This window comes from Rhizobium sp. P2_G2 (genome assembly GCF_056403555.1).
Map to the genome: position 1 here is coordinate 1 of NZ_JBFUFF010000061.1, position 42,731 is coordinate 42,731.

Genomic DNA, 42,731 nt, shown 5'->3' on the forward strand with positions numbered 1-42,731 from the left:
GCCTTAGGGAGCCTTAGGGACGCTCTCCAGCCGGACAAGCTCGTCGTCTGGCAATGGTCTCTGAAGGTGCTTCACGTCACTCCAGGGTTTCGTCAGCCATAGGTCGATTTCCAGGTCATTTCTGAGAATGACGGGCATGGCTTTCTCATGAACCTCGCCAACGACGCGATTGGGATTGGTAGTCAGGAATCCGAACAGGTCGATGGTCTCGACGCCGGTCTTGATCTTCCGCACGGACGTCCACTGCGGCACCCATATTCCGGCAAACCAGAACAGCGGCTTGTCTTCGTTTAATGCAAACCAGGCGTTCGGCGTTCGGCCGCCCTCAACTTTGCTTGCAGGATCAGGCTCGGCAAACTCAGTCACCGGCACGATGCAGCGATTTTCAACGCCAAGCCACGGCTTCCAATGCCGGCTGTCAGTGTTGCGAACGTTTGTGGTGCCGCCGTCCGGCTCCATCTTCAGCAACTGATCGAAGTCGACGTCTTTGCCCTTTGCCCGCAGCTTATCCGCGCGTGTCGCTGCAGCTTTGAACAGCGCCTGTTTCGAACTCGGCAGGCCCCAGCGCACGTTCACCAGTTCCAAGCTGCCGCCATTGTTGCGGATGATGGGTGCTTCCTGGTCTGGATAAATCTCGTAGGCGTCTCGCAGATTGATCCGGCTATGCGCTTCTCGCGCCCACTTGTTCTGCCAGTCCTTTGGCTCCATGCGAAAAAAATTGCACATTACAAAGGTCCATCCTTCCAAACCGGCACGCGCTTATAGGTCACCTTGACCAGCCGCCGAACCCGCAACCATGTCCCGCTTCTCGCCGCATTCGTCGCAGCGGAACCAGTTCGGAATTTCATGAATGCCGATCGAGCCGCAGAGCGTCAATAAGTCTTTTGGCAGATACCGGCGCATGACGCGGCAGCGCTGGCAGGTGACCTTGACCAACATGCCGTCGATATCAGCCTGAGCCAAGGTGTAGGCCATCTGCCTGCGGGTATAACCGTTTCTCTCAGGCAAGGGGTACTCCGTGCTTATCTCGGCACCCTTTGGAAATGGATGACGCTCGCGCCACGAACATTGCATCTCGTGCAACGAAGCCGACGCGCCAGCTTCATCACGGGCACCGTTGAGCCGCGCTCAGCTTCCAGGCGCCAGCGGTCTATGACGGTATCCCGACCACAGGATTGGCATTGAGCTGTAAGAAACCATGCGGCGGGGAGATCACCCAGCGTCAGCTTCTTTGCTGCCTCCGAGGCCGCAAACAGTTCGTTGAGCGTGAAGCCATTGAATGGGCCGTCGCGGTACAAGAGGGCGCCACGATCACGCTACTTAACAAGCCTCAACTCGGCAGGCGGCTTTCCGTGCCGTTCGTGCAGCCCCGCTAGATACCACTCGGTCAAATCCTCACCGCGCTCATAGTCTCGTTCGAACATCGCCCGCTGATGGGGATTGGCACGGCTTCGCTCGTAGGCCTTCTGGACCTCGTCCGGGTAATCAATCAGGTTCATGTTGTCCAGGTCTTCAATGTCCATTTCCATCCAGTCATAGGGTAGTTTCTGCCAGAGGATGACACGGGAGCCCAAGTAGGCGCGGACAATCTCTTCGTCGCTGGCGGTAGCAACGAATGCGTTCCATTCCTCTTCAGCTTTGTCGAGCATTGCAGCTACCGCAGGGCCGCGCGCCTTCATCCTGTCGTACTCTTCCTGGGTCATATGGTCACTATATTGGGAATAGGGGCCGATTGGCTCGTATTTGTCAGACATCGTTCAACTCCTTCCCTTCCGAGACATGTTCTTATTTTGTTCACGTATCTTCGAGTGAGTCAAGCGCCTTGGAGTTGAGCTTATGCTGCGGCCAAGAACGCGTTTGAAATCTCCGGCTGGTCCAGCTCTCAGCCCACATTTTGGCCGGCGGCTGGCGGCCGGTTCCATGTTCGCCAGTTCTTACCCTTGCCGCGGTCCTTCGGGTTGAAGTCGAGGCCTCCGAAGTGCTCCTTGAACAGCCTGGCGTGCTCGGGGTCAGCAAAGCACCAGATGTTATAGTCGATGCCATCGTGCCGGACCGACTGGCTTCGAGGCGACATCGAGAAGCCAGCGCAAAAGGGCATCACTTCGTCGAAAATGCGTTGGCGGGTTCGCTCGGCTGGCACTGCGACTTGATGAGGCCATTCTCGATCGACGGTCCTATAGGACATCTCGTTCTTGCGTCTCATGGCCGGCTCCACATGAGTTTCGGCCGCCTGGCGGTCGCCACCTCCCCGGGGCTTAGAGCTGCTTCTTGCCGCGCGAAGTCGCATTCTCGACACGGACACAGGTAGATCTTTGGCGTTTGAGGCGGCGCCGACCGCTCCGTAAAATCAAGACGCAACTGTCCTTCCGCCGCTGTCGCCATGGCAGTGCTCCATCATGATCATAGGATTTCAATCCGCCGCTCGGCGGAATTTGTTCCTATAATGTTCATGGTGCAGCAGAGAGTCAAGCAGGCGGGAGTTGCGACGCGGCCATGCCGTTTCAGGCCTGTTGGACTCCGCGCCGCCAGCGGCGATATTGTCGGGCAAAATCAATATGACGGAAGCCACGATGAGTGACGATGAGAAAATTGCCTATGCTGTCCGAATGCCACGGAGCATGCTCGAACGCATCAGGCAGTCGGCGCGGCAAAGCGGGATCCCAGTCAACCGCGAAATGATCAGACGGTTGAGCCACGAACTGCCGCCGCTTTCCGGCGCCGAAGGCGGTCGCACATCGAATGACGAAAGAACTGGCAGCAGAACGTTGATTGTCGAGGAAGAGGCGCGCCGCATTTTGCTCGAGCAGCCGGCGCTCGCGGACGCAATCGCGCAATTGATGGGCTCAGCGCCTGCTAAGACAGGCGGCCTCACGATCAAACAATCGGAACTGCTGGATTTCATGAGGAGTTACGCCGCGCAACACAATGGCATCGCGCCGACCTACGACGAGATAATGATCGGGATGGGGATCGGCTCGAAATCCACGATAAACAGGCTGATGGTCGGCTTGGAGGAGCGAGGTTACATCACCAGGATGCCGGGACAGGCGCGGTCGATCAAAGTAATTTAATCGAAAGAGAAAGCCGTTCCTTGTGGGCGAACGCTGAAGGCGGACTTGGCTGGGCTAGACTCCCGGTTGAGGCTATGGTGTGGTGCCCTCAAGCCTAGGGAGAACTTTTACATGGCAAATATCGAAGTTAACGGCCGCTATCCGATCAATCTCCAGCACTCGGACTTCACGCTGTTAATGCATGGGACGATGGTCGTTCACACCGGCTCGAAGATTGTGCTTAACTACGGGAACCACCAATACATTGAGCTGGACGGCTCTAACATCGAATACGACAGCCAGGGCGACCTGAAGAGCGGGACATTCACCGGATACGCAAATTTCGACCACGACTTCAAGTACTACAGCATCTCTGGGGTTCACATCACCGCCGAAAAGCTCTTGTCAGTAGCCGCGACCCACGACAAATGGGATGATTTCAAACTTATCGCGAGCACTCTATCTGGGAAAGACACTTTCTCAGGCGGAACAGCTGATGACAGCTACGGCACCTACGCTGGCGACGATATTCTCGCAGGGAACGAAGGTAGTGACCATCTTGACGCCGGCAAAGGCAATGATCGGCTCGTCGGCGGCTATGGCAACGACACGCTGACGGGTGGGCCTGGCAGCGACATTTTCATTTACAAGCTTGAGACGGATTCAAAGCTTGATGCTGGCGTCGACACCATCACTGATTTTGGCCGCGGCGATAAAATCGATCTCCACGCCATCGACGCGAATTTGACCACCTCGAAGAACGATGCCTTTAAATGGATCGGGCAAAACGAATTCTCCGACAAAGGCACAGTTGGCGGCGAACTTCGGTACGAATACCACGACAGCCAGACGTGGATTTTAGGCGAGATCAACGGGTCCAAGGGAGTCGATTTCATGATCAAGCTCGATCACAACATCGCTCTGAACGCCCACGATTTCATCCTTTAGAGCCTCGTTGCCAGCAGCGGACGTACTCCGGAAACACCTGCTCGGTATTCCATTGCTTCAGCCTGCAGCTATTGCCGCGGTGTAGGCGTGACGCCGATGAGCCGGATGATCAGAATGTCGTTGCTCTCCAGGCCAGCTTCCCTGGCAAGGCGCTCGACGCTGGCTTCCTCCTCATCGGTGGTCACGATCCGAACCACTTTCGGACTGGTCTTCGTGTTTGTGCCTGCCATCGTTTCCAGCTTCTCGACTCGATTGGTCAGGTTGCCAAGCATGAGCGCGCTCCGTCTTTCACAAACTTTGAAATCGACGAGACGAATGCTCGAGCCTCAAGCCGCGACCAGCCGCCCGGAATAGGTTCATTGGCTTCAAGAGCCGCGGAACCGAGAGAATGGACCGGGCCGACCAATGTCATTGTTGGCCTAAAGGCCTACATAGACCAGTCCGGAAATGCCGACCTTAAAGTGGTTCAACAACAATGCGGCTCGATCAGTATCTTCGACGATACCAAGGAACAAAGTCTTGGATGGTGCCGGTTGGTCCGGCGGCTTTCGAGACAAATATCGATGATTTGCTAAAAAGAAAAACCGGCAAGATCGATATACGATTGCCGGTTAAAACGCCTTGGTTCAAATTTATTTTAAGGTGTTATCCAAGTCCGCCGCGTTGCATGACAACCAATCTGATTTGCTCTGTCTTAGCAAGCTTCAATTCTTCAGTCTTCAACTTTGCAGGACTAGTGGTCTTCCTATGCGAATAGGTTGGTGGTGAATGAATCTTCTTTAATCTTTTGATTGAAATCGACTGCACTCAAACTCAAAGTTCTTGTATCGCAATGCCATCATGTCAAAGCGATCGTCCAAACCGCCAAAGGCAATTCACTTAACCACACGCTAGTGGTAATCACTCTCGCTTTCGGGCGGTTTTTTCTTGGCGGCTGGTTGCTATCGTATATTCTTTGAGCAACCCACGTTTAGTTTGATTCAGCCACGTCGCCGCGATCAGCAGTGTTCGCGGAAAACCGTCCTTCGGCAATTGCCTTGCAGCATTTTGTCAAAGCACTTTCATCGGTCGTGCCGCGTTCGGATTCGCGCACGATCATCGATGCAAAAGCAGATTCATTTTCTCGGCTCCGATCGAACCACGGTTCGCCAACGATCTTCTCAAACACTCGCCGAACCAAGGCGAATTGATCTGGCTGAAGGTCAACATTCGAGAATGGCATTGCGTGCCTCCTGACTGGAAGGCGCGAATGAATAACAAATTGACCGTGACCGCCACATGAACACCCTGTTCATAGTGAAATTCAGCACGCCATCAAAATGTCTGGCTCGACTGCCGAATACGAGTCTCCAGTTTCCGCAAAATTGACCTTCGCCGCCGCCAAACAGATAAGACGAAATTCTTCAAACGAGCGGGTTCCTGCTCTAAATTCGATCAAAATGTGCCGGGCAAAGGCTTGTTGTCTTTCCGGCGAACGCGTGAACCAAGGTTCGGCGGCAATCTCCTTGTACACGGCGAGGATGGTTGCGAATTCGACCGGCTCAAATATGCCAGACGACGACTTCATCGAAAGCATGTTGTCCATATCTTCCCCTTGTCGCAATGCGATCACGCCCGGTCGCATATGACAATATTAGTAAAGCATTAACTATTGCGATTCGGCTATCAAAAATCGTGGTAGGGTTTGATTTGTGCGGTTTCGTACCGGATTTCCCGCTAGCCATCTTTGCGTGGATAGACGAAAAAGCTGGTTCCGTTTTGCAAATTTCCTAGCTAGCTAATGAGTGCCTTGTCGCCGCGGGAGGAACCAGATGCCGAAGTCACCGGATTCTGCAGACGTTTATGCAGGGTCGAAACTTCGCCTGCAAAGGCAGCTTCGTCATATGAGCCAGACAGAGCTTGCGAACGCACTTGGCGTTACGTTTCAACAGGTTCAGAAATATGAAAAAGGCGCAAACCGGATAAGCGCCGGCCGCCTTCAGACGATCTGCAAAATCTTAGGCGTCCAAATCAGCTTCTTTTTCGAGGGTGGCGACATTCTGCCGAGCGATACGACGAATGACGAACCAGAGCGTGGCGGCATTGCACCGTATCTGAAGTCGAGAGAAGCTGTCGCATTGAACACAAACTTCCTTACGATCAAGGATGCGGGCAAACGTCGTGCTTTCGTGAACTTGGTAGAAGCTTTGGCTGAAATGTATGGGAATGACAGGACCGATGACTTGGTCAACACCGATTAAGTGACACTTCACCGCCGCCCTAACCTCAAAACAGTAAGCCGGAACTATCGCATTCACTTTGCGTTGCCCTTCCATCGAGCAGTTCAGGAAGGAATGCACCATGAAAACCTCAATTTTCGTAGCCGCTCTGATTGCGGCTTCTGCCGTGGCACCACATGCATTTGCCGCGGATGCCAAAGTGACCGGCATGGCAGGGGGTGCGGCAACCGGCGCTCTCCTTGGTGGGCCTGTTGGTGCTGTTGTCGGCGGTGCGGTTGGGTTGACAACCGGTGCGGCCATTGACGACAGCAACAAAAAGACCGTCATCATTAAGAAACAGCAGCCGGATGTAATCGTGCACGAGAACGACAACCCGGATGTGGAAATTCAGCAATAACGCGAATGGCGGGTTTCGGCCCGCCACACCCTATTGAAAGACGGTGCCTCGTAAGGCTCGCTTCTGGACGCGCACTTCACAATCACGATTGGTCGCCTGTCAATTCTATAGAAAATTGCTCTTTGGCAATAGCCTCACCCGCCAGTTTGAGCATATCGTGGGAAAGCTGATCACGCCGGTACATTTCGATCAATGTTTTTGCAAGTCGCCTTGGATTATCCCCTGACCTATCAAACCACGGTTCGGCAATCACTTCCTTGAAGACAGCCTGCACAAGAGCGATTTGATCGGGACGAAAAACACCGGCACCAGCCATATCAAACTCCAACAACATTGGCTTCTCCTTGGAGTGCCTTTTATTAGAATTACCTTATCCAAAAAAGGAAAGGTCGCTATCGAAATGTCGCAATAAATGGCGATTTGTACGGTATCGCACCGGAACATGTTCGCGAAATTGCAATCTAGTCGGCAATCTTTTCAACTTTTCGTTTTTTAGGAACAATGCATATGAAAGAGCATTCCGGCTGAAAGGAGCCGACAATGCAAATCGACAGCAAACATTATCAGGTAATTTTCGATCCAGTCAGCAAAGGTGCGGTCATCGTTCGCAAGGACAAAACCCTGTATCTGGAAGGACCGTTTTCGACATTCGCCGAAGCTGAAACGGCGTCATTCGCCTATTTGGAAGAAAACGAAGGAATCCCAAACGACACTGATCAATCAAAACAAAAATCCCGGCCAAAATGAACCGGGATTGAAGTTGGGAGGGATGCTTATCAATCGACGCAATGCGAAAAAGTTCCCATTTGCACCTTCTCGACTGATATCAACCTCACCGCAAGAAATCAGAATCCTGCAAATGAATACCGCCATCCAAATGGATGGCCATGTCGGCTTTTCCATTGCCGTCGCTGTCAACGAAAACTGTCGTGTTGCCGCCCGAAAGGGCGTGTTGCAAACTTTTAACGAGGCCGGAATGACCCTATTGCGGGGCTGTTTTTCATGCTTTGTTAACCTTTTGCAGTCCGAAGAGGCGCGCAAGCAGATCGTTCTGGTCGTTGACGGTCCAGCCGCCGGAAAAGCCAAAGCCTTTCCTCAGCCACAGCATCGCTTCGAAACCCGCGATCGTTCGACGCGCAGTGTTGAATGACTGGAAGCCACCGACCTTCGGCATGTTTTTCTTCACCCGGAAGTGGTCGCTCTCGATGCCTTGCTGCAGATGCTTAGTAACATAATGGACCGGCTTCGGGTGCAGATGTCCATCATCGACGGCCGCCTTGATCGTCGAGGGAAAGGTGTTGGCGCCATCGGTACCGATCTTTCCCGGCGAGAGGAGCGGCTCGTCCTTGAGCACGTTTCGGAAGAAACGCTTCGCGGCATGAAGGTCGCGCTTTGCGGTGAGCAAGAAGTCGATCGGGTTTCCATGCTTGTCGATGGCGCGGTACAGGTAACGCCATTTGCCCCGGATCTTGACGTAGGTCTCGTCAACTCGGACGGAACCACAATGCGGTGGGCGGAACTGGCGCAGCCGCTTCTCGATGACAGGTGCATAGGCGGAGGCCAGCGATTGATGGTGCTGTGGTCGACCTCGAAGCCGCGCTCCCGGAACATTTCTTCCAAATCGCGGTAGCTCAACGGATAGCGCAGATACCAGGTCACCGCCTGCACAATCAGCCAGGCTTCGAAATGACGCCCTTTGAAATCATCCTTCGACTGGCGCTTCAGCTTCTGGGCAATGGCATTCAGAATCATGGCTACGCTCCACTATATCGGGAGCGGAATTTCTATAGGGTTGGTCAACATGCGGTTAACCAAGAAAATTTGCGACACGCCCAGTGGTTATCTTTGGGTGATATTGCGGGGAAGACGAGCCATGCGATCACAAATGGTCGCGTTACATCGGCTCAAAATAGTCGGACAGATCTCGCTTCGTGCGGTATCGTACAGTGCAATCCTTCTGCGAGACGAAAAGGTGCCAAGACCTTAATATCGATTTGCAGCGCACATTTTGCTTGCGTGTCGATTTTCATGCAAAGCCGGCTATTCCACAAAAGCCGGGTGAATTAGTCGCGCCAAACTGCTACGACTTTACATTCATTCCTCTCTTTCGGGCGTACCGACAAATGGATTTCCGATGGCACTTGTGAAAACCTCGCAACTGGGAGCAAAAGGGACCGCAAGTAAAACTGCCACAGTAGGTCCAACAGCAAGCTCCGGAGACAAGCCAGCCGCCTCACGCCGTCTTCAGGACCGGACCCGTGTCCGCCAGCAGAAAGCTGCGGAACGCATCGGGGCGGCCACCGAACAACTGGCGACGGGCGTAGCGGAGGCGGCGTCTGCCGCAGAGGAACTTCGCCGCGCACTCGAACAGATTGCGAGCGGGGCGGAAGAGGCGGCCGGTGCAGCGCACGAGTCGCTGTCAGGGACAGCTCACCTCGGTTCGAGATTTTCCGAGGCACGTTCGGAGGCCGAGGCCGGCCGCAAGCGTACCGAGGATCTCCAGAGTTCGGTTTTGGAATCTGCTGCGCAAATTGATGCCTCGATCGCTGCCGTCGACGCCAATGCCTCCCAGCAGATCGCCTCTGTCGCGGTGATCGACCGCCTGCAGGCGCAGGCGGAAAGCATAGGCGCGACGACTGTCGCGGTCGCCGATATTTCCGATCGGACCAATCTGCTGGCACTGAACGCCGCCATCGAGGCCGCGCGTGCGGGCGACGAGGGCCGAGGATTTGCGGTCGTGGCCGACGAAGTCCGCGCCTTGGCGGAAATCGCCGAGAGAAGCTCCCGTGACGTCAGCCAGAACGCCGAGACGATCGTCGCCGGTGTCACCCGGATTGCCGACCGCGTCAGGGCTGCTGCCTCCAGGGCGCAGGAACAGACGGTCGCGGGTCGGGCAATCTCCGAGGAATTGCATGCGATCCGGTCCGGCCTGACCGCCTTGTCGCAAAACAGCCAGGTGATCCTGATTGCGGCTGTCGAAGCCGAATTGGCAACGCGCGAAGCACAGAAAGGGTCTGAAACCGTTGCTGCCGCGGCCGAAGAGCAATCCGCAGCGGCGGCCGAGGCGCAGCGGGCGGTGCAGCACCAGAGTGCGGCGCTCGAGGAGAGCCAGCAGACTGCCCAGGCGCTCGCCGCGCTCGCCGATGACCTGATGAATGAAGCCGGTCGCGCGTCGCGATCAGAAGAACTGAGTTCTGCGGCGGAGCAATTATCGACGACCGTTCAGGAGCTTTCCGGTGCGGCGGCAGAAATTCTAAGCGCCGTCGAGCAGATAAGCCGCGGCGCGGAGGCTCAGGCTGCCGCCACGCAGCAATCCAATGCGGCGATGACGCAGATCGAAAAGAGCGCCGCCCAGGCTCAGGAAAATGCCGACCAAGCCCGCCAGCGTGCCGCGGAAGTGAAGTCGCTGCTCGCAAGGAACAAAAACGGGCTGGAGGATATCGCACGCGGAATTTCTGCAGCCCTTGGCGAAACGCGAGCCGCGCTGGCGGATTTGAACTCGCTCGGCGAGATCGGCTTTCAGATCGAGCGGACGGTCGATCGTATCGTGCTTGTCGCGGTCCAGACGAGCATGCTGGCGGTGAGCGGCTCGGTCGAGGCCGCCAGGGCGGGTGATGCCGGCCGCGGGTTTGCGGTCGTCTCGACCGATATCCGCAAGCTCGCACAGGACGCGTCTGAAAGCATTGATGGCGTCAAGAGCAGCATCCGCTTAATCCAGATTCAGATCGCGGCGGTCCAGCGGGAACTGGAAATGATCGTGGCGACTTCGGAGGCCGAGATCGCCAAGAACAAGCGCGTCGTCGATCGCCTAGAGGCGGCCGAGGCCGATGCTGAAACGATGATGCGCGGCAATGCATCGATCCTGGACGCAGCGCAGGCAATCCTCGTTGCGGCGAAGCAGGTTCAGGCCGGAACGCAGCAGATTGCATCTGTCGCCCAGGAGGCGAGCGCGGCCTCGGAACAGGCTGCCACCGCAGCAAGGGAGCAGTCGCGCGGCGCCGAGGACCTCGCCGCAGCGGTGGAGGAAATCGCTTCGCTGGCCGATGAACTCCAATTGTCCGGAAGCTGAGGCGATGGCGGACCCCTCTCAGAGCGCAGAGGCCGATCAGCGGCGTTTGGTGTTTCAGGTCGGAGAACAACGCCACGAGATCGATGCCAGCCTGGTCATGGAGGTCATCAGGTCTCCGCACATCACGCGGGTGCCGAATGGTCCGCAATCGCTGCAGGGCATCGCCAATCTCCGCGGCCGGCCCCTGCCGGTTCTGTCGATGGGCAGCATCCTCAATGGGAGTGACACGTCGTCCCGGCACGGCGGAAAGATCATCGTCTACGAACATGGGGGCGCTGTCGGCCTTCTGGTCGATGACGTGCTCAGGCTCTCGGTCAGCGCCTCGGCGTCCCCCATCCAGGGTTTTGGAAATCTTCTCGATGCTGCGTTCAATGTTTCCAAGCGCAAGCCTGTAGAGCGAACCTCCCATGTCGACAGAGACACGGGGGTTGAAGCCGCCGGCAAACTCACTGCGCTCCTGTCCTTTCGGGTTACCGGTCAACTCTACGGCCTGCCGCTCGCCAGCATTCGCGAGGTTGGCGCCCTTGGAGGGGAAATTTCCCGCGTTGCAAACTCTGAGGAAGCAATCGTCGGGCTGGTGCAGATGCGCGATGCCCTTTTCCCTGTGGTATCGCTGGCGTCGCTTCTGGGCCTGGACGCGAAAGCTCCAGTGAACGCAGGATCACGCATCGTCGTCGTCGAATTCGATGGCCAACTTGTGGGTCTCGTCGTGGACGAATTGGATGCCATCCAGCGGCTGCCGGACCATGCCATGGACGCGGTCCCCGATATTCTCCAAAAAGGGCGCGGAAGCGCGGAGATCGAGGCGATCGGCCGGATTGCGGATGGGCGTTTGCTGATTTCCATTCTGTCACCGGAAAGGCTCTTCGGTCATCGGGCGGTCAGCATTGCGATCGAACAGAACATGGGGGTGCAAGCGGTGGAGACGACGTCGAAGCAGGCTGCCATGTTTGAGCAATTCCTGATCTTCCAGCTTGGAGACGAAAGCTATGGCATGCCGATTGCAGCCGTCGACGAGGTGATCCGGGTTCCCGGAGAAGTGACACGCATGCCCGGCGCGCCATCCTTCGTGATGGGCGTTGTCAATCTTCGCGGCAAGGCGGTTCCCTTGATCGACCAGCGTGCCCGCTTCGCTGCGGCGCTCTCGACACAGACGGCCAAAGCGAGGGCTATCATCGTGACCATCGGAGGTCTTCAGGCCGGCGTCGTTGTGGACAGCGTCTCGGAGGTAAAGGCAGTCCCGGTGGACGCCCTGTCTGCCGCGCCTGAATTCTCCACTGATCGCACGGACGTCTTCGACCGTATTGCCCCGATTGACTCCGATGGCCGGATGATCCTGCTGATCGACCCGAAGGAGCTGCTGACGCGGGCGGAGCGGGATCTGATGACCACGATCGCCGAAAACAACATGGTGGCTGACAAATCGTGATCTGCCTCCTCATCGTCGAAGATTCCGCCCTGATGCGGAAATTGCTCGGCCAGATTTTCAGCAGCGAAGGAGATTTCGACATCCACTTCGCCCGTGACGGAGCCGAGGCGCTGAAGATCATTCCAGGCATTCGGCCCGATGTTGTTACGCTCGATATTCATATGCCGTTGATGGATGGACTGGCCTGCCTCGATCGCATCATGCTGGAGCATCCCTGTCCAGTGGTCATGGTCTCTTCGCTTACGGAGGAAGGGGCGGAGGAGACATTGACGGCGCTCGAAATCGGTGCCGTCGATTTTATTGCCAAACCGAGCGGCGCGATTTCACTGGGGATCGACGAACTCAGTCCTCGGCTGGTCGAGAAAGTCCGCACGGCCGCGTCGGTGCGTATTCGACGAAGCCGTCGGCTTGCCGAGCGCTTGCGTCTTGCACAGCCGCTTTCACCTGAAAAGAGGCCCTTGTCTCGCAGTCGACAAAGTACTCCGCCGGCGGCGCGAAGGGACATGAGCAAACCCGGTCTCGTGCTGATCGGGACGTCGACGGGCGGTCCGCCCGCGCTCGACACGGTGCTGACCAACTTGCCGGCGAACTTTGCCTGGCCGGTTGTCGTTGCCCAGCATATGCCGGTCTCCTTTACAGGCCCTCTCGCACGGAGGCTGGACAAGATATGCGACATGAAGGTCAGCGAAGTGACGCAACAGACGAAGCTTGAACCAGGCAATGTCTACATCGCAAAGGGAGATACCGATATCGTCATCTCCACTCGCGCCGGGTCGCTGGTGGCGATGGCCGCTCCGCGGGATCAGGCCTATCCGTGGCATCCCAGCGTCGACCGGATGGTGCGGTCGGCCATGCAGCATGTCCCGGCGACTGACCTCATAGGTATTTTGATGACCGGCATGGGCAATGACGGTGCAGCCGCGATGGCCGACCTTCAGGCAGCCGGAGGATATACAATTGCCGAGGCCGAAGAGACGGCCGTCGTGTGGGGCATGCCCGGCGAACTCGTGCGCCTCAACGGCGCGACATTGATAAAACGCGTCGACGAGATCGGCCCGAGCCTCATGGATTGGGTCGGATGATGGCAACGCCTCCGTTGAAACCGGCAGATGATGCCCCCTCCCCGCTAGCAGCAAGCGACCTGGAGGAAATCTGTGCGATTATCTACAAACGCAGCGGCATGGTCTTCAGCGAAGCCAAGCGCTACTATATCGAACGTCGTATTACCGATCTGATCCATCGGCGGCAGGCGCAATCGGTGAGAAACTATATCTCGATCCTGCGCGGCGACCCACGCGAGTCCGAACTGCTGATCAACAGCTTCACTGTCAATGAAACCTATTTTTACCGCGAGCAGCATCAGCTTGCCTGTCTGAGCAATTCGATTCTGCCGGATGTCATTGGCTCAAAAAAACCAGGCGACCGTATCCGCATCTGGTCGATGCCTTGCTCGAGCGGCGAAGAACCCTATTCGATCGCGATATGGCTGTTGGAAAATTGGCGCCTAGTCGATGCTTATAACATCGAGATCGTCGGCTCCGACATCGACACCGCTATCCTGCGGCAGGCAGTCGACGGCTACTTTGGCCAACGTTCGCTTTCAAAACTGCCGGCAAATGTCCTTGATGTTTATTTCGAGCCGCAGAAGGATGATCAGCGCCGGCTGATCGGCGATCTCAGGGAGTCCGTCACGTTCATCAAAGGCAATATCGTCGACCGGCAGAGTCTTGGCGCGCTCGGACGTTTCGACGTGATATTCTGTCGCAACCTTTTGATATATTTCGATGACGCAGCACGCGAAACCGCCGTCGGCAATATTCATTCGATGCTCTATCCAGGAGGATATATCTGCCTTGGACACACGGAATCGATGTCGCGTATCTCGGAGTCTTTCGAACCMGTGCGCTTCCCGGACGCGATCGTCTACCGCGAGGCTGGGGGCAGCTGAATGGATGAACTGCTCGCACAATTTGCTATCGAGGCACGAGAACTGGTCCAACAGGCTTCGGAAGACCTGCTTGCGCTGGAGACAAATCCGCAGAGCCGTCAAAAGCTCGAAAGCGCTTTTCGAGCAATCCATACGCTCAAGGGTTCGGTGGGCTTGTTCGATTTTGGTCCGATGCATAACGTACTGCACCTCGCGGAAGACCTTCTCTCCCACGCGAGAAATGCGACCATCGTCGTCGACGCCGCCCTGATCGATCCGATCCTGTCTGTGATAGAATGGGTCGACGACAGCATCGACGGCATCTCCCAAAACGGACAATTGTCGGAGGCACAAGACAAGCAAGCCGCTCGGCTTCTCGGTTTGCTGACCGGCGAAATGACCGGGGGTGAAACCGATGAAACAAACGTGGCCCAGACTGACATTCCGGATTGGGCGCTCTCTCTGCATCAACGCTTCGCACCGTCGGGCGCCGAAGAAGCCGTGGTTGCCATACGCTACGAGCCGCATCCCGAATGCTTCTTCAACGGCGACGACCCTTTGGCAACGGTGTTGCGATTACCCGAGGTTCGCCATCTTTCCTTAGCCCTCAAGCAGCCCGTGTCACGCCAGGACTACGACCCGTTTCGCTGCGGGCTTTTGATCGAGGTGCTTTCGGCAGGTCCGCTTTCCGAGGCAGAAGCTGTTTTCAGGCTCATCCCGGATCAAGTGACGCTGGTTTATTTTCAAGCAACCGACGAAAAACAAACCCCTGTCGTCGTCGAGACCCCAGGAGAGCGAACAGCCGACCGGCAAACCAGTACGATGCGGGTCGATTCTGCCCGTATCGATAAACTAATCGAAATCGCCGGCGAGTTGGTGACGGCAAAAAACGCCCTCATGCCGTTGGCCAACGAGGCGCGCGCACTCGGCGATGGCACGCTCGCACGACGTATCCTATCGAGCCATCACGACATCGAGCGTCTGGTTGCCTCGCTTTACAGCGCCGTCACACAAGCGCGGATGATTCCGCTTGAACAGACGTTCCGCCGGTTTCCGCGGTTGGTCCGAGAAACATCGGCTCGGCTCGGCAAGACGATCGATCTGGTCATCGAGGGAGAAACGGTCGAAGCCGACCGGGAAATCGTCGAGAACCTTTTCGAGCCACTGCTGCATCTCATTCGCAATGGCCTTGACCATGGTATCGAGCCTGAGGCCGATCGGTTGTCGAAGGCCAAGACGGCCAGGGGCCAAATTCGTCTGCGCGCGCGCCAGCGTGGCGACCAGATCGAAATCGACGTCGCCGACGATGGTCGCGGCATCGATCCCGAGCAAATCACAACGACTGCCGTCTCGCGCGGCATCGTAACGACAGACCAGGCGTCTTCTCTCTCCGAAAGAGAAATCCTGCAACTGGTGTTCGCGCCCGGCTTTTCGACCGCCTCATCGGTCTCCGACCTGTCAGGTCGAGGCGTTGGCCTCGATGTCGTCAGGAGCTCCATTCAAAGGCTTGGCGGGACGCTCGACATGCAGAGCATCGTTGGATCGGGCACGTCTTTTACCCTGAAGCTGCCGATCACTTTCTCGATGGCGCAGCTCATGGTCGTTGAGGTCGGCGGCGAGCGTTATGGCATACCGATCTCGGACGTATTGGAAACGCAGAAATTGCCGGTCGCTGCCATTCAGGCTGTACGAGCCGGTAGGGCATTCATTCTGCGCGACCGCACCGTTCCCCTTCTCTATCTGGCCAAGCTGCTGCAAATCCCATGGACGCCTCCACATGATGGCGACCTCAAAGTTTTGATCGTCAAGGCCGGCGAACAGCAGATCGGGGTGGCGGTCGACACTATCGCCGAGCGGGCCGAGACATTGACGCGGCCCCTTACAGGGCTGTTGCAAGGCGTCGGCGGAATAGCCGGAACAACGTTGCTGGGCGACGGCAGAGTTCTGCTGGTCTTGAACATCGAGGACTTGGTGCGATGACGGTCAGCTTGAACGACGACATGATCGTCTTGGCAGGAGAATGCGGCATTGAAGAGGTGGAGACGCTGGTCGTCCATCTCGAAAGCCATCCTGAATTTCGGCTTGATGTCAGCGAGGCAACATCGATCCACACTGCACTATGGCAGGCGCTGATGGTCTTCAAACCGAAGATCATCGCGGCAACAACGACATCCCCGGCGGTAAACGGMCTGCTTCAGGATCTCCGCATCTATCTCGATGAAACCCGGCAAGCAGAGGACTGAAACTTGCAAACCCATCCCCATCTCAATAAAGATATTCGGCTCGCGACAGGCGGAATCGTGATGACTAATCGGAGTATGAAATGAACGTCACAGTCCTGGTTGTGGACGACAGCAAACTGGCTCGCATCGTGGCCGGCAAAGCGATATCCGCGCTTCAGCCTGAATGGCAGCGCATAGAGGCCGGCACTGCCGCCGATGCCTTGGATATCGTCAATAGCCAGCAGGTCGATATCGCAGTCCTCGATTTCAACATGCCGGACAAGGATGGCCTTGAACTGGCATCGGAGCTGCGGGCTTCGCATCCCAACATGCCGATCGCATTGATCACCGCAAACGTGCAGGACGAAATCATTGCCCGCGCCCGTGCGCTCAATGCCACATTCGTTGCCAAGCCTGTCACGCAGGATGCCTTGAGCGCCTTTATTGCCGGAGCTGCTCTCCGGCTCAAGAAGGCGGGAGCATGAGCGAGACCGACCTGACGTTGGACGAGCTTGAGCGCGACGCGCTGACCGAACTGGTGAACATCGGCGTCAGCCGCGCTGCCGCGAGCCTGCGGAAGATGGTCAACAAGCAGGTGATCCTGTCGGTGCCGTCTGTTGAAGTGATCACGAGAAAATCGGCCGCTTCGCTGATCGGACAGCGCGAGAGCGAGACGCTGATCGCGGTTCAGCAACAATTCGAAGGACCGTTCTCGGGCAGGGCTTTGTTGATTTTTCCAGAAAGCAACGGTCTGTCTCTGGTGCGGGCCATCGTCGGCGACGAAATGAGCGAAGCCGATCTTCTGGAAATGGAAAACGAGGCGCTTGCGGAAACAGGCAACGTTATTTTGAACGGTTGCCTCGGTTCCATGGCCAACATGCTGCAGCATACATTGAAAATGTCGCTTCCAGATGTGCGAAGGGGCGACAGCAACATGCTTTTCGAAGTGTTGGGCAGGCACGGCGACGAGGGCTTCGTACTTTTTCTCTACATCAATTTCTCTGTTCGCGAGCGCGATATCCGCGGCTACATCGCGATGATCATGGACCTGCCGTCGCTGGAAAAGCTCAAGCAGCTCATTGTCGCTTTTATCAATCGCGTAATGACAGACATTGAATAGCGTGTGGCAAATGAATCTTGAGGCCAATCATGGTTGAGGATGCCGGTGCCCGGGCGGAGGAGCTGGCACGGCTGCGCTCGGAGCTCGAATTGGCGCAGCGTCGGCTGCAACTGACACTGGACGCCGCCGGCGCGCCGTGTGGCTGGGAATGGCACATCACGCAAAAGCGGCTTGTTGCCGACGCCCGGTTTGCAGCGATCACCAACCAGGACCCTGTGGCACTTGCGGATGGCGTGCCCACAGACCGCTTTTTTGCCTCCATTCATCCAGATGATCTCAAGCGCGTGAAACTCGCTGTCGCGGGGATTTTGGCCGGCTCCGAAGTGTTCTCCAAAGAGTACAGAGTGCTGCGCAACGACGGCGGCTATCGTTGGGTCCACGCCAGCGGTCGCGCCGTCCTTGATGAAGACGACCGGCCGGTCAGATTTACCGGGATGCTCGTCGACATCACCGAACAGAAGCGAGCCAATGAACAGCTTCGCATCGCACAGCTTGCAGGTGGGATCGGCACGTTCGAGCACATCGTCGGCTACGGAACACTCAATGTCTCTGAGCAATTCTGTCGGCTGTTCGGTCTGCATCCGACGAAGATCCTGCAGATTCGGACCCTCAACGGTTTGATACATCCTGATGACGATCCAATCATCGACCTCAGCGACCCCAACGGTGTTCAAAGCGAGACGAGTATCGAGTTTCGTGTTCGGCGTGCCGACGATGGTCAGGAACGCTGGCTCGCCCGCCGCGGTGAGTATGTCGACGACATCGAATCGAGCGGTCGTCGCTATATGGGCGTGATCTTCGATATCACGCACGCCAAGCAAACCCAGGAAAGCCTGCGGCGAGCCAACCTGGCTCTGGCCGAAATCGCGCGAGAAAGCCTGCGTGAGCGCGATCGCGTATGGAAGAACTCGCGCGACCTGATTGTCGTGATTGGCACAGATGGTGTGTTCCGCGATGTCAGCCCGGCCTGGTCCGAAATCCTTGGTCACCCCATCGACGAGGTTGTTGGCAGCCGCATGATCGACTTCGTCTGGGCTAACGATCGCGACCTGGTCCGGGGGAATTTGCGGGAGGCAATCGAGCAAACGCACTCCGAACTCGAAATACGCCTCACCCACAAAGATGGATCGCAACGGATCATTTCCTGGATGACCTCGCGGGAAGAGGACCGCGTCTATGCCTACGGGCGCAACGTGACCGTCGAGAAAGAACAGCAGGCGGTGCTTGAAGATACCGAAGCCCAGTTGCGTCAGGCGCAGAAGATGGAAGCTGTGGGTCAGTTGACCGGCGGCATTGCCCATGACTTCAATAATATGCTCACCGGCGTGATCGGCGCACTGTCGATGATCAAGAGGAGGATCGCTGCCGGGCGCCTGGATGAACTCGATAAGTTTATCGATGCGGCCACCACCTCGGCGCAGCGTGCAGCCTCGCTAACGCACCGGTTGCTGGCATTTTCGCGGCGCCAGTCGCTCGACCGCCAAGCGGTGGATGTCACCGAGCTGATCGGCTCGATGGAAGATCTGTTCCGGCGCACGCTCGGCGAACAGGTGGAACTGTTGATCAGTGCACCACCTGATACCTGGAAGGCGGTCACCGACGCCAATCAGCTGGAAAGCGCAATTCTCAACCTCGTCATCAATGCGCGTGATGCGATGCCGGACGGAGGCAAGCTAACCATCGAAACCGCCAATGTCGTTCTGTCGGAGGGCGATCTGGCCAGGGGCGAAACCCTCAAACCCGGCAGCTACGTAACATTGGCAGTCAGCGACACCGGCATCGGCATGTCGCGAGAGACAATTGAAAAGGCCTTTGATCCGTTTTTCACCACCAAGCCAATCGGTCAGGGAACCGGCCTCGGCCTGTCGATGATATATGGCTTTGCGCAGCAGTCGGGGGGCCATGTTCGCATCTATAGCCAGCTCGGCCTCGGAACCACGATAAAACTCTACTTGCCGGGCAGTCTCGATGAAGCGGCCTTCCAGGATGCCACGGCCAATGTGGATGTCAGTCCACCGCGCGGCGAAGGCGAGACGGTGCTGGTCGTCGAAGATGACAGTTCTGTTCGCATGCTCGTCGCGGACGTGCTCAAGGAACTTGGATATCGGGTCATCGAAGCGACGGATGGCAGCCAAGCGCTGCCCATCATCGAAGGCCGGGCACGCATCGACCTGTTGATTTCCGATGTGGGATTGCCGGGTCTTAACGGCAGGCAGCTTGCAGAGATGGCCATTGCCGCGCGCCCGTCGCTGAAAGTATTGTTCATCACCGGATATGCTGCGATGGCGGCCTCACGCGCCGATTTTCTGGCGCCTGGGATGGAGATGATCACCAAGCCCTTCGCCATCGATGATCTCGCTCAAAAGGTCCGGGAAATATTGACTGCCGCGTGACGGCGTTTCGGCGTCGAGCCGGCGGGGCAACGCTGCAAAAGCTTGGGAGCTTCAGCGCGGCCGGGCCTCTGGGCCGCCCGGGAAGCGGACCACGGCACTCCCCTTGGAGCAATCACGATGACAAGCCCAACGCCTCAGGTGTCCTGTCGCGGGCTTTCAGATATCTGAGATATCTGCGGCAAGATCACTCCGTTTTGGCCAGCGATAAGCAAGGCAATCTTCAATCGCGAGGAGCACTTCCTCCCGCCCCCAATCGCCATGCTTTGCGCCTTTGATGATTTCCATCACCTTCACGTCGATGAGATCGCGAAGTTCCGGTATGTTGACAGGGCCGTCATCACGCTTTCCCACAGGCTCAACCGTCGGTCTTCGGTCCGGCAGGTCCTCTGCCCGGGATCGTGCTGGAAGCGGCGGAAACGGGATCGCTCGCCGGGAAGGACGATTCCAGGCCTTCGTCGAGCTGCTCCTCCAGTGTTCCCGTATCCTTTGCCGCGCGGGCACTGCGCCATACTGCAGCACTCCAACAAATCGCAGCGTCTTTTCATCGCCAAATCACCAAAGTGGCGTTAACAGGAAAACTTTGCGACAGGGCCCAATAACCACCAACGCCACCAGAAACACAGCGCAAGAAAGCCAATGGCGAACCACGGCAAGCTGAATGCTGCGAAGGAGGAACGCATTCGAGATCGATATCCCTGTTTGAGTGGCGCGATTTATCGCATCAACTTGAAAGCGAAATGTGAATCGGATCGCTCGAATTGGCGGCGCAAGTTAGAAAAGAATCACTGAAAATTGCGGCTTTTGATGCGCAGGGAGTCGATGTGCAAATCCGGCACCAATATGTCCCGCGCCTGCATCGTCGGTTTCGGTTTATCGCGAGGGTCGAGCGCCGGACTGCCGTTGTGGAACTCGTCGCCCCTGCCGTGCGGCAACCTGAATTCGGCGTCGCGTCCGGAGAGACTGCTCAAATCCGAAGACAGGTCGAAAATCTGTTGCGCAACCAGATGGACCACCTGACCCTCACGCTGAATTCTGCCATTGATCGCAAGCAAGGGCGCGGAGAGAACGATGCTCCGGCGTCGCTCGAATACCTTCGGCCAAACGACGATGTTGGCCACTCCGGTTTCATCCTCGATCGTGATGAACAGGACGCCCTTCGCGGAGCCGGGCCGCTGCCGGACCAACACGAGTCCTGCGGCCATCAACCACCGTCCGTCGCGCGACGACATGGCCTCCCGGCATGTCACTATGTTTCGTGCCGAAAGGTCTCGGCGAAGGAAGGAAATCGGGTGGTCGCGCAGCGTGAGACCAGTGTGGCTATAGTCTTGTACGACCTCGCTGCCGGCTGTCATCGCTTTCAAGGTTACGTCCGGCTCGTCGAGTTCCTGAACTGTTTTGCGCTCGCGTTCGGCGGCGGCCGTCCAGAGTTCGAGCGGTTCGTCGCGCAAAGCTTTGATCGCCCAGAGCGCTTCGCGGCGCTGTAGCCCGAGCGACGGCCGGAACGCGTCCGCTTCCGCGAGCCTGACCAAACTCGCCGCGGGCACACCCGAACGTCGCCAGACGTCATCGACGGACGCAAACGGCTCCTCCCCGCGAGCGACCGCGATCCTCGCGGCGTCCATTTCTGCCAGTCCGGCGACGCGTGAGAATCCGAGGCGGACCGCGTGCCGCGTGGAGTTCGCGATTGGCTCAAGCGTGCAGTCCCATCGCGAGCGGTTGACGCAGACCGGACGCACTTCGACACCGTGCTCGCGGGCGTCGCGAACGATCTGCGCCGGAGCGTAAAAACCCATGGGTTGAGAATTGAGCAAGGCGGCGCAAAAGACATCCGGGAAATGGCATTTGATGTAGGCCGAGGCATAGGCGATGAGCGCGAATGACGCAGCGTGGCTCTCGGGGAAACCATACGACCCAAATCCTTCCAACTGCGAAAACGTCTTCTCGGCGAATTCGCGGCTGTAGCCCTTGTTGACCATCCCTTCGATGAGCGGAGTCTTGAATTTGCTGACGCCGCCGGTGAACTTGAAAGTCGCCATGCTCCGCCGCAGTTGATCCGCCTGGCCTGCCGTGAAGCCGGCGCAGACCATGGCAACCTTCATCGCCGACTCCTGAAACAGCGGCACCCCCAAGGTCTTGCCAAGTACCGCCTTGAGTTCCGGCGTCGGGTAGTCGACCGCCTCGAGGCCCTGCCGCCGGCGTAAATAGGGATGGACCATGTCACCCTGGATCGGACCGGGACGTACGATCGCTACTTGAATGACGAGGTCGTAGAACGTCCTCGGGGCCAGCCGCGGCAACATCGACATCTGCGCCCGGCTCTCGATCTGAAAGGTGCCCAAGGTGTCAGCCCGTCTGATCATTTGGTAGGTCGGCGGGTCTTCCTGCTCGATTTTGGCCAGGTCGAGATCGACGTCCTTGTGCTGCCGGAGCAGGTCGAAAGACTTCGCCATGCATGTCAGCATTCCCAAGGCGAGCACGTCCATCTTCATGAATTTCAGGGCGTCGACGTCATCCTTGTCCCATTCGACGACCTGGCGGTCCCTCATCGCGGCCGGTTCGATCGGGACCAGGTCATCTAACCGGTCCTGGGTCAGGACGAATCCACCGGGATGCTGGCTCAAATGCCGCGGCGCACCGAGCAACTGCTGGGCGAGTTCCAGGGTCAATCGAAGACGTCGATCGGCCAGCGTCAGGTTCGCTTCCTTGACCTGAGCCTCTGTGATGCCCTCCTTGCTCCAACCCCAGACACCAGCCGATAGCTGGCGGATCATGTCCTCGGGCAGGCCCAGAGCTTTGCCGACGTCACGCAGCGCGCCCTTGGCTCGGTACCTTGCGACTGCCGAGCAAAGCGCTGCCCTGTGGCGGCCATAGGTGTCATAAATCCATTGGATGACCTCCTCGCGCCGCTCATGCTCGAAGTCCACGTCTATGTCAGGCGGCTCATTCCGCTCCTGGCTGACGAAACGCTCGAAAAGGAGATCATTGGTCTCGGGGTCAATCGAGGTGATGCCGAGCACATAGCAAACGGCGGAGTTTGCCGCCGATCCCCGGCCTTGGCACAGGATGCCCCGCGAGCGGGCGAACCTGACGATCGAAAACACCGTCAGGAAGTACGGGGCGTATTTCATTGTCTCGATCAACGACAACTCGTGGCGGATCGTCTTTTCGACATGGGCGGGCAGCCCTTCCGGATATCTCGTGGCAACGCCCTGCCAGGTGAACCGCTCCAGCGACTGCTGCGCAGTCAGGCCCGGTACGATGGCTTCTTCGGGGTATTGGTATTCCAGTTCGCCCATGTCGAAGCGGCACCGATCAACGACCTCGCGCGTCCGCTCAAGGGCCTCTGGATAAGCGTTGAACAGACGCCACATCTCTTCCGGGGTCTTCAAATATCGGTCGGCATGGCGTTCGCGCCTGAAACCCAGGTTGTCGATCGTGCATCCGTTGCGGATGCAGGTCACAACATCCTGAAGCTGGCGACGCCCTGGATCATGGAAAAGGACATCGTTTGTCACGACGGTCTTCACGGCCAGGCTGTTTGCCATTTTCGAAAGATGATGAAGGCGGACCCGGTCGTTTGGGCGACGTCGCAATGTGAGCGCAAGATAGCACCTGTTTCCGAACAGCCGGGCGACCTTCCGAAGCCTTACGACGCATTCCTCATCCGCCTCCTCCGGGACGAAGACTCCGATCAGGCCCTCCTGATAGAGTGCGACGTCGTCCAGTCCCAGAATGCAGTTCCCCTTGCCGCCGCGTCCCTTCCCAAGCGAAAGAAGTCGGCAGAGCCGTGAATAGGCTGGCCGATCAGTCGGGTAGACAAGAAGTGAGAAGCCGTCCGCCAGGTCCAGCCTGCAGCCGACGACCAGCCGCACGCCCGTCGTCTTCGCCGCCTCCCATGCGCGGACGATGCCAGCAAGGCTGTTGCGATCGACTACGCCGAGGGCATCGATGCGGAGGGCTTCCGCCGTCGCGAACAGTTCCTCGGCGGAGCTGGCACCCCTCAGGAACGAGAAGTGCGTCGTGACCTGGAGTTCGGCGTATCTCATCCGAATATCCCGTGTACGAACCATTTACGGGACCCGGTCGCGCCGTCGACGCCGTCGCCGGAGCGGAAAATCCAGAGCCGCTCGCCTCTGTCGTCTTCAACGATGTAGTAGTCGCGGACAGCGTCGTATTCGCGGTCGCGTCGCCACCACTCTCCGAAGATGCGCTCCGGGCCGTCAGCGACGCGAACGTGCCTGCGCTTTCCGCGCCAGGTTATCGCGACCGGCGGATGGTCCGGAAGCAACGCCAAGACCTCGATCTCTTCCGGCTTCGCCAGCAATCGCGCGGGTCTCGGCCATCCGATTGGCCAGTCTGCTCCCGTTTCCTCGGCGAGCGGCGGCAGGACCTGAACCGACCGCTCGGGAACATCGCTTGGAAATGGAGCGAGGCGGTAGAGGCGCTGGCCGCGGTTGCCCAGGACGTCAACCAGGGGACCGATTTCCGGCTGCGACTCATCGATGAGATCGGTGGCTTCTTGTGTCTCCCATAGTGGCTCCGCAACGATAGCAGCAAGGCTCAATCGTTCGATCCCAAACCCTGGATCGATGCGTTCTATGCGGTCGCACAGCAGTTTAATGAGCCACGGCTGGTCACGGACTGGCCTGGCCGTGCCGATCCTGAGCGATTGCACGCTGTTGTCGACACGCGTCGCAAGCAGATCGGCGCGTTTGACGCCGAGGGCCTTCGTCTCGAGGACAAGGCATAGCTGCCGAACGAGGCGACGGACATACTTGGCGATCGTCTCTGCCGCTCCGATCGGTTCCGCGAATGAATGGTGCACTTCCACGATCTCAGGCGGCCGAATGGGCTCGATCGGCTCCGCCGTTCGGCCGAACATCTGGTCCAATCGCCTGCCGGGTTCCGGACCGAAGCGCAGAGCCAAATTTGCCCGCGGCAGCGCCGCCAGTTCCGCGACTGTGTCTATTCCAAGAACGCGCAGCGTGTTGACCGTCTGCTGATCGAGCCGAAGGGAGGCGACTGACAGGCGAACCACGGCGTCTTTTACACACCCCGAGGGCACTACCGTCGTCTCTTCCGACGATGCGCGAGCGATCGCGTGGGAAGCGCCCCAGGTGTCCGAGACGGCGGCCCTTGCCGACAATCCTCGGCCACGCAGGCGATTGACGATCTCCGACAGCATGAGGTGTTCACCGCCGCGGAGATGATCGGCACCCTCGGTGTCCATCACCAAACCGTCGATCCCGTCGGTCGTGACGATCGGAGTGTAATTCCTGAGCAGCCAAAGCGCCAGGCGATCGAGGCTAAGTCTGTCTTCCTCCGGGTCGTCGTCTATCATCACGACATTCGCCGCCAATGCTTGCGCCTTGCTCGCCGCCATTCCCGGCCTCACGCCCAAAGCACGCGCGATGCCGTCTGCGGCGCGGACGAGGCGTCGTGACCCTATTCTCTCGATCACCACGACGGGGCGGTCAGCGGGAAGCACGTCCGGTGACATGACGCGCCTGATCCTGTCGATCGAGAGATTCGGAAAATAGATCGAGACGACCCTTGCCATCGCATGCTCCGACGCGGAATTCGCAACTTTCGCCCGCGCGCACTCTCAACAATTCGACTAACCAGCGCGGTCGCCCCACACCCGGCGCTGGCAATGGCTCGGAGGGCAGGACGCTGACGCGCCACCGTGTCGTTGACGCCGTCGGTTGCCCGTAATCGGAAGCTTCGTTCTGCCGACGCCAGCGTCGCAAAGCGATGCCCATTGAGCCAGCCTTTTCCGCGGCAAGGTGCAGACGCCGCGACACGGGCATCGGCAACCGGACAATTTCGGCGACGACCACGCCGAGGCCTCCGTGCCGAAGGCCCTCTTCGAAGGACGCGAGCACGTCCTCTTCGCGGCCTGCCTCGCAATAGATCACCCTCTCCGGGTGCAGTCCCGCCTGCGCTACGGCCGGGGCGAAGAGGTCCGGCCTTGAAAGACACCACAACACCTTGCCTTTCGTCCGCGCAGCGATCCCGGCGGCGAAGAGCGCCGCGGCCGCGCCATCGACGGTCCCCGCACCTCCGCCGGCGACTTCATGGATCGCCCCGTATGCAAGTCCACCGCCGGGCAACCTGTCGTCAATCCCGCTCACACCGAATGGCAACGCCGCCGCCGGCCGTGCTCCTGCGCCCTCGAGCCGAGCGATCTGCTCGCGGAGGCTCTCCACGATGCGGGATGTACGGGCGTGCACCATCGTTCACGGGACCTCCTGGGTTCGTGTGGGGGTCGACGTCATGTCGGCGTAGGAGTGTCTTTGTTCGTGTTCTGTTCCCTAAACATTAGAGAGTCAAGAGCGATAAGCAGGAATAAAATCCCACGTCGTCTGAGCGCGCTCCAATCGTAATGGCTTTCGTGCCATGGATTCGAAGCCGAATCAAAAACTTGTGGGGAATCGCGATGGTAGTGCTAACGCGCTGGCTAAGGCACTGAAAAAGATTCGTTTTTCGAATCGGAACGATTCGCGAAGTGATTCGCTTGACTCGGATGAGTTGAGAGTCGGCAGCGACGGAGTTGGCAAAATGCGGGCACAATGGAAGGGCTTCCTCAGTTTCGGCGGCGTCGCATGCCCGGTCGCCCTCTACACCGCCGTCTCGACGTCCGAGCGCATCGCGTTTTCGACGATCAACCGGTCCACGGGAAACCGCGTCAAGCGCGAATATGTAGACCTCGAAACCGGAAGGCCGGTTCCGAAGGAAGATCAGATCAAGGGTTACGAGATCGACGATGGGCGGTTCATCACGCTGACGCCGGAAGAGGTCGCCTCGGCAGTGCCGGCGGGGGAAAAGACGCTGAAAGTCGAGGCATTCATCGACTGTACGAGCATTGACGACGTTTATTTCGACAAGCCTTACTTCCTGGCTCCTTCCGACCGTACGGCACTCGACGCCTATATGGCGATCCGTGACGGATTGAAGGCGGCGAAAGCGGCAGCGATCGCCAAGGCGGTGCTGTTCCGAAGGGCGAGGACATTGCTCATCAGGGCACATGACCGAGGTCTTATCGCGACGACGCTCAACTATGACTACGAGGTCAGATCGGCGAAGGCCGCTTTTGCGGCCGTGCCCGATCTGACGATCCAGGGCGAGATGCTCGACTTGGCGCAACACATCATAACGACGAAATCGGGTACGTTCGATCCGCGTGAGTTCCACGATCGCTATGAATCGGCCTTAGCCGAACTCGTCAGGGCGAAAATCGAGGGTAAGAGCGTGCCGAAGCGCAAGGCTCCGGTCGCCTCCCGGCCCAGCGATCTACTCGAAGCGCTTCGCCAGAGCGCGGGCGTCGCCGCTCCATCGAAGAGGTCAAGGACGGCAGCCAACGCAAACGCGGGACCTCGGCGTACCAAGCCAGCTGGAAAGGCGACGTCCTCCACCGAGACCACCCGTCGCAAGGCGAGCTAAGGAGGCCCGACAATGCGACCCTATTGGCGAGGATATCTCAAACTGTCGTTGGTTACTTGTCCGATAGAATTGTCCCCCGCGACGTCGGAAAGCGAGAAGGTACGCTTTCATACTGTCAACAAGGTGACTGGAAACCGCATTGCCAGCCGCTATGTCGATGCGGTGACCGAGCAACCAGTCGACGAAGACGACGAGGTCAAGGGCTACGAGCGCGGCGAAAACGAATACGTTCTCCTGGAGGACGACGAGCTTGACAACATTGCGCTGGAGAGCGCGCGCACCGTCGATATCGATAAGTTCGTGCCCGCAGACTCAATCGGCTGGATATGGATGGATACCCCCTACTATGTCACGCCCTCCGACCCGGTGGGCGAAGAGGCGTTCGCGGTCATTCGTGATGCGATGCGCCGAAGCGGTATGGTCGGGGTGTCACGCCTGGTCATTGGCCGCCGCGAACGTGCCTGCATCATCGAACCAAGAGACAAGGGACTGGTGCTGTGGACCCTGCGCTTCGGGGACGAGGTCCGCGACGACAAGGAGTATTACGCTGCGGTTCCCGAAGGAGACGCCGACCCTGCCCTCGCCCCGTTGGTGGCGCAGCTGATCAAGGCGCAGAAGAACACGTGGACCCCGGACATGGTCACAGACCCCGTTCAGGAGCGGCTTCTGCAATTGATCTCCGAGAAAAAGAAAGCTTTGCAGCCCAAACGGAGCGCCAAGAAGAAGGAGGCGGAGCCACCGCCTCCGAACAAGGTCGTCAATATCATGGATGCGCTGCGGAAGAGCATCGAGAGGGAACGGAAGGCGGGGTAGCGGACGTGGGCCACTCGCCATCCACCAACTTGCAACTTGAAGGTATTCGATCGCATCCCCCTCTACCCGCTTGACGAACATGGCTCGATCCTATGCCATGCTAAATCGTCCAACAATCTTGCATATACTGGAATTGCTGTTGCCAAGCTCGGGCAAATCAGATTCATGTCTGCATAACGCGGCGGACTCGAAGTAGAACATCGGCAGTTTACGATCATCGAGGCGTTTACCCGGCAAGCCACGGCACGTGGCAAGCCGGATTTTCTTTGCTATATTACGATATATTTTGGAGTCGGAAGGCGACTGCCGGACGGATTCTAATCGCGTTCAGCCGCGCTTGTTTTTCAAGGCCRCGTCAATTCCCACCGATGCCGAACACTACATCCGCTGAAGCCGTCGAACTTCTATCGACAGCTACCCTGAGCCTCGACGTTGTTAGCCATTTCAGCCCCGCACCGAAAAGTTTATGCCGCAGTGCGGCAAGCAGCGGGAACGTCCCCACTTTGGAACCGTTCCTTTCAGCCATGAACAAAGGAGTCGACATGGAAAACGAACCAACCATCGGACAGCCCATACCGACCGCCGTCCTGACGCCGACAGAAATCATCACCCCGCCCGAGCCCATGCGTGACACCCCGCCTATGGATGCACGGGCGCAGCCGGTATCTAATGCCTCAATGCCGCCTTTAGACATATTTACAGAGCTGATGTTCGCTCCAGTCGCCTTTTGGGCGTCGCTTGCTGTATCGTACTTCGAGCTTTTCGGCGCGACCGCGTCGGCGCGGGAGGTTTCTCAGCCGAGCTTGTGATCCCATCATCAGAGAAGGGCGTCGGCGCGTCGATAGCGACTTCGTGGCGGCGCTCACCGTGGTTGAGACGTACCGGCTTGCTCTCGCGAGGCTGGTTCACTTTACCGCCGTGGCCCGCTTCATGCCTCCTCACTTCGGGGATCATCTGCAGGATCAGGGTCTTCTTCATATGCCTGGCGCTGGCGGCTGCAAACGCATTCGAGTGCGTCAAGGATTTCCGCGGTGCCCCACCCGCGTTCCTGCAGATGCATCATCACCTTCAAGATATGCTCGTCCAGCGCCTGCACAAGTACGGCGGCGGGTTCTACAGCGCTTATGGCCATGGTGTCACTTCCTTCGAGGAAACTGCAACGCCTAAAGTATAGCCGCCTTGCCTATTCTTACTGTAAAGTGGACAAATCATCCAGTTTAGCAAGAAGCCGGACAGCTTCAGGACGATCGGGCTCCCAGAACTTGACGAGTATGCTCCCGCCGGGAGACGTCGAAATGCTGAAAGCTTCTCTATGTAAACCTATCTCCAGCAGCTTAGCTTCCAGCGAGGCGATATCAGGAATTCCAGGAGTCAAGCTGGCGACGCAAATATACTCGGTTCCAAACATTAGCTTCTCCATAAGCAACTGCATATATAATGCAGCTTACTCACAGAGGTTCAATTAGGCTTAAAGTAGACCGTATCCACTATGTGTTGAGAACGCGGCTGAGAATAAACCGAGGACTGAATTTGGCTTTTCAGAGATTGGAAATAAGCGTGACGCAACGAGATCTTTTGGCACGCGAGCTAATCTTGAGACATGACCGCGCCGCGGTCATCAAGGCAAAGCGCAGGCCGGAGCGGTCCCCAGCCATCTATTCAACACCGCCGCTAACCGCAATCCCGCCCTCCCTAACTGCTCGTCGACCACCGGGAGTGCCTTGTTGTAATAGGCGTCGTCCAGCGTAGCGCCGTTCGAAATCCCGGCGGCCATGTCCCAGAGCTGCCATCAGTTCAACCATGGCCCGCGCCTTGGCACGTTTCGAAGACTCCGCATGGTCCGCGGTGTCGGCCGGGAGGATTTTCCGAATCCGGGAAGGTCGGGGCAGATCACCTGATAGGACGGCGCGAGCCGTTCGGCGACTTGCCGAAGGTTCCGAAAATCGTGATGCCGAGAACGGTCGAATTTTTGCACACCTTGAGGGTTCCGATGCGCCCCCCAGCGTGGCCTGCCGGGAACAAGGGGCGCGATCGGCGGTTTCCCTGGAACAGACGAAGGAAGGAGATCATTATGGCTCTAAACACTCCAAAGGACGGCGCACCAGGTACCACGGAGCAGTCGCCCCGGTGGGAAGGACCCCAGGCAAACACCCCGCGTGGTTACATGCCCGCCGAGGACGATCCGAATGTCGACCGGGATGCCGCTGGCGAAAACTTGCAGGACCCGCGTAAACGCAACGTCTCCGACGCGATGAAGACGCGCGGCGACAAATGAACCTTACGGGCCACACGGCCCGCTTTCACAGTTCGAATCGTGGAAAATTGCATTAGGAGAAATCCCATGCCCCGCGGTGACAAATCATCCTATACCGACAAGCAGAAGCGCCAGGCCGAACGTATCGAGGAGGGCTACGAGGATCGTGGCGTGTCCGAGAAGGAAGCCGAGCGCCGCGCCTGGGCGACCGTCAACGCCGAGACGCATGGCGGCAAGAAATCCGGCTCCGGCCGCGGCAAGTCAGAAAATCATGCACCCTCACGGAAGGGCGGTCATCTCGGCGGGGAAGCTTCGGCCAACCGGCCCAAGCCCGAACGTTCGGCTTCGGCGAAGAAGGCTGCCGAACCCCGCAAACGCAACGAACACCACGCGTCTCACTGATCAGACCAACGGCTCCAAGCTCCCTCGGTGTCCCTCATAGCAAGACAGGTGCCGGTGACAGCCGTTCGATGGAAGATGCAGCGCGATGGGGCGTCGCGGGATCGTGTTTCTCAGTGATGAGCTGCGCATGGGTCCGATCCACCGCGCCGAGTTCTTCCAATTCCTCGGACAGCGCTGAACCTCAGAGGATCGGCTTGCCGCCCGTGACTGCGATGACAGCGCCCGATACGTAACTGGACAATGGGTCCGCAAGCATCACGTAGGCCGTGGCCAGCTCGGCGGGTTGGCCGGGGCGCTTCATCGGGTAGTTGCTGCCGAATTTGCTGACCGTGTCAGCAGGCATGGTCGCGGGAATGAGCGGCGTCCAGATCGGTCCGGGGGCAACCGAGTTCACGCGAATTTCCTTTTTCGCAAGCATTTGCGCCAACCCCGCCGTAAAGTTTGCAATCGCCCCCTTGGTCGTGGCATAGGCGAGCAGCGTCGGATTGGGGGCATCGGAATTGATCGACGCGGTGTTGATGATCGAAGCCCCCGCCTTCATGTGCGGCACGGCGGCCTTCACCAGGAAGAACATCGCGTGGATGTTGACCTTGAAGGTCAGCTCCCACTCGTCGTCGTCGATGTCTTCGAGTTCTTGAAAAGTCGCCTGATGGGCGGCGTTGTTGACGAGGATGTCGATCCGGCCGAACTCGGCGACCGCCTTGGCGACGACGTCGCGGCAATGGGCAGCCTCCTTGAGATCGCCCGGTACGAGTACGGCTTTGCGACCTGCTTCTTCGACGAGACGCTTGGTCTCGTTGGCATCCTCATGCTCGTCGAGATAGGAAATCAGGACATCCGCGCTCTCGCGGGCGTAGGCGAGTGCGACCGCCCGGCCGATGCCGCTGTCAGCTCCGGTGATGATCGCCTTCATCTCCATGAGGCGACCGGAGCCTTTGTAGGACTTCTCCCCGTGATCGGGCACCGGGTCCATCTTCTTCGTCTCGCCCGGCATCGGCTGCTGTTGCTCGGGAAATGGCGGTTTGGGATATTTAGTCATGGTCGTTCCCCGCGTGTCATCGCCGAATTATCGAGTGTCTCCGCTGATCGAAGGAAGCAGGGATTCCACTTCCTTGCGCCGCACGTCCGGAAGAGAAGCGACGTTGCGCTCCCAGTAATCGGCAGCATCGGGCGGCTCGTTCTCCCACACCCGCGTCGAAATCTGGTTGTCGTCGGCTGCTGCCTTCCGTACACCGCCAAGGGCCAGATACCGCTTCACGAGCGTCGAAGCCTCGGTGGCCGCGGGATCGATCCCGGAGATGGACACGGCGAATTGCGGATCGACAGTCGCCCCCGGCTCCTGTTCGGTCGCACTGGCCAGCCCCAGCTCGGCCAGCGCACGATGCCAATGCGATTCATGTTGTCCATGCGGCCGCCCTTCTTCCTCCCAAATCGCGTAGGCCCGATCGCGGATGCGCTCATCGTCGTCCATGTTTTTCTCCTGGTTGCTTCTCGTCCACCGAATGGAATGCCCAGGGCGCTCCGACGGTTCTCCTGAACCGAACCCTTGTCCGACATCTTCGTTCCGCCGTTTCGTCGTGGCGCACTCGTCGACCATCGCAAGGTCTGCGAAGGCTTTGTGCCGCAGGATCGTGTTTTGCCTATCGGAGCACCTGATGATCGCCGGGTACGTCGCGCAATGGACACGCCACCTGAGAGACCTGCATCGCCTATGCGATTTTCTCGACGAATTCGCGGCTCGCTTGCCCCGATTGGAGCTGTCCGAGTGCGAGGAGGCGATACGGCTGCTCCACATAACGTTGTCTTCAGCTCACACCTACGAGGCGACCACGCTGTTCCCGGGTCTAGTCACGATGTCGTCGCAAGTGACGAGCGTGCTCTCGACATTCCGCGCCCATCATCGCGAGGATCGTGACGAAGCTCTTCGGATCGCGACGTTGATCATGGATGCGACGAGCCAAGACGACGGCAGCGCTGGGCGGGACCTTGGCATATGCCTGCCTCTCTTCGTGCGCGCGTTGCGACGCAACGTGCAGTTCGAGGAAGCGATCTGCAGGGCGCTCTTCGCGTCCACGAAGTCGGCGGCCGAGAGTCCCGATGCTCCCCGCCGCCTTGCTTCTTGATATCAGTTCACCAACCCTAGCCCATCTTTCACGATTCGCGGCTGATTTGAGCGATTTTCGGCTATTTCAGAGCAAAAAACCGAATTGAATCAAAGGCCTGCTTGCGCGAACGGGCTGTAGTGTAGACCTACTGCCTTTTCGCGTTGCGGCGACGCAGATAGATTGTCGCGCATTATGTTTTGCGCGAGAACCGACGCTTCAAAGACGGCAAGCAACACCGCTACTGGAACATCGTCGAGAACCGGCGCTGTGCCGGCGGCAAGGTGGTGCAGCGACAGGTGCTTTATCTCGGCGAGATCAATGATAGTCAACTCGCTGACTGGAGCCGTGCGATCGAGGCTTTTGACGAGGATGCCCAGCGTTACAGACAGCTTTCGTTATTTCCCGCCGACAGGACGCTTCCACAAGGCGCGGCAGGCTATGGCGTGCAAGTGCGGCTCGATGCAATGCAGTTGCATCGGCCGCGGCAATGGGGCGCCTGTTGGCTGGCAAGTCATCTCTATGAGGAGTTGCAGCTCGATGTGTTCTGGTCACCTCGTCTGCCCACCTCCCGGAAGGGACGAGACTGGCAGAAGATCCTGCAGACGCTGGTGTGTTATCGCCTGATCTGATCCTGGCAGCGAGTGGCGGTTGCATCGGCAATGGTTCGAGCAAAGCGCGATGGCGGATCTGCTCGGAGCAGACTTTGCGTTGGTGGCGAAGAACGGTCTCTATGGTTGCCTGGACAAGATCCTGCCCCACAAGCAAGACCTGTTTTCGGGATTGCGGCAACGCTGGCAGGATCTGTTTGGCGCGCGCTTTGACGTGCTGCTCTATGATCTGACCAGCACTTATTTTGAATCGCCGCCGCCCGACGATGAGCACGATAAGCGCCGCTATGGCTATAGCCGCGACAAGCGCTCCGATTGCGTTCAAGTCACCATCGCGCTGGTCGTGACGCCCGATGGCTTTCCGCTCGCCTACGAAGTGCTCCCCGGCAACACCGCCGACGCGACGACATTGCACAGTTTCTTGCAGAAGATCGAAGCGCAATACGGCAAAGCCGAGCGCATCTGGGTGATGGATCGCGGCATTCCCACCGAAGCCGTGCTGGCCGAGATGCGCCAGGCCGATCCGCCGGTCTATTATCTGGTCGGCACGCCCAAGGGGCGGCTCACCAAGCTGGAGCAAGCACTGCTGGACAAGCCCTGGAAGACTGTGCGCCAGGGTGTCGACGTCAAGCTTCTGGCGCAAGAGCAAGAGACCTATGTCTTCGCCCAGAGCCATGCGCGCATTCACAAAGAACGTGCCATGCGTCAGCGCAAGGCTGCGATGGCTCTGCATGCGCCTGACGCAAATCGCCGCCATGACGCTGACGCGCAAGGAGCTGCTGATGCGCCTTGGCGCCGCACGCGCCAACGCGCCCGCGGCATGGCGGCTGCTCGATATCGATATCCCCGACAGCGGTATCGCCTTCACATTCAAGCTCAATCGCAGCAAGCTGCGCAAGGCGCGCCGGCGCGAGGGACGCTATCTGCTGCGCACCAACCTCAATGGCCGCGATCCCGCCGACCTATGGCAGTTTTATATCCAACTCACCGAGATCGAAGCTGCCTTCAAGAACCTCAAGGATGATCTGCAATTGCGGCCGATCTATCATCAATGCGAACAGCGCATCGAGGCGCACATCTTCGTCGCATTCATGGCCTATTGCCTACACGTCACGCTGCGCGCCCGTCTCAAGCCGCTCGCGCCCGGCCTGACCCCGCGCGCAGTCCTCGATAAGATGGCAACCATCCAGATGCTCGATGTTCACTTTCCGACAACCGACGGCCGCACCCTGATCCTGACCCGGCACACCGAGCCCGATGCAGACCAGAAACTCTTGCTCAGCCAGCTCAAACTTGAATTGCCGCCTCAGCCGCCGCCGCGCATCACCGCATCAACCCCACAGATAATCCGCCACCCAGCAACCACCCTGTAGTGGAGACTTTCGGGGGATGAACATTGATTCTACTCACTTTTTTTCGCGAACCGGGAAAGATGGGCTAGGAGGTCGCCAACTCATTTCTTCCAGTCTTGCGTCTGACCAGCCTGGCGCTGGCCCTGCGAATTCTGCATCTGGCCACCACGGTTGTCCTCAACCTCAACCTTCGTGTGCCGGACGCTGTCATCGACGGTCTCGGTGCGCTGGCCTTCGGTCTTCTTCAGGATTACTTCTTCCTTGACGCGCGCGTCCTTCGAGACGACCGCTTCCTCGCGATGTTCCTCGGCCTCGATCGTCCGGTCCTGGAAAGCGGCGTCCGCATCGGTCAGTGGACGGTCGACGCTGCGACGCTCTACCGCCACGTTTTCATCGCGCAAGGTAACGGTCTCGCTGACAGGCGTCTCGACGACATAGGAGCGAACGCGAACGTTGCCTGAGTTAACGTCACGCTTGCCGACGCGAAGCTGTTCTTCGACGACCGGAATGACGTTTCCGTCACCCGAACGATCCGAAGCGAACGCGTCTTCAGTCATCCGGGCCGCCTGCTTGGCGGACGTAGAAAGCGGCGCGCTGGTCGAGTCGGCGGTGTATTTGTCCGCGGTCCAGCCTTCGGCGCGCCAGGAATCGGCCCACTCGTCAACATCGATCGTGCCGTCGTCGTCGAGGATGTCGACGGCCTTGTCATGCTGGGCTTCCGTGACGGCGTCCACCGTTACAAGATAGCCGCCGCGGCGCAGGCCCTCGGCGTAGACCGCGCGGTCCTCGTCGGGGAAAAAGAAGTCGCCGAGCGACGCCCAGAAGCCGCGGCCTGCCTCAACATCGGTGGCGGCGACGTTGTCTGATTCCGCGCCGGGCACCAGACGCACGTTGCTTTCGGCGATGCCCGCCGCGATCAGGTCGCGCGTGGCTTCCTCGGCGTCGGAACGGTCCCGGAAAAACGCGGTCAGGGTCCGCTGGTTCTGTGCTTCCATCATTGTTCTTCTCCTTGGTCGGGGGTAGTTTTAATTCTCTCAATCGTCGCGACCTGCTTGCGCAACGTGACGGGCATCTCGACATGCTCGGTGCTCTTCGCACGCGTGAGGCGGATTTCTTCTTTGAGTACAAGGCGTTTTTCGATCACCAGAGCCTCTTCGAGGACAGGGATGACCGTCGTGTTTCCTTCCTCGCGGACACCCGGCGCTACGGAAACTTCTCTATCGATGGGTACGCGTTCTACAGTTACATCCATCCGTTCTAGATCGGCTGCCGCCAAGGAGTCGACGTCATGTGTCGCAGTGGTGACCGTCACTTTTCCCGAAGTCTTATCGCGTTTGTTGACGGACAGTTTTTCCTCGACTATCGGGACGTGAACTGGCTCGTTCATGGATTGATCCTTCGAATATCAACGATGCTCGACTCGATGGGTTCCGGCATCACTTTCCTTGCGCCAACGCAGCGCGACGCAATCGTCAATCGCGAGCAAAACCTCGTCGCGCGCCCACCCACCGTCTCGTGCGCAGGCAATTATCTCGCCCACCCTCTGGTCGATCAGGTCGCGAAGGTCGGGGACCCGTGTTGGGGCGTCCTGGGTGCTGTTCACTACTGAACTCCATCTTGAGATGCTCGGCGAGAGCCGCGGTCCCAGCGACAAAGCGACGCCAAGGACGGCCGAACACCGCGCGTGCCGCCCGAAATTGTCTCCTGGGTCAATGATAATCTCGCTCTCGAAGACGCTTGGCAGGTCAATGCGGGCAAGTGACCTTGGTTCCCCGTGCGGAACCGTACAGAGGTGGTTTTCCAAACGGCGTCGATGACTTTCGCCGTCGTTGGGGGGATGAACGGTAGTGAAGTGCAGGATCATGCGTCAAAGGCGGGATTTCGCCACGGAAAGAAACGACCCTGTTGTCACTAATTCGAGCTGGACGGAGAAGCGGTCCCCCAGCAGCTTTAGAGAGGCGTCATGCGTCTCGTCCGCCCCACTACACACCGCGTCCTCAAGCAGGATCATTCGGTATCCGAGGTCGATGCCGCCCAGCACCGCGGCGAGGACACACACATCCGTCTCGCCACCGGAGACCACCAGTGTCGAAACTCCTTCCTGGGCAAGGGCGGAGTATAGACGTCCGTCGATCCAGGGCGAGTATGTCCGCTTGTCAAAAACTGTTGCAGGCGGCACAAAACACGCCAGTTCGGGCACGAGGTCGACAAGCTCCGGATGCAGATGCTCCATCGTCATGGCCGACCATTTCAGATAGTAGTCCCGCCACGTTCCGCGAAGTTGTTCGGCCCTCTCAGGCGGCACGAAGCGTGTGAAGATCGTGCGCTCCGGATAACGTCTGGAGACTTCCACCACCTGATCGGAGACGCGGTCCATCCACGGAACTCTCCACGGCGTCTCTTCGGCGAACATGCGCTGCATGTCGACGCATAGATGTCGCCACTCGCCGAGACCATCCATTCAGCGACCCGACCGTCCCCAAAGGTAACCGACCAGGGCAGCGATCCCGACGGATAGGAAGACGTTCTGCTTCAGCCTTTCCTCAGCGGCGGTTGCCAGTTCTTTGAATTCCGCCGACGCGATCCGTGTCGTGCCCGAGGCGATTTGCTGGACCGACTCGCGGAGCCGTTCCAATTCGTTCTTAAGCGCGGCAATTTGCTCTTTCTGGTCAGGAAGAGTGGATTCGGCGTCGCGCTCGGTGTTCTTCTGCGCGATCACGTCGTCGGCTTTCGACGTGGCCACTCCGTCTGGGTTGGTCCAAATGCCTGATTGTGTTGTATCGTCTGTCATACGTCCTTCTCCTTAACTGCGCCACCGGCCGCTGGCTGGACCCGTGTCGGCTCAATGCATCAGGCCTTGGGCTTGCCCTTGGAATTGACGGCTTCGTTCGCGAACAGGGTCAGCGCTTCCTCGGTCTTGGTCTCGTCGACCAATATGCGTGAACAACGATCGATGACGGGTGAAGCTGTGCCAGCCTCCATCGCCTTGTTCGAAGATGCTCCACTGGCGGGCGGCATGGCATCGACGCGGGACATCAACCGCATGAGCTGAGCCACTTGAAGACGCAGATTTCGTCTTCGTCGAGCCAGTCGAGCAACCGCATGCTCCGCGTTTTTCCCATTTTAACGAGGTGGGCCAACGTGCCCGCCTCGAAATCTTCAAATACCCTCGGGTGGATGTAGGATGTCCGGCAGACGGACCGCGTGTTCACAAGCTTGGCCGCGACACTGTCGACGACAGCGTTGATCTGGCGTGCCCGTTCTCTCTGGCTCGCACCGGCCTCGACCGCGGCTAGACCGAAGGCGGCCATGCAGGTCGCGCCCCAGGTCCGGAATTGCCTCGAACTGAAGTCGCCGCCAGCGGCGTCGCGAATATAGTCGTTGACGTCCTGCGAAGTCAGCTGGTGAGGACGTCTGTCATCATCGAGATATTGGAAGAGATTCTGCCCAGGCAGTTCCTGAATGCGTTGGATCACACCCGCCAGCCGGCGGTCGCTGTGGGATACGCGCCATTCCTTGCCGGACTTACCCTTGAACCGGAAATGCACGACGGAGCCTTCGATCTTGACGTGCCGGTTGCGCAGGGTCGTCAATCCGAAGCTGCCGTTGGCGGCGGCGTAAGTCTGGTTTCCGACCCGGATGTAGAGATTGTCCAGTAGGTGGACGACCGTGGCCAAAGCCTTTTCGAAACTGGGCTTGCGGAGACGTAAGTCGCGGTCCACCCGCTCTCTGATCTCGGGCAGCCGATCGGCGAATTGGGAAAGCTTTTCGAACTTTGCCTTCCCGCGCTCGGCAGACCAGTCGGGATGGTACCGATACTGCCGTCGGCCTCGAGCATCGACGCCGATGGCCTGAAGATGGGACATCGGGTTTGAGGAGATAACGACGTCCGTATAAGCTGGCGGAATGGCCAGTTTGGCAAACCGACCGAGTTCGGCGGGATCAGTTACGCGGTTACCTCCCGCATCATAATAAAGGAAGCCATGCTTGCCCTGCCTGCGGGTAATGCCGCCTTCGAGCGACGAAGCATAAATTAGACCCGAACCTTCCGTCACCGCGTCGGGAAGGCTCTTGCTGACCGTCAGGCCTTCTGTGCCAAGCTCTATGTGTTGCATCGGGTCAGTCGCGCTTATTGGTCTGCGTCCGAATGTCGAAACCGGGATTCGGCGAGGGTTTCTTCTCGTGATCATGCATGGTGGCGTCGTCGTCGCCCGTGACCTTTGTGGGAATGGCGTTCGCGACGCCATCGCTTTTGGGGTCTGCCTGCGAGTCAGCGAACTGCCCTCGGGCATCTTTTTCTACGGTTTGTTTGGTGGCCATGATTGCTGCATCTCCATGAGCCGTAAACTTGCCGCGCGGCCTCTGGTTCCAGCGCAAGCCTCCGTCGCTCCTGAAATACTGAACCGATTTTGCCGTCGGATCGGCTCCGTACCAAAGCGTCGATTTTTGGAACAACCGAGTGGATGTGGAGTTGGCCCCTGAGGCCTGCGGAAGCGGCCTCCCGCATTTACGCAATATCCAAGGAGAATTTTCATGGCAAACAAAGGTGGAAGCCACGAGCAGCACGTGAAGGCTGGTCAGCAGAGCCACAAGAACGGCGACACGTCGGACCGCAATGCGTCGGCGTAGAGCAATCGGGACGACCGCTCGCAAGCCTCGCGTAGCGGCAGCTATGACCAGCAGTCGAAGGCGGGGCAGCAGAGCCACAAGAACAGCCATTAACCGCTGTTACGCTATAGGTGGAAAAGCCCGCGATTCCGCGGGCTTATCAACGTCTGCCGGACGATGCCTTAATTCTTGGCTGATCCCGGCTCCGCCATTTTCCTGTGCTGTTCAGCAAGCATCTCCGCAGGCATAACGTGGGCTGGAGTTTGTTCTTCCAGCCGCCGACGACATCGCCTCCCCCATCCATCATCGCGTCGAAACCAATCCTGGCAATCGGCCGGGTCGTCCTTTTCCTGAGACCCGACTTTGGTGTCGAGCATGTCGGCGCGCTCGAAGAAGCGGGTGTCGGTCGCCCGGGCATCAGGCAGGTCAAGTCACGCCCGAGTCCATGAGTTCCTTGCGAAGCGCGAAGGAGAAGCTGTTCAGGAACGCCTTCGTGCCGATATAGACGGCTTGGAACGTGCCCGGCATGAAGCCAGCGATGGACCCTCTGATCAGGATTCAGCCACGGCGCTGGACGCGCTACCGACAGAGTGGACGAGTTCAATCGTCCCGGTCACGTTGATGTCGATCACGGGTCGAACATTTCCAAGGTCCTAGTCGAGGAAGCCCTTCCGATGGGTCTTGCTTCTACCACCTTGCCCTCACTCCGCCTTGATTTCGATCCAGACGGGAGCGTGATCGCTCGTGTGTTCCCATCCGCGCACGTGTTTGTCGACGCCCGCCCCGGTGAGGCTGCTGGCAATGGCGGGACTGAGGGAGGAAGTGATCGATGCGCAGCCCCGCGTCCCTGGCGAACGCATTGCGGAAATAGTCCCAAAACGTATAGATGCGTCGGTCGCCGATCAGCTTTCGCACGGCGTCAGTCCAACCTTGTTCTACCAGCTGCCGAAAAGAGTCGCGCACTTCCTCCCTGAACAACGCGTCGTCTACCCACCGTTCCGGCTTGTAGACGTCTATCTCGGTGGGCATGACGTTGTAGTCGCCCGCCAAAATCACGGGCACATCAAGATCGAGCAGCTCCTGCGCATATTTTTTCAGGCGTTCGAACCAGGCGAGCTTGTAGTCGAATTTCGGTCCCGGCCACGGATTTCCGTTGGGCAGATATAGACAACCCACGAGGATGCCGCGGATCGCCGCTTCGATGTATCGGCTATGGACATCGTCAGGATCGCCTGGCAGGCCCTTTCGTGTCTGATGAGGTTGTTCGCCCTTCGCGGGGATCGCGACGCCGTTCCAGCCTTTCTGACCATGCCAGATCGCACCGTAGCCTGCAGTCTCGATATCCTTGACGGGGAATCTAATGTCGGGCGCTTTGAGCTCCTGCAGGCAAACCACGTCGGGGGACGCCTCGGCGAGCCACCGCAACAGCACCTCTAGGCGGCCGCTCACGCCGTTGACGTTGTAAGTGGCAATCTTCAACTCGCGGACTCTTTTGAGCGAAAATTCAGATGCACGTCCGGGAGGCCGGCGTCTTCATGATGTGGACATTTCCAACGTTGAGGGGCGGTTTCCATCGTCGTCACGTCTGCTCCGAGTTCGATGGCCCGCTGCCGGGTATCGTCGTCGTGGCAACCGAAATCGGGTCACTGGCGGGAAACGACGACGCCAGCCCTTCGTCGAGCTGGTCGTCGAGCGTTTCCGACTTCTTGGCTTCACGCTCGTCGCGAAGTGAAACGGCGGCGGGACTTTTCCCGTCGGCGGTCGCTATCGTCGGATCAGGCGAACCGGCATCGTAAACTTAATGGGCGAGAGGCAATGGGAGCCCGCTTGCGTCACGACGGTTCACATCCGCGCGATTCTCGCCCAGAGGTTCATCGCCTCTGAACGCAGTTCRCRATGATGGCTGGATGRGATGTCGTGGCGGGGGATGTAAAACAGATTGGCGATCGGATCATGGATTGAGACGAAGCGCTGCAAATGGCGCTGCGACTTGAACCGTTTCATGATCCGTTCCCGTCGCCGGAATGGCTGATGGGAATTCTCCGCCCGATTATTCAAGCCCTTATGCGAACGGTGTTCGACAGTTGGCATGATCTCGCGCTTTGCAGAATTGTAGGATCGAAGCTTGTCAGTGATCATCACTCTCGGCGCCCGCCCTTGGCTCTTCAACAGCTTGCGCATCACGCGCTTGGCCGCCTTGGCATTGCGGCGGCTTTGCACAAGAACCTCCAGGACGAAACCGTCCTGATCGACGGCGCGCCAGAGCCAGTGCTTCTTGCCGCCGATCGAAACGACGGCTTCGTCGAGGTGCCACTTGTCGCCCAGCCGGCCGGCTGAGCGGCGGCGGATCTCGCTGGCGAAGGCGCGGCCGAATTTCTCTGCCCACAACCGGAACGTCTGATGCGAGACAATAATCCCTCGTGCGGCCAGCATGTCCTCGACCATCCGCAAACTGAGAGGAAAGCGGAAATAGAGCCACACAGCATGCGCGATGATCTCAGCGGGAAAGCGATGGCGGCGGTACAGCGGATCACGATTTGTCATGGCCCATGATCGCACATCGAATTCCAAATTCCGTTAAGTTGACGATGCCCTCACGTGTTCTCGCGACAGGCGAGGCCACGTATCGCCTCGATCATCTCTTCGTCGGAATAAGGCTTCCCTAGCACGATGTTGTTGCCGAGTTTGTCGGCACCATCCACGCGGCGGTCGCCGGTGGCGAAGACGATCGGCGCTGACGGCCACTGTTTCCGGGCCTTGAGCGCCAACTCGAAGCCGGACATGTCGGGAAGACCGATGTCGGTGACGAGGACGTTGATAGACCCAGACAGTTGTCGCAATGCCTCCGCCGCCGATCCGGCCTCCATAGTCGATATCCCGGCGTCCTCCAGCATTTCAACCGTAACCATCAGGATGAGCGGCTCGTCTTCGCAGATGAGCACCCGGATTCGGTCGCCATCGTCCGACATTTCGTAAGCCTCCTCTTCGTCGCCTGACAACCGTCTAAGCCTCGGTCCAGGGCGACGCAACAGCGACGCTCTAAGAGCCCGATTTAAAAGTAGTTGAGCGATAACAGCAGGTTGTGATTCCCTTTTGGTGCTAAATCAAAATGGGGTTTCCGATGACCTGGACTGCTATCGCTCGGCGTGAGCATAACCGAGACGCGCTTCGTTTTCCAAGTGATTTGACGGACCGGGAATGGGCGYTAATCGAACCATTGATCCCACCGGCCAAGCGTGGCGGTCGCTGCCGAACGACGAAGATGCGCTCGGTCGTGGAGGCGATCCTCTATATCGCATCAAGCGGTTGCTCATGGCGGATGCTGCCGGGTGATTTCCCTCCGGTGTCGACGGTGCGCGGCTATTTCTATGC

General features: G+C 58.6%; 49 protein-coding genes and 5 pseudogenes. 24 read left to right on the plus strand and 30 right to left on the minus strand.

What is annotated here, in order from left to right:
- Positions 1-3: 3 nt before the first annotated feature.
- The 4 genes from AC1D06_RS28950 to AC1D06_RS28965 all read right to left on the minus strand — a co-directional run bounded on the left by AC1D06_RS28950 (position 4) and on the right by AC1D06_RS28965 (position 2,203).
- Positions 4-708, minus strand: coding sequence for an SOS response-associated peptidase family protein (locus AC1D06_RS28950; protein ID WP_477989332.1), 705 nt, complete (start codon positions 706-708; stop codon positions 4-6).
- Positions 709-759: 51 nt separating this feature from the next.
- Positions 760-1,008: a hypothetical protein gene (locus AC1D06_RS28955; RefSeq protein WP_477989333.1), complete on the minus strand. Its 249-nt coding sequence runs from the start codon at positions 1,006-1,008 to the stop codon at positions 760-762.
- A gap of 308 nt (positions 1,009-1,316) precedes the next feature.
- Positions 1,317-1,754, minus strand: coding sequence for a hypothetical protein (locus AC1D06_RS28960; protein ID WP_477989334.1), 438 nt, complete (start codon positions 1,752-1,754; stop codon positions 1,317-1,319).
- A 128-nt stretch (positions 1,755-1,882) separates the two neighbouring features.
- Positions 1,883-2,203: a hypothetical protein gene (locus AC1D06_RS28965; RefSeq protein WP_477989335.1), complete on the minus strand. Its 321-nt coding sequence runs from the start codon at positions 2,201-2,203 to the stop codon at positions 1,883-1,885.
- Between the two features lie 367 nt (positions 2,204-2,570).
- Here AC1D06_RS28965 and AC1D06_RS28970 point away from each other — a divergent pair, with 367 nt between their 5' ends.
- Both AC1D06_RS28970 and AC1D06_RS28975 read left to right on the plus strand, forming a co-directional pair.
- On the plus strand, positions 2,571-3,071 hold the full coding sequence (locus tag AC1D06_RS28970; protein ID WP_477989337.1) for a LexA family protein: 501 nt from the start codon (positions 2,571-2,573) through the stop codon (positions 3,069-3,071).
- A 111-nt stretch (positions 3,072-3,182) separates the two neighbouring features.
- Entirely contained in the window at positions 3,183-3,998 is an 816-nt protein-coding gene (locus AC1D06_RS28975; protein WP_477989338.1) for a M10 family metallopeptidase C-terminal domain-containing protein, read from the plus strand.
- Between the two features lie 68 nt (positions 3,999-4,066).
- Here AC1D06_RS28975 and AC1D06_RS28980 read toward each other — a convergent pair whose 3' ends face one another.
- From AC1D06_RS28980 to AC1D06_RS28990, 3 genes are all read right to left on the minus strand, one after another.
- Complete coding sequence (locus AC1D06_RS28980) at positions 4,067-4,270, minus strand: hypothetical protein (protein ID WP_477989340.1); 204 nt, start codon at positions 4,268-4,270, stop codon at positions 4,067-4,069.
- A gap of 698 nt (positions 4,271-4,968) precedes the next feature.
- On the minus strand, positions 4,969-5,220 hold the full coding sequence (locus AC1D06_RS28985) for a hypothetical protein (RefSeq protein ID WP_477989342.1): 252 nt from the start codon (positions 5,218-5,220) through the stop codon (positions 4,969-4,971).
- 81 nt (positions 5,221-5,301) lie between these two features.
- The gene (locus tag AC1D06_RS28990; protein ID WP_477989344.1) at positions 5,302-5,583 is read right to left on the minus strand and encodes a hypothetical protein; all 282 of its coding nucleotides are present in this window, start codon (positions 5,581-5,583) and stop codon (positions 5,302-5,304) included.
- Positions 5,584-5,809: 226 nt separating this feature from the next.
- Between AC1D06_RS28990 and AC1D06_RS28995 the strand changes: the two genes are divergently transcribed.
- Positions 5,810-6,238 (plus strand): helix-turn-helix domain-containing protein, encoded by a 429-nt coding sequence (locus AC1D06_RS28995; protein ID WP_477989346.1) that lies wholly within the window; start codon positions 5,810-5,812, stop codon positions 6,236-6,238.
- Positions 6,239-6,338: 100 nt separating this feature from the next.
- Positions 6,339-6,614, plus strand: a complete 276-nt coding sequence (locus AC1D06_RS29000; protein WP_477989348.1) for a hypothetical protein — start codon at positions 6,339-6,341, stop codon at positions 6,612-6,614.
- A gap of 82 nt (positions 6,615-6,696) precedes the next feature.
- Here AC1D06_RS29000 and AC1D06_RS29005 read toward each other — a convergent pair whose 3' ends face one another.
- Entirely contained in the window at positions 6,697-6,948 is a 252-nt protein-coding gene (locus AC1D06_RS29005) for a hypothetical protein (RefSeq protein WP_477989349.1), read from the minus strand.
- A gap of 206 nt (positions 6,949-7,154) precedes the next feature.
- Here AC1D06_RS29005 and AC1D06_RS29010 point away from each other — a divergent pair, with 206 nt between their 5' ends.
- A complete protein-coding gene (locus AC1D06_RS29010) occupies positions 7,155-7,361 on the plus strand; it encodes a hypothetical protein (RefSeq protein WP_477989351.1) in 207 nt (68 codons plus the stop codon).
- Positions 7,362-7,614: 253 nt separating this feature from the next.
- On the opposite strand, the pseudogene AC1D06_RS29015 reads toward AC1D06_RS29010, so the two are convergent.
- A pseudogene (locus AC1D06_RS29015) lies at positions 7,615-8,366 on the minus strand (IS6 family transposase).
- Positions 8,367-8,748: 382 nt separating this feature from the next.
- On the opposite strand from AC1D06_RS29015, the gene AC1D06_RS29020 reads away from it, so the two are divergent.
- The 9 genes from AC1D06_RS29020 (at position 8,749) to AC1D06_RS29060 (ending at position 19,774) form a co-directional block, all read left to right on the plus strand.
- Positions 8,749-10,683: a methyl-accepting chemotaxis protein gene (locus AC1D06_RS29020; RefSeq protein ID WP_477883021.1), complete on the plus strand. Its 1,935-nt coding sequence runs from the start codon at positions 8,749-8,751 to the stop codon at positions 10,681-10,683.
- A 4-nt stretch (positions 10,684-10,687) separates the two neighbouring features.
- The gene (locus AC1D06_RS29025) at positions 10,688-12,112 is read left to right on the plus strand and encodes a chemotaxis protein CheW (RefSeq protein WP_477883023.1); all 1,425 of its coding nucleotides are present in this window, start codon (positions 10,688-10,690) and stop codon (positions 12,110-12,112) included.
- Positions 12,109-13,194: a chemotaxis-specific protein-glutamate methyltransferase CheB gene (gene cheB, locus AC1D06_RS29030; protein ID WP_477883024.1), complete on the plus strand. Its 1,086-nt coding sequence runs from the start codon at positions 12,109-12,111 to the stop codon at positions 13,192-13,194. Before AC1D06_RS29025 ends, cheB begins: the two co-directional genes overlap by 4 nt.
- The gene (locus AC1D06_RS29035) at positions 13,098-14,060 is read left to right on the plus strand and encodes a CheR family methyltransferase (RefSeq protein WP_477883026.1); all 963 of its coding nucleotides are present in this window, start codon (positions 13,098-13,100) and stop codon (positions 14,058-14,060) included. Before cheB ends, AC1D06_RS29035 begins: the two co-directional genes overlap by 97 nt.
- On the plus strand, positions 14,061-16,019 hold the full coding sequence (locus AC1D06_RS29040; protein WP_477883028.1) for a chemotaxis protein CheA: 1,959 nt from the start codon (positions 14,061-14,063) through the stop codon (positions 16,017-16,019).
- Positions 16,016-16,282, plus strand: coding sequence for a hypothetical protein (locus AC1D06_RS29045; RefSeq protein ID WP_477883030.1), 267 nt, complete (start codon positions 16,016-16,018; stop codon positions 16,280-16,282). The genes AC1D06_RS29040 and AC1D06_RS29045 overlap by 4 nt, the downstream gene beginning before the upstream one ends.
- A gap of 80 nt (positions 16,283-16,362) precedes the next feature.
- Entirely contained in the window at positions 16,363-16,746 is a 384-nt protein-coding gene (locus AC1D06_RS29050) for a response regulator (RefSeq protein WP_477883032.1), read from the plus strand.
- A complete protein-coding gene (locus tag AC1D06_RS29055; RefSeq protein ID WP_477883034.1) occupies positions 16,743-17,381 on the plus strand; it encodes a chemotaxis protein CheC in 639 nt (212 codons plus the stop codon). The genes AC1D06_RS29050 and AC1D06_RS29055 overlap by 4 nt, the downstream gene beginning before the upstream one ends.
- A 29-nt stretch (positions 17,382-17,410) precedes the next feature.
- Positions 17,411-19,774 carry a PAS domain-containing protein gene (locus AC1D06_RS29060; protein ID WP_477883036.1) on the plus strand — a complete coding sequence of 788 codons (2,364 nt, stop codon included), beginning with the start codon at positions 17,411-17,413 and terminating at the stop codon, positions 19,772-19,774.
- Between the two features lie 156 nt (positions 19,775-19,930).
- On the opposite strand, the gene AC1D06_RS29065 is transcribed toward AC1D06_RS29060, so the two are convergent.
- From AC1D06_RS29065 to AC1D06_RS29080, 4 genes are all read right to left on the minus strand, one after another.
- Positions 19,931-20,125, minus strand: coding sequence for a hypothetical protein (locus AC1D06_RS29065; protein WP_477883038.1), 195 nt, complete (start codon positions 20,123-20,125; stop codon positions 19,931-19,933).
- Positions 20,126-20,556: 431 nt separating this feature from the next.
- Positions 20,557-23,820, minus strand: a complete 3,264-nt coding sequence (locus AC1D06_RS29070) for an error-prone DNA polymerase (protein ID WP_477989353.1) — start codon at positions 23,818-23,820, stop codon at positions 20,557-20,559.
- On the minus strand, positions 23,817-25,334 hold the full coding sequence (locus tag AC1D06_RS29075) for a Y-family DNA polymerase (RefSeq protein WP_477883042.1): 1,518 nt from the start codon (positions 25,332-25,334) through the stop codon (positions 23,817-23,819). Before AC1D06_RS29075 ends, AC1D06_RS29070 begins: the two co-directional genes overlap by 4 nt.
- On the minus strand, positions 25,249-26,010 hold the full coding sequence (locus tag AC1D06_RS29080; RefSeq protein ID WP_477883044.1) for an ImuA family protein: 762 nt from the start codon (positions 26,008-26,010) through the stop codon (positions 25,249-25,251). The genes AC1D06_RS29075 and AC1D06_RS29080 overlap by 86 nt, the downstream gene beginning before the upstream one ends.
- Positions 26,011-26,335: 325 nt before the next feature.
- Here AC1D06_RS29080 and ku (AC1D06_RS29085) point away from each other — a divergent pair, with 325 nt between their 5' ends.
- The 3 genes from ku (AC1D06_RS29085) to AC1D06_RS29095 all read left to right on the plus strand — a co-directional run bounded on the left by ku (AC1D06_RS29085) (position 26,336) and on the right by AC1D06_RS29095 (position 28,839).
- Positions 26,336-27,217 carry a non-homologous end joining protein Ku gene (gene ku, locus AC1D06_RS29085; protein ID WP_477883046.1) on the plus strand — a complete coding sequence of 294 codons (882 nt, stop codon included), beginning with the start codon at positions 26,336-26,338 and terminating at the stop codon, positions 27,215-27,217.
- 12 nt (positions 27,218-27,229) lie between these two features.
- Positions 27,230-28,030, plus strand: a complete 801-nt coding sequence (ku, locus tag AC1D06_RS29090; protein ID WP_477883048.1) for a non-homologous end joining protein Ku — start codon at positions 27,230-27,232, stop codon at positions 28,028-28,030.
- A gap of 542 nt (positions 28,031-28,572) precedes the next feature.
- Entirely contained in the window at positions 28,573-28,839 is a 267-nt protein-coding gene (locus AC1D06_RS29095; protein WP_477883050.1) for a hypothetical protein, read from the plus strand.
- 119 nt (positions 28,840-28,958) lie between these two features.
- On the opposite strand, the gene AC1D06_RS29100 is transcribed toward AC1D06_RS29095, so the two are convergent.
- The 4 genes from AC1D06_RS29100 to AC1D06_RS29115 all read right to left on the minus strand — a co-directional run bounded on the left by AC1D06_RS29100 (position 28,959) and on the right by AC1D06_RS29115 (position 30,005).
- The gene (locus AC1D06_RS29100) at positions 28,959-29,162 is read right to left on the minus strand and encodes a hypothetical protein (RefSeq protein WP_477883052.1); all 204 of its coding nucleotides are present in this window, start codon (positions 29,160-29,162) and stop codon (positions 28,959-28,961) included.
- Between the two features lie 57 nt (positions 29,163-29,219).
- On the minus strand, positions 29,220-29,438 hold the full coding sequence (locus AC1D06_RS29105) for a hypothetical protein (protein ID WP_477883054.1): 219 nt from the start codon (positions 29,436-29,438) through the stop codon (positions 29,220-29,222).
- Between the two features lie 210 nt (positions 29,439-29,648).
- Positions 29,649-29,804 carry a S1/P1 nuclease gene (locus tag AC1D06_RS29110; RefSeq protein ID WP_477883056.1) on the minus strand — a complete coding sequence of 52 codons (156 nt, stop codon included), beginning with the start codon at positions 29,802-29,804 and terminating at the stop codon, positions 29,649-29,651.
- Between the two features lie 15 nt (positions 29,805-29,819).
- The gene (locus AC1D06_RS29115; RefSeq protein WP_477883058.1) at positions 29,820-30,005 is read right to left on the minus strand and encodes an alpha/beta fold hydrolase; all 186 of its coding nucleotides are present in this window, start codon (positions 30,003-30,005) and stop codon (positions 29,820-29,822) included.
- A gap of 96 nt (positions 30,006-30,101) precedes the next feature.
- On the opposite strand from AC1D06_RS29115, the gene AC1D06_RS29120 reads away from it, so the two are divergent.
- Complete coding sequence (locus AC1D06_RS29120; RefSeq protein ID WP_477989355.1) at positions 30,102-30,305, plus strand: hypothetical protein; 204 nt, start codon at positions 30,102-30,104, stop codon at positions 30,303-30,305.
- Between the two features lie 66 nt (positions 30,306-30,371).
- Positions 30,372-30,686, plus strand: coding sequence for a plasmid stabilization protein (locus tag AC1D06_RS29125; protein WP_477989357.1), 315 nt, complete (start codon positions 30,372-30,374; stop codon positions 30,684-30,686).
- A 181-nt stretch (positions 30,687-30,867) separates the two neighbouring features.
- On the opposite strand, the gene AC1D06_RS29130 is transcribed toward AC1D06_RS29125, so the two are convergent.
- Both AC1D06_RS29130 and AC1D06_RS29135 read right to left on the minus strand, forming a co-directional pair.
- Positions 30,868-31,725: an SDR family oxidoreductase gene (locus AC1D06_RS29130; RefSeq protein WP_477989359.1), complete on the minus strand. Its 858-nt coding sequence runs from the start codon at positions 31,723-31,725 to the stop codon at positions 30,868-30,870.
- 27 nt (positions 31,726-31,752) lie between these two features.
- Positions 31,753-32,157 carry a DUF2934 domain-containing protein gene (locus AC1D06_RS29135; RefSeq protein WP_477989361.1) on the minus strand — a complete coding sequence of 135 codons (405 nt, stop codon included), beginning with the start codon at positions 32,155-32,157 and terminating at the stop codon, positions 31,753-31,755.
- Positions 32,158-32,341: 184 nt separating this feature from the next.
- Between AC1D06_RS29135 and AC1D06_RS29140 the strand changes: the two genes are divergently transcribed.
- Together AC1D06_RS29140 and AC1D06_RS29145 are read left to right on the plus strand one after the other, a co-directional pair.
- Complete coding sequence (locus AC1D06_RS29140) at positions 32,342-32,809, plus strand: hemerythrin domain-containing protein (RefSeq protein ID WP_477989363.1); 468 nt, start codon at positions 32,342-32,344, stop codon at positions 32,807-32,809.
- 179 nt (positions 32,810-32,988) lie between these two features.
- Positions 32,989-34,772 (plus strand): annotated as a pseudogene (locus AC1D06_RS29145) (IS1634 family transposase).
- Between the two features lie 80 nt (positions 34,773-34,852).
- On the opposite strand, the gene AC1D06_RS29150 reads toward AC1D06_RS29145, so the two are convergent.
- The 7 genes from AC1D06_RS29150 to AC1D06_RS29180 form a co-directional block, all read right to left on the minus strand.
- Positions 34,853-35,749, minus strand: a complete 897-nt coding sequence (locus tag AC1D06_RS29150; protein WP_477989365.1) for a YsnF/AvaK domain-containing protein — start codon at positions 35,747-35,749, stop codon at positions 34,853-34,855.
- A complete protein-coding gene (locus AC1D06_RS29155; RefSeq protein ID WP_477884416.1) occupies positions 35,746-36,138 on the minus strand; it encodes a YsnF/AvaK domain-containing protein in 393 nt (130 codons plus the stop codon). Before AC1D06_RS29155 ends, AC1D06_RS29150 begins: the two co-directional genes overlap by 4 nt.
- Before the next feature lie 480 nt (positions 36,139-36,618).
- On the minus strand, positions 36,619-37,212 hold the full coding sequence (locus tag AC1D06_RS29160; protein ID WP_477884414.1) for a cysteine hydrolase family protein: 594 nt from the start codon (positions 37,210-37,212) through the stop codon (positions 36,619-36,621).
- A complete protein-coding gene (locus tag AC1D06_RS29165) occupies positions 37,213-37,542 on the minus strand; it encodes a hypothetical protein (protein ID WP_477679382.1) in 330 nt (109 codons plus the stop codon).
- A 59-nt stretch (positions 37,543-37,601) separates the two neighbouring features.
- A complete protein-coding gene (locus AC1D06_RS29170; RefSeq protein ID WP_477884412.1) occupies positions 37,602-37,796 on the minus strand; it encodes a hypothetical protein in 195 nt (64 codons plus the stop codon).
- The gene (locus AC1D06_RS29175; RefSeq protein ID WP_477884410.1) at positions 37,787-38,866 is read right to left on the minus strand and encodes a DNA topoisomerase IB; all 1,080 of its coding nucleotides are present in this window, start codon (positions 38,864-38,866) and stop codon (positions 37,787-37,789) included. The genes AC1D06_RS29170 and AC1D06_RS29175 overlap by 10 nt, the downstream gene beginning before the upstream one ends.
- Before the next feature lie 4 nt (positions 38,867-38,870).
- The gene (locus AC1D06_RS29180) at positions 38,871-39,071 is read right to left on the minus strand and encodes a hypothetical protein (protein ID WP_477884408.1); all 201 of its coding nucleotides are present in this window, start codon (positions 39,069-39,071) and stop codon (positions 38,871-38,873) included.
- Between the two features lie 213 nt (positions 39,072-39,284).
- On the opposite strand from AC1D06_RS29180, the pseudogene AC1D06_RS29185 reads away from it, so the two are divergent.
- Positions 39,285-39,473: pseudogene (locus tag AC1D06_RS29185) on the plus strand (hypothetical protein).
- A gap of 68 nt (positions 39,474-39,541) precedes the next feature.
- On the opposite strand, the pseudogene AC1D06_RS29190 reads toward AC1D06_RS29185, so the two are convergent.
- Both AC1D06_RS29190 and xth read right to left on the minus strand, forming a co-directional pair.
- A pseudogene (locus AC1D06_RS29190) lies at positions 39,542-40,012 on the minus strand (SDR family NAD(P)-dependent oxidoreductase); the annotation flags it as partial.
- Between the two features lie 48 nt (positions 40,013-40,060).
- Positions 40,061-40,838 (minus strand): annotated as a pseudogene (gene xth / locus AC1D06_RS29195) (exodeoxyribonuclease III).
- 29 nt (positions 40,839-40,867) lie between these two features.
- Between xth and AC1D06_RS29200 the strand changes: the two are divergent.
- A complete protein-coding gene (locus AC1D06_RS29200; protein WP_477989366.1) occupies positions 40,868-41,155 on the plus strand; it encodes a hypothetical protein in 288 nt (95 codons plus the stop codon).
- A 46-nt stretch (positions 41,156-41,201) separates the two neighbouring features.
- Here AC1D06_RS29200 and AC1D06_RS29205 read toward each other — a convergent pair whose 3' ends face one another.
- Together AC1D06_RS29205 and AC1D06_RS29210 are read right to left on the minus strand one after the other, a co-directional pair.
- A complete protein-coding gene (locus AC1D06_RS29205) occupies positions 41,202-41,903 on the minus strand; it encodes an IS6 family transposase (RefSeq protein ID WP_477989368.1) in 702 nt (233 codons plus the stop codon).
- A 50-nt stretch (positions 41,904-41,953) separates the two neighbouring features.
- Entirely contained in the window at positions 41,954-42,328 is a 375-nt protein-coding gene (locus AC1D06_RS29210; RefSeq protein ID WP_477989369.1) for a response regulator, read from the minus strand.
- Between the two features lie 152 nt (positions 42,329-42,480).
- Between AC1D06_RS29210 and AC1D06_RS29215 the strand changes: the two genes are divergently transcribed.
- The coding region (locus AC1D06_RS29215) for a transposase (protein WP_477989370.1) at positions 42,481-42,731 on the plus strand (251 nt) is incomplete at its 3' end.

Excerpts from the sequence above, each read along its gene's own strand:
- AC1D06_RS28950 (WP_477989332.1), bottom strand. The coding sequence starts at position 708 with ATGGAGCCAAAGGACTGGCAGAACAAGTGGGCGCGAGAAGCGCATAGC.
- AC1D06_RS28960 (WP_477989334.1), bottom strand. The coding sequence starts at position 1,754 with ATGTCTGACAAATACGAGCCAATCGGCCCCTATTCCCAATATAGTGAC.
- AC1D06_RS28965 (WP_477989335.1), bottom strand. The coding sequence starts at position 2,203 with ATGAGACGCAAGAACGAGATGTCCTATAGGACCGTCGATCGAGAATGG.
- AC1D06_RS28970 (WP_477989337.1), top strand. The coding sequence starts at position 2,571 with ATGAGTGACGATGAGAAAATTGCCTATGCTGTCCGAATGCCACGGAGC.
- AC1D06_RS28975 (WP_477989338.1), top strand. The coding sequence starts at position 3,183 with ATGGCAAATATCGAAGTTAACGGCCGCTATCCGATCAATCTCCAGCAC.
- AC1D06_RS28980 (WP_477989340.1), bottom strand. The coding sequence starts at position 4,270 with ATGCTTGGCAACCTGACCAATCGAGTCGAGAAGCTGGAAACGATGGCA.
- AC1D06_RS28985 (WP_477989342.1), bottom strand. The coding sequence starts at position 5,220 with ATGCCATTCTCGAATGTTGACCTTCAGCCAGATCAATTCGCCTTGGTT.
- AC1D06_RS28990 (WP_477989344.1), bottom strand. The coding sequence starts at position 5,583 with ATGGACAACATGCTTTCGATGAAGTCGTCGTCTGGCATATTTGAGCCG.
- AC1D06_RS28995 (WP_477989346.1), top strand. The coding sequence starts at position 5,810 with ATGCCGAAGTCACCGGATTCTGCAGACGTTTATGCAGGGTCGAAACTT.
- AC1D06_RS29000 (WP_477989348.1), top strand. The coding sequence starts at position 6,339 with ATGAAAACCTCAATTTTCGTAGCCGCTCTGATTGCGGCTTCTGCCGTG.
- AC1D06_RS29005 (WP_477989349.1), bottom strand. The coding sequence starts at position 6,948 with ATGTTGTTGGAGTTTGATATGGCTGGTGCCGGTGTTTTTCGTCCCGAT.
- AC1D06_RS29010 (WP_477989351.1), top strand. The coding sequence starts at position 7,155 with ATGCAAATCGACAGCAAACATTATCAGGTAATTTTCGATCCAGTCAGC.
- AC1D06_RS29020 (WP_477883021.1), top strand. The coding sequence starts at position 8,749 with ATGGCACTTGTGAAAACCTCGCAACTGGGAGCAAAAGGGACCGCAAGT.
- AC1D06_RS29025 (WP_477883023.1), top strand. The coding sequence starts at position 10,688 with ATGGCGGACCCCTCTCAGAGCGCAGAGGCCGATCAGCGGCGTTTGGTG.
- AC1D06_RS29040 (WP_477883028.1), top strand. The coding sequence starts at position 14,061 with ATGGATGAACTGCTCGCACAATTTGCTATCGAGGCACGAGAACTGGTC.
- AC1D06_RS29050 (WP_477883032.1), top strand. The coding sequence starts at position 16,363 with ATGAACGTCACAGTCCTGGTTGTGGACGACAGCAAACTGGCTCGCATC.
- AC1D06_RS29055 (WP_477883034.1), top strand. The coding sequence starts at position 16,743 with ATGAGCGAGACCGACCTGACGTTGGACGAGCTTGAGCGCGACGCGCTG.
- AC1D06_RS29060 (WP_477883036.1), top strand. The coding sequence starts at position 17,411 with ATGGTTGAGGATGCCGGTGCCCGGGCGGAGGAGCTGGCACGGCTGCGC.
- AC1D06_RS29070 (WP_477989353.1), bottom strand. The coding sequence starts at position 23,820 with ATGAGATACGCCGAACTCCAGGTCACGACGCACTTCTCGTTCCTGAGG.
- AC1D06_RS29075 (WP_477883042.1), bottom strand. The coding sequence starts at position 25,334 with ATGGCAAGGGTCGTCTCGATCTATTTTCCGAATCTCTCGATCGACAGG.
- AC1D06_RS29080 (WP_477883044.1), bottom strand. The coding sequence starts at position 26,010 with ATGGTGCACGCCCGTACATCCCGCATCGTGGAGAGCCTCCGCGAGCAG.
- ku (WP_477883046.1), top strand. The coding sequence starts at position 26,336 with ATGCGGGCACAATGGAAGGGCTTCCTCAGTTTCGGCGGCGTCGCATGC.
- ku (WP_477883048.1), top strand. The coding sequence starts at position 27,230 with ATGCGACCCTATTGGCGAGGATATCTCAAACTGTCGTTGGTTACTTGT.
- AC1D06_RS29095 (WP_477883050.1), top strand. The coding sequence starts at position 28,573 with ATGGAAAACGAACCAACCATCGGACAGCCCATACCGACCGCCGTCCTG.
- AC1D06_RS29100 (WP_477883052.1), bottom strand. The coding sequence starts at position 29,162 with ATGGCCATAAGCGCTGTAGAACCCGCCGCCGTACTTGTGCAGGCGCTG.
- AC1D06_RS29105 (WP_477883054.1), bottom strand. The coding sequence starts at position 29,438 with ATGTTTGGAACCGAGTATATTTGCGTCGCCAGCTTGACTCCTGGAATT.
- AC1D06_RS29110 (WP_477883056.1), bottom strand. The coding sequence starts at position 29,804 with ATGGCCGCCGGGATTTCGAACGGCGCTACGCTGGACGACGCCTATTAC.
- AC1D06_RS29120 (WP_477989355.1), top strand. The coding sequence starts at position 30,102 with ATGGCTCTAAACACTCCAAAGGACGGCGCACCAGGTACCACGGAGCAG.
- AC1D06_RS29125 (WP_477989357.1), top strand. The coding sequence starts at position 30,372 with ATGCCCCGCGGTGACAAATCATCCTATACCGACAAGCAGAAGCGCCAG.
- AC1D06_RS29130 (WP_477989359.1), bottom strand. The coding sequence starts at position 31,725 with ATGACTAAATATCCCAAACCGCCATTTCCCGAGCAACAGCAGCCGATG.
- AC1D06_RS29135 (WP_477989361.1), bottom strand. The coding sequence starts at position 32,157 with ATGGACGACGATGAGCGCATCCGCGATCGGGCCTACGCGATTTGGGAG.
- AC1D06_RS29140 (WP_477989363.1), top strand. The coding sequence starts at position 32,342 with ATGATCGCCGGGTACGTCGCGCAATGGACACGCCACCTGAGAGACCTG.
- AC1D06_RS29150 (WP_477989365.1), bottom strand. The coding sequence starts at position 35,749 with ATGATGGAAGCACAGAACCAGCGGACCCTGACCGCGTTTTTCCGGGAC.
- AC1D06_RS29155 (WP_477884416.1), bottom strand. The coding sequence starts at position 36,138 with ATGAACGAGCCAGTTCACGTCCCGATAGTCGAGGAAAAACTGTCCGTC.
- AC1D06_RS29160 (WP_477884414.1), bottom strand. The coding sequence starts at position 37,212 with ATGGATGGTCTCGGCGAGTGGCGACATCTATGCGTCGACATGCAGCGC.
- AC1D06_RS29165 (WP_477679382.1), bottom strand. The coding sequence starts at position 37,542 with ATGACAGACGATACAACACAATCAGGCATTTGGACCAACCCAGACGGA.
- AC1D06_RS29170 (WP_477884412.1), bottom strand. The coding sequence starts at position 37,796 with ATGCGGTTGATGTCCCGCGTCGATGCCATGCCGCCCGCCAGTGGAGCA.
- AC1D06_RS29175 (WP_477884410.1), bottom strand. The coding sequence starts at position 38,866 with ATGCAACACATAGAGCTTGGCACAGAAGGCCTGACGGTCAGCAAGAGC.
- AC1D06_RS29180 (WP_477884408.1), bottom strand. The coding sequence starts at position 39,071 with ATGGCCACCAAACAAACCGTAGAAAAAGATGCCCGAGGGCAGTTCGCT.
- AC1D06_RS29200 (WP_477989366.1), top strand. The coding sequence starts at position 40,868 with ATGCACGTCCGGGAGGCCGGCGTCTTCATGATGTGGACATTTCCAACG.
- AC1D06_RS29210 (WP_477989369.1), bottom strand. The coding sequence starts at position 42,328 with ATGTCGGACGATGGCGACCGAATCCGGGTGCTCATCTGCGAAGACGAG.